This window comes from Paraburkholderia fungorum (genome assembly GCF_902833645.1).
GTDB classification, from domain to species: Bacteria; Pseudomonadota; Gammaproteobacteria; order Burkholderiales; family Burkholderiaceae; genus Paraburkholderia; species Paraburkholderia fungorum.
The window spans coordinates 56516-113702 of record NZ_CADFGE010000021.1 but is presented as its reverse complement, the minus strand read 5'-3'; the positions used below and the strand labels follow the sequence as shown (position 1 = coordinate 113702).

56 protein-coding genes and 2 pseudogenes (2 of these 58 cut by a window edge) are annotated in these 57187 nt (G+C 60.3%); 34 read left to right on the top strand and 24 right to left on the bottom strand.

The window, feature by feature from the left end; all coding sequences use genetic code 11:
- Positions 1–1199, bottom strand: the 5' portion of a protein-coding gene (locus tag HWX91_RS40020) for an IS701 family transposase (protein WP_027693486.1). It extends 118 nt beyond the left edge of the window; the window shows 1199 of its 1317 coding nt (coding positions 1–1199); it begins with the start codon at positions 1197–1199; its stop codon lies off the left edge, out of view.
- A 292-nt stretch (positions 1200–1491) separates the two neighbouring features.
- Here HWX91_RS40020 and HWX91_RS40015 point away from each other — a divergent pair, with 292 nt between their 5' ends.
- Both HWX91_RS40015 and HWX91_RS40010 read left to right on the top strand, forming a co-directional pair.
- Complete coding sequence (locus HWX91_RS40015) at positions 1492–2010, top strand: hypothetical protein (RefSeq protein WP_028199905.1); 519 nt, start codon at positions 1492–1494, stop codon at positions 2008–2010.
- A gap of 184 nt (positions 2011–2194) precedes the next feature.
- The gene (locus tag HWX91_RS40010) at positions 2195–2932 is read left to right on the top strand and encodes a hypothetical protein (protein WP_028199906.1); all 738 of its coding nucleotides are present in this window, start codon (positions 2195–2197) and stop codon (positions 2930–2932) included.
- A gap of 193 nt (positions 2933–3125) precedes the next feature.
- On the opposite strand, the gene HWX91_RS40005 is transcribed toward HWX91_RS40010, so the two are convergent.
- On the bottom strand, positions 3126–4304 hold the full coding sequence (locus HWX91_RS40005; RefSeq protein ID WP_028199907.1) for a hypothetical protein: 1179 nt from the start codon (positions 4302–4304) through the stop codon (positions 3126–3128).
- 212 nt (positions 4305–4516) lie between these two features.
- Here HWX91_RS40005 and HWX91_RS40000 point away from each other — a divergent pair, with 212 nt between their 5' ends.
- Positions 4517–5599, top strand: coding sequence for a hypothetical protein (locus HWX91_RS40000; RefSeq protein WP_027693554.1), 1083 nt, complete (start codon positions 4517–4519; stop codon positions 5597–5599).
- 383 nt (positions 5600–5982) lie between these two features.
- On the opposite strand, the pseudogene HWX91_RS39995 reads toward HWX91_RS40000, so the two are convergent.
- Positions 5983–6198 (bottom strand): annotated as a pseudogene (locus tag HWX91_RS39995) (replication initiation protein); the annotation flags it as partial.
- Positions 6199–6535: 337 nt separating this feature from the next.
- On the opposite strand from HWX91_RS39995, the gene HWX91_RS39990 reads away from it, so the two are divergent.
- Complete coding sequence (locus HWX91_RS39990; protein WP_028199908.1) at positions 6536–7171, top strand: 2OG-Fe(II) oxygenase; 636 nt, start codon at positions 6536–6538, stop codon at positions 7169–7171.
- Positions 7172–7247: 76 nt separating this feature from the next.
- Here HWX91_RS39990 and HWX91_RS39985 read toward each other — a convergent pair whose 3' ends face one another.
- Both HWX91_RS39985 and HWX91_RS39980 read right to left on the bottom strand, forming a co-directional pair.
- A complete protein-coding gene (locus tag HWX91_RS39985) occupies positions 7248–8693 on the bottom strand; it encodes a conjugal transfer protein TraH (RefSeq protein ID WP_158380647.1) in 1446 nt (481 codons plus the stop codon).
- Positions 8694–8731: 38 nt separating this feature from the next.
- Positions 8732–9754 (bottom strand): conjugal transfer protein TraF, encoded by a 1023-nt coding sequence (locus tag HWX91_RS39980; protein ID WP_081833232.1) that lies wholly within the window; start codon positions 9752–9754, stop codon positions 8732–8734.
- Positions 9755–9796: 42 nt separating this feature from the next.
- Here HWX91_RS39980 and HWX91_RS39975 point away from each other — a divergent pair, with 42 nt between their 5' ends.
- The 22 genes from HWX91_RS39975 to HWX91_RS39870 all read left to right on the top strand — a co-directional run bounded on the left by HWX91_RS39975 (position 9797) and on the right by HWX91_RS39870 (position 30409).
- The gene (locus tag HWX91_RS39975) at positions 9797–10444 is read left to right on the top strand and encodes a lytic transglycosylase domain-containing protein (protein ID WP_052660821.1); all 648 of its coding nucleotides are present in this window, start codon (positions 9797–9799) and stop codon (positions 10442–10444) included.
- On the top strand, positions 10441–10875 hold the full coding sequence (locus HWX91_RS39970; RefSeq protein WP_028199911.1) for a hypothetical protein: 435 nt from the start codon (positions 10441–10443) through the stop codon (positions 10873–10875). The genes HWX91_RS39975 and HWX91_RS39970 overlap by 4 nt, the downstream gene beginning before the upstream one ends.
- On the top strand, positions 10872–12152 hold the full coding sequence (locus HWX91_RS39965; protein WP_052660822.1) for a GspE/PulE family protein: 1281 nt from the start codon (positions 10872–10874) through the stop codon (positions 12150–12152). The genes HWX91_RS39970 and HWX91_RS39965 overlap by 4 nt, the downstream gene beginning before the upstream one ends.
- 7 nt (positions 12153–12159) lie before the next feature.
- Positions 12160–12873 (top strand): thioredoxin domain-containing protein, encoded by a 714-nt coding sequence (locus HWX91_RS39960; protein WP_028199912.1) that lies wholly within the window; start codon positions 12160–12162, stop codon positions 12871–12873.
- Positions 12870–13415, top strand: a complete 546-nt coding sequence (locus HWX91_RS39955) for a hypothetical protein (RefSeq protein WP_028199913.1) — start codon at positions 12870–12872, stop codon at positions 13413–13415. Before HWX91_RS39960 ends, HWX91_RS39955 begins: the two co-directional genes overlap by 4 nt.
- Positions 13416–13803: 388 nt before the next feature.
- A complete protein-coding gene (locus tag HWX91_RS39950; protein ID WP_127837881.1) occupies positions 13804–14262 on the top strand; it encodes a hypothetical protein in 459 nt (152 codons plus the stop codon).
- Complete coding sequence (gene traL, locus HWX91_RS39945) at positions 14259–14537, top strand: type IV conjugative transfer system protein TraL (RefSeq protein WP_028199915.1); 279 nt, start codon at positions 14259–14261, stop codon at positions 14535–14537. The genes HWX91_RS39950 and traL overlap by 4 nt, the downstream gene beginning before the upstream one ends.
- Positions 14534–15457: a TraE/TraK family type IV conjugative transfer system protein gene (locus HWX91_RS39940; protein ID WP_028199916.1), complete on the top strand. Its 924-nt coding sequence runs from the start codon at positions 14534–14536 to the stop codon at positions 15455–15457. The genes traL and HWX91_RS39940 overlap by 4 nt, the downstream gene beginning before the upstream one ends.
- Before the next feature lie 337 nt (positions 15458–15794).
- Positions 15795–16655 (top strand): TraK domain-containing protein, encoded by an 861-nt coding sequence (locus HWX91_RS39935; RefSeq protein ID WP_158380646.1) that lies wholly within the window; start codon positions 15795–15797, stop codon positions 16653–16655.
- 2 nt (positions 16656–16657) lie between these two features.
- The gene (locus HWX91_RS39930) at positions 16658–17959 is read left to right on the top strand and encodes a TraB/TrbI/VirB10 family type IV secretion system protein (RefSeq protein WP_052660823.1); all 1302 of its coding nucleotides are present in this window, start codon (positions 16658–16660) and stop codon (positions 17957–17959) included.
- 9 nt (positions 17960–17968) lie between these two features.
- Positions 17969–18547: a TraV family lipoprotein gene (locus HWX91_RS39925; RefSeq protein ID WP_081833234.1), complete on the top strand. Its 579-nt coding sequence runs from the start codon at positions 17969–17971 to the stop codon at positions 18545–18547.
- 89 nt (positions 18548–18636) lie between these two features.
- Entirely contained in the window at positions 18637–18960 is a 324-nt protein-coding gene (locus tag HWX91_RS39920) for a hypothetical protein (protein WP_051223949.1), read from the top strand.
- A 173-nt stretch (positions 18961–19133) separates the two neighbouring features.
- On the top strand, positions 19134–21557 hold the full coding sequence (locus HWX91_RS39915) for a TraC family protein (protein WP_028199918.1): 2424 nt from the start codon (positions 19134–19136) through the stop codon (positions 21555–21557).
- 131 nt (positions 21558–21688) lie between these two features.
- On the top strand, positions 21689–22294 hold the full coding sequence (locus HWX91_RS39910; RefSeq protein ID WP_176035693.1) for a hypothetical protein: 606 nt from the start codon (positions 21689–21691) through the stop codon (positions 22292–22294).
- Positions 22287–22799 carry a signal peptidase I gene (gene lepB, locus HWX91_RS39905; RefSeq protein ID WP_028199920.1) on the top strand — a complete coding sequence of 171 codons (513 nt, stop codon included), beginning with the start codon at positions 22287–22289 and terminating at the stop codon, positions 22797–22799. Before HWX91_RS39910 ends, lepB begins: the two co-directional genes overlap by 8 nt.
- Positions 22762–23925: a TrbC family F-type conjugative pilus assembly protein gene (locus HWX91_RS39900; protein WP_081833236.1), complete on the top strand. Its 1164-nt coding sequence runs from the start codon at positions 22762–22764 to the stop codon at positions 23923–23925. The genes lepB and HWX91_RS39900 overlap by 38 nt, the downstream gene beginning before the upstream one ends.
- A gap of 2 nt (positions 23926–23927) precedes the next feature.
- On the top strand, positions 23928–25082 hold the full coding sequence (locus tag HWX91_RS39895) for a TraU family protein (protein ID WP_028199922.1): 1155 nt from the start codon (positions 23928–23930) through the stop codon (positions 25080–25082).
- Between the two features lie 39 nt (positions 25083–25121).
- Positions 25122–25589: a hypothetical protein gene (locus HWX91_RS39890; RefSeq protein ID WP_028199923.1), complete on the top strand. Its 468-nt coding sequence runs from the start codon at positions 25122–25124 to the stop codon at positions 25587–25589.
- A gap of 554 nt (positions 25590–26143) precedes the next feature.
- Positions 26144–27208, top strand: coding sequence for a tetratricopeptide repeat protein (locus HWX91_RS39885; protein WP_127837879.1), 1065 nt, complete (start codon positions 26144–26146; stop codon positions 27206–27208).
- 53 nt (positions 27209–27261) lie between these two features.
- Complete coding sequence (locus HWX91_RS39880) at positions 27262–27690, top strand: hypothetical protein (protein ID WP_028199924.1); 429 nt, start codon at positions 27262–27264, stop codon at positions 27688–27690.
- Positions 27691–27925: 235 nt separating this feature from the next.
- On the top strand, positions 27926–28909 hold the full coding sequence (locus HWX91_RS39875) for a hypothetical protein (RefSeq protein WP_127837878.1): 984 nt from the start codon (positions 27926–27928) through the stop codon (positions 28907–28909).
- A gap of 192 nt (positions 28910–29101) precedes the next feature.
- Positions 29102–30409, top strand: a complete 1308-nt coding sequence (locus HWX91_RS39870) for a hypothetical protein (RefSeq protein WP_028199926.1) — start codon at positions 29102–29104, stop codon at positions 30407–30409.
- A gap of 102 nt (positions 30410–30511) precedes the next feature.
- Here the strand turns inward: HWX91_RS39870 and HWX91_RS39865 are convergent, their stop codons facing one another.
- From HWX91_RS39865 to HWX91_RS39845, 5 genes are all read right to left on the bottom strand, one after another.
- Entirely contained in the window at positions 30512–30727 is a 216-nt protein-coding gene (locus HWX91_RS39865; protein ID WP_028199927.1) for a hypothetical protein, read from the bottom strand.
- On the bottom strand, positions 30724–31062 hold the full coding sequence (locus HWX91_RS39860) for a hypothetical protein (protein WP_045707038.1): 339 nt from the start codon (positions 31060–31062) through the stop codon (positions 30724–30726). Before HWX91_RS39860 ends, HWX91_RS39865 begins: the two co-directional genes overlap by 4 nt.
- A gap of 78 nt (positions 31063–31140) precedes the next feature.
- Positions 31141–33483, bottom strand: a complete 2343-nt coding sequence (locus HWX91_RS39855; protein WP_028199929.1) for a hypothetical protein — start codon at positions 33481–33483, stop codon at positions 31141–31143.
- Entirely contained in the window at positions 33480–36101 is a 2622-nt protein-coding gene (locus HWX91_RS39850; RefSeq protein WP_052660825.1) for a DNA topoisomerase, read from the bottom strand. Before HWX91_RS39850 ends, HWX91_RS39855 begins: the two co-directional genes overlap by 4 nt.
- A 3-nt stretch (positions 36102–36104) precedes the next feature.
- Positions 36105–37142 carry a single stranded DNA-binding domain-containing protein gene (locus HWX91_RS39845; RefSeq protein WP_028199930.1) on the bottom strand — a complete coding sequence of 346 codons (1038 nt, stop codon included), beginning with the start codon at positions 37140–37142 and terminating at the stop codon, positions 36105–36107.
- A 215-nt stretch (positions 37143–37357) separates the two neighbouring features.
- Between HWX91_RS39845 and HWX91_RS39840 the strand changes: the two genes are divergently transcribed.
- Together HWX91_RS39840 and HWX91_RS39835 are read left to right on the top strand one after the other, a co-directional pair.
- A complete protein-coding gene (locus tag HWX91_RS39840) occupies positions 37358–37846 on the top strand; it encodes a helix-turn-helix domain-containing protein (RefSeq protein WP_028199931.1) in 489 nt (162 codons plus the stop codon).
- A gap of 271 nt (positions 37847–38117) precedes the next feature.
- Positions 38118–38411, top strand: coding sequence for a helix-turn-helix domain-containing protein (locus HWX91_RS39835; protein ID WP_235429555.1), 294 nt, complete (start codon positions 38118–38120; stop codon positions 38409–38411).
- A gap of 389 nt (positions 38412–38800) precedes the next feature.
- Here the strand turns inward: HWX91_RS39835 and HWX91_RS39830 are convergent, their stop codons facing one another.
- Both HWX91_RS39830 and HWX91_RS39825 read right to left on the bottom strand, forming a co-directional pair.
- Complete coding sequence (locus tag HWX91_RS39830; protein ID WP_028199932.1) at positions 38801–39523, bottom strand: hypothetical protein; 723 nt, start codon at positions 39521–39523, stop codon at positions 38801–38803.
- A gap of 119 nt (positions 39524–39642) precedes the next feature.
- Entirely contained in the window at positions 39643–40335 is a 693-nt protein-coding gene (locus HWX91_RS39825) for a hypothetical protein (RefSeq protein WP_127837877.1), read from the bottom strand.
- 362 nt (positions 40336–40697) lie between these two features.
- Here HWX91_RS39825 and HWX91_RS39820 point away from each other — a divergent pair, with 362 nt between their 5' ends.
- Complete coding sequence (locus tag HWX91_RS39820; protein WP_102857303.1) at positions 40698–42374, top strand: hypothetical protein; 1677 nt, start codon at positions 40698–40700, stop codon at positions 42372–42374.
- A 186-nt stretch (positions 42375–42560) separates the two neighbouring features.
- On the opposite strand, the gene HWX91_RS39815 is transcribed toward HWX91_RS39820, so the two are convergent.
- Positions 42561–43733 (bottom strand): hypothetical protein, encoded by a 1173-nt coding sequence (locus HWX91_RS39815; RefSeq protein WP_028199935.1) that lies wholly within the window; start codon positions 43731–43733, stop codon positions 42561–42563.
- Between the two features lie 521 nt (positions 43734–44254).
- On the opposite strand from HWX91_RS39815, the gene HWX91_RS39810 reads away from it, so the two are divergent.
- Together HWX91_RS39810 and HWX91_RS39805 are read left to right on the top strand one after the other, a co-directional pair.
- Entirely contained in the window at positions 44255–44710 is a 456-nt protein-coding gene (locus HWX91_RS39810) for a hypothetical protein (RefSeq protein ID WP_028199937.1), read from the top strand.
- Positions 44711–44720: 10 nt separating this feature from the next.
- Positions 44721–44858, top strand: a complete 138-nt coding sequence (locus HWX91_RS39805) for a hypothetical protein (protein WP_156034550.1) — start codon at positions 44721–44723, stop codon at positions 44856–44858.
- 234 nt (positions 44859–45092) lie between these two features.
- Here HWX91_RS39805 and HWX91_RS39800 read toward each other — a convergent pair whose 3' ends face one another.
- The 8 genes and pseudogenes from HWX91_RS39800 to bamE all read right to left on the bottom strand — a co-directional run bounded on the left by HWX91_RS39800 (position 45093) and on the right by bamE (position 49560).
- Positions 45093–45395, bottom strand: coding sequence for a hypothetical protein (locus HWX91_RS39800; protein ID WP_028199938.1), 303 nt, complete (start codon positions 45393–45395; stop codon positions 45093–45095).
- A gap of 5 nt (positions 45396–45400) precedes the next feature.
- Positions 45401–45769, bottom strand: coding sequence for a hypothetical protein (locus HWX91_RS39795; RefSeq protein WP_127837876.1), 369 nt, complete (start codon positions 45767–45769; stop codon positions 45401–45403).
- A gap of 332 nt (positions 45770–46101) precedes the next feature.
- Positions 46102–46293: a hypothetical protein gene (locus HWX91_RS39790; RefSeq protein WP_028199940.1), complete on the bottom strand. Its 192-nt coding sequence runs from the start codon at positions 46291–46293 to the stop codon at positions 46102–46104.
- Between the two features lie 29 nt (positions 46294–46322).
- On the bottom strand, positions 46323–46757 hold the full coding sequence (locus HWX91_RS39785; protein ID WP_028199941.1) for an SET domain-containing protein: 435 nt from the start codon (positions 46755–46757) through the stop codon (positions 46323–46325).
- Positions 46758–46823: 66 nt separating this feature from the next.
- Complete coding sequence (locus HWX91_RS41020) at positions 46824–47645, bottom strand: DUF746 domain-containing protein (protein ID WP_235429554.1); 822 nt, start codon at positions 47643–47645, stop codon at positions 46824–46826.
- Positions 47646–47774: 129 nt separating this feature from the next.
- A pseudogene (locus HWX91_RS41450) lies at positions 47775–48131 on the bottom strand (DUF746 domain-containing protein); the annotation flags it as partial.
- A 328-nt stretch (positions 48132–48459) separates the two neighbouring features.
- Positions 48460–48861 (bottom strand): DUF3597 domain-containing protein, encoded by a 402-nt coding sequence (locus HWX91_RS39775; RefSeq protein ID WP_028199942.1) that lies wholly within the window; start codon positions 48859–48861, stop codon positions 48460–48462.
- Positions 48862–49020: 159 nt separating this feature from the next.
- Positions 49021–49560: an outer membrane protein assembly factor BamE domain-containing protein gene (gene bamE, locus HWX91_RS39770; protein ID WP_028199943.1), complete on the bottom strand. Its 540-nt coding sequence runs from the start codon at positions 49558–49560 to the stop codon at positions 49021–49023.
- Positions 49561–49694: 134 nt separating this feature from the next.
- On the opposite strand from bamE, the gene HWX91_RS39765 reads away from it, so the two are divergent.
- Positions 49695–49961: a hypothetical protein gene (locus HWX91_RS39765; RefSeq protein WP_052660827.1), complete on the top strand. Its 267-nt coding sequence runs from the start codon at positions 49695–49697 to the stop codon at positions 49959–49961.
- 257 nt (positions 49962–50218) lie between these two features.
- Positions 50219–50596, top strand: coding sequence for a hypothetical protein (locus HWX91_RS39760; protein ID WP_127837875.1), 378 nt, complete (start codon positions 50219–50221; stop codon positions 50594–50596).
- A gap of 47 nt (positions 50597–50643) precedes the next feature.
- Here HWX91_RS39760 and HWX91_RS39755 read toward each other — a convergent pair whose 3' ends face one another.
- From HWX91_RS39755 to HWX91_RS39745, 3 genes are all read right to left on the bottom strand, one after another.
- Positions 50644–51555: a hypothetical protein gene (locus HWX91_RS39755; RefSeq protein WP_127837874.1), complete on the bottom strand. Its 912-nt coding sequence runs from the start codon at positions 51553–51555 to the stop codon at positions 50644–50646.
- A gap of 89 nt (positions 51556–51644) precedes the next feature.
- Positions 51645–52919 (bottom strand): DUF5623 domain-containing protein, encoded by a 1275-nt coding sequence (locus HWX91_RS39750; protein WP_052660829.1) that lies wholly within the window; start codon positions 52917–52919, stop codon positions 51645–51647.
- A 189-nt stretch (positions 52920–53108) separates the two neighbouring features.
- Complete coding sequence (locus HWX91_RS39745) at positions 53109–56045, bottom strand: hypothetical protein (RefSeq protein WP_052660830.1); 2937 nt, start codon at positions 56043–56045, stop codon at positions 53109–53111.
- A gap of 629 nt (positions 56046–56674) precedes the next feature.
- Between HWX91_RS39745 and imuA the strand changes: the two genes are divergently transcribed.
- Positions 56675–57187: the 5' portion of a translesion DNA synthesis-associated protein ImuA gene (gene imuA / locus HWX91_RS39740; protein ID WP_028199945.1), read on the top strand. 204 nt of this gene lie beyond the right edge of the window; 513 of the gene's 717 nt are visible here — the first part of the coding sequence; it begins with the start codon at positions 56675–56677; the stop codon falls past the right edge of the window.

Here is a 57187-nt window from a genome sequence, read left to right as displayed (position 1 = left end):
CTCCGGGCCATCAGAAACCCATATGCGGCGATACTCAGTGTGGCGTGGTGGTGAAAGCCGCGCCAGCCGCGACCTTCGTAGTGACCTAGTCCGAACTCCTGCTTTAGATCCTGATAGTCGCGTTCAATACGCCAACGCATCTTGGTCACGAATACGAGTTGTTCAAGTGTCGCCTCGACGGGAGCCGTACTGAGAAAGTATTTGAGCGGCTCCGTATCTCCATCGGGCCATTCAACGAGTAACCACTCTTCGGCGCGCTGGGTACTGCTCCAATAGTCGCGATGCGCGGGACGAACCCGCACGGCGGCAAAGCGTGAGGAGAGTGCCGCGTTGCTGCCTTCTCGCCAGGTGACGGTTTGCCAGGCGTTCGCGGGTAATTGCATGGCCAGCGCCTTGACCGCTTGTGGTTCGCGCCCGGGCGCACGACGCAGCAGCGTAGGCGGCTTGCCGCGCCCACTCCACGGCTTGGGCGGCAGCGGTGCCGTACCCGTTGCCCACACTGAGGTTCCCGGGCGAATCCCCACGGCGTATAACAAGCCCAACTCGCTTACGCCATCCCGAAAGGCCGTCTCATCACCATATCCCGCGTCGGCCAGCACGATGCCCGGCACAATCCCGGATGCAATCGCTTCGCGCAGTTGGGCCAACGCAATCTGTGGTTTGGTTGCGAAGGACTTATCGTCGGGAATGCCCGCACGACGGGCACGTTCCCGATCGTCAATCCATTCCTTGGGAACGTACAGCTGCCAGGCGATCGGCAGGCTGCCGCGTTGCGTCGCGATCGATAAACTCACTGCGACCTGACAGTTGTCCTGTTTGCCGAGCTGGCCACAATACTGGCGTGCGACTCCTACCGAGTGGCGCCCTTTCTTCGGGAAACCTGTGTCGTCAATAATCCAGTAGTAGCCGGCTTCTTCAGCCGCATACGCGCCTAGCGCGGGCATCACCCATTCGCGCACCCGCTGCATGATCGCCTTGTCGGACCACTCTGCCTTGGCAACAAAATGGTGAAGCGACTGATGCTTCGCGCTCGCGTGAAGCGGATCAATATGCGCGGCCATTGGCTCGACGCTCTTTCGTGAAAGCGGCAGCACCAGGCCAGAACAGTAGCCTTTAAGGCCGGCGTGGCGATCCGCATGCCCTAGTTCTTGTGCCAGATGGTTGAGATACACTTCAAACTCGTCGATATCTTCTGTCATTGCGATCGCCCGTAGTCTCTATTAGTTCATACTACCAGGCATCGCAGTTTATTGACACAGTAAGATTAGTGGTCTCCCTCCGAACAGTACTTCTGCATTGAAGCAGAGTGGCGGCCATTCTCTCGCATTTGCCGGATAGGCATGCGCGCGTCATCCAGAACGCGTACGCGGCGCCACACACGGGGGCGCAAGAGCGCGAGCGGGCGGCGTAACTGCCCACGGACCGCTATGACAAATTTGGGCCGGGTACGATACAGTGTCCCCACTCTACAAATACAGCTAAGAACGGACCATGCTTAGAGAAATCCAGTGGGGACGTGGCCTAATGCGACTCTGGGCCGTGATCACGGTGCTTTGGCTCGCAGCTTCAATCTACTCAACGGTGATTCCCCACTACGTCACCGAAGCTCCTCCGGGACCGCCGAGCGCGGCTGAATTACAGAAGAGCGTGCAGGACCAACTGGACTGCCGTGGATACGATGACGACAAGAATACCGACAAGCCTTGGTTGCACTGGAAGTGCGCCAAACCTGTGGGTCAAGATTCCCTCTTGGACATCAGCGTCCAAGATGCCAACGACGGCACATTAACGATCAATGATTCGGACGGGGAGCAGGTTATCGGCGTACCCAAGAACGCCAGCGCGAAGCAGATAGCGGACAAGCTTCATCGGCACTTTGCGGAAGAAGCCTCCAAGCGATTTTACAAACCCGTGCCGCGCGATGCGCTGCTTGTGCTTGGCCCTCCCGTGATACTGCTTCTTTTCGGTTTGGCAGGTTCATGGGTGCTGCGCGGTTTCGCTAAACGGTAGAATCAGCAAATCATCATCTGTCTGGAGAAACGAATGCTTGAATGGCTATTCGCGTCGATACCGTACAGGTAATCCGAGCACGTACCTGCGGTCAGTTGCAGCTATCCCGAGCACGAAATTGCGTCGATTGCAATTCCGCCCGGTTTCGAGCATAAATAACCACAGTCACAAACAGAAAATCCATATGGGATTCCTCAGCAAGCTGTTCGGAAAAAGCGAACAACCGACGCAATCACGCAATAAAGCTGATCGCCGGACAAATCTAGAAAAAATCGTCGACAACATCACCCCTGCCTCCATGAACGAGGACGTCAAGATGTTTGCCAATCCGGAGAAGGTCCCATACGCGCAGGCTATGACCGTCCTGTTGTTTTCCCGAGTGTTCACGAGGGATCTTCGGGATTTTTTTGAAGAACTACCCGAGCCATTCAAAACCAACTGGCCGTTTCCCCACGATCGTGTTTTCGCGGAGGTTGCGGCATTCTATTACTTTGTGCTCTTGCACGATTGCAGCCCAGAGCCATCAGAAGAAGATGATTGGAATGCGAGGGATGAAGACGAGAAACTAGACGATGGTCCAAGTGATCCATATTGCGATAGCTTGAATACGTCCCTGTACATTTGCAGCCGTTCCGTCTATTCCTTCATGGATAAGGCTATTCATGAACATTACGTAATCAATCGTGCCAATTCATATCTTCCGCTTCATCGGGGCAAGAATAGAGGCGCGGTAGAGAAGCTTGTTGAGCACATCATGGATGTCTGGAACCCGAACCCGGAAGGTACGTCCCTCTTTGATTTACCCTCGGCCATCGGCGAGCTCCAACTATACGGCTTTGTTATCAAAATGCCATTAGACGACGTGATCGCTGCGTGTAGAGGGCTCTACGAGGAAAAGACGAGAGACCCGAAAGCGTTCTGAGGCCGTTCACAAATTGCGAACGCCTCCGGCGCTTACGGACGATCGGGTCACCACAACGAGATCTAACGACGTATGTTTGCTTCCGTCGACCCCGTGCCGTAAGGCTCAGCGCAGTCGGTGCGTCGCGACCGTTCAGCCGGTACCGCGCTATCGCGTTTAGGCATCCATTCGCCGGTAACAGCAAGCGCTGGCACTATTTCATTCGAGTGCGGAGCAGGTCCGCCAACTCCCCCAATGCGTGCGTGATCTCGCCACACATATCGGCAAATTGTGTCGAGTAGCTTTGCTCACTGCTGCGTGGTTCCAAAATCTTATGATCTGCGTCGATCCGGAGCTTTGCCAGCTTGCGAAGGCACGCCGTGTACACACCGGGAGCCCCAATTTTCTTCTCTATAAGTTCAAACAACTGCAGCGTACTCAAAGGACGTCCGGTCTCAGCGTGAGTGAGATCCGCGCCCGACACGCTGAAATTGCTGACGAGGGCCGATTTGAGCTTTGGCTGGTCCACGTTGTCCGGGCCTAAAACCTTATACAACTCACTCGCCGCGTCGCAGTACGATTTGTACGTTTGTTCGACGGGCATCCGGAGGTGCCTGTTCTCAAGCCTCTTGAAAAACGGCGTGGAACCGGCTGCAGCGTTCACCTGTTCGACTGCCGTCAGCAAGGCGGAAAAAGGATCGTGATAATCAACGAACTCGCCATCATAGGTACGGCTTATGAAGGTGCGGAAGTGTGTATCGGACTTTTCGAACTCGGGGCTCTCAAGCTCGTGGGCGTGCCAATACCGTTGTTCCGGCGCGCGCATGTCGGAAAGGTCCTTGTAGATCGCAGTTACGGCAACGTGGCCCGATCGGAGTCGGCGCTTGCCATACCGAACGTAGAGATAGCGATCATCTGGCGCGTTCGACAGGGAGGATATTTCCCCCCCGGCCAGTGAGTCATTAGTCTCGTACATTTCAGGATGATCCAGGTATCGGGAAAGGACCTCTTCGGAAAAGTAAGCGAGGCCGATTTGATGTGCACCAAGATGCATTCGCTCCGTGAATTCCGGCAAACCCTGCTTCGCCAAATCCGACAGGAAATACGCTCGCTTCAACGCCTCTGTCGAAGGGAAAAAAATGTGAGTTGTCACCGGCTCGGGGTCAAAATCGACCCCAGGGTTGTCAAGATCGAACTTGAATTGGTACAACTTCACATTCATGTTCATGGTCCCGTACCCCGCATCGGCTAACTCCTCAAATGTAGTCAGCACCAAGCCATGATCTAGGGCAAGCTCCCGCGCTACGTCCAGTGCGCTGGTCCCGCAGAAGCTGCGGAACCAGCCGGAAACTGTGGCTGACAGTACTTGTTCTGCTTGGGCGTTTGGGAGCATGTGAAGTGAACCCGCGAAGTTCGAATTGCCCCATTATCCAATGACTGGGGCCTAGTCGCTGAGACTGGGGAACCTGACTATGTTCACTGTGGGGCAATTAGTCGAATCTCTGGGGCACGACGACGTGGATGTTCGTTGGTCAGATATTCCGCTGCGGTTCCCCGTACAATCGTTCACTTGCCCATCCACACGTCCGCTGAAGGATCCGTCGCATGAGCACGACCGTGCCCACCATCACGCGCCTGTCTGACCTGTTACCCCCCGACGAGATCGAGCGCCTCGACAAGGCGCCGCTGCAACCCAATGGAACTCGTCACCCCACTTGGTTCGCCCTACACTCGCCGGAACCGCGACCGGTGGACAACTTGGTTCGCACGTCGGTGCCGGCTATCGCGCAGGAAACCGGCGGCGAAACGTGGTTGAAGGATCTCGTCACGCGTCTGCTCGACTTCGAGGACGACAGCGGTAGCTCGTCAGCCTTGGCGGAAATCCGCGCGTACGGCGGCCTACTTGAAGCCGGGTTCCAGGTCGCACCCATCAAGCGGAAAAACACGTCCACGCCCGACTTCACCGTCGACGCCGGCGACGGCCCGGTGACCGTGGAGGTGTTCTCGAAGCACCAAGACAAGGAACAGGACAGGCTCGTGGCCGCCGCCCACACGCCGGACGGTGAGCACCCGTATGGGATCGAACGCTCGCAGATGACGGTGGGCGACAGGACGGTCCGCACGTCGGTGACCGAGTTGACGCCAGCCGGCCGCCCGGACCCGACCAAGCCGAACGACAGTGTGCAGGCCAATCTCATCAGCCGGGTTTGCTCCATGAAAGGCGACGAGAGCCAGGTGGACCCCGAGCGGCCGTGCGTGCTCATCGCCGACTTTACCCACTTCGGCGGTCCCGTCGCCGCGCAACTGCTCGACCCGCACCAGACGTCGCCCCTCATCCGCGGGCACTTGGGTCTGTGCAGCGGTGGGATGTGGTACGGGGTCTACGGGTGGAAGGAAGCGCCGGTGTTCGAGGAGCGGCCGGCCGCACCGAAGCGCATGGGCCACGACGGCCGATTCCGCCGCGTCGAGAAGAAGAGCCGCCTGTCGGCCGTTCTGTTCGTGTTTCACGAGGATGTCGTGCTGCTCGAAAACCCGTGGGCGACCCGGCCCCTACCGCCGCTAGCGCGATTCGCGTTCAGCCGCTACCCGTATTTCAACCTGCCGTACTCGATCGCAGATTGGCACCCAGGCAACACCCAGTCGATCGTCGAGGCCCAGCGCAGCATGATCGAAGCGTTCGACGCCTGACACCACAAGACAATCCAGCAGCCATCAAAGCGGAGGCACGATGCAAGCCGAAGTCCGACGTATCGAGCTATCTGAGGCCGCTCTGCAGGCGCTGAATCCGCATCAGCGGTACGTCTTCGCTTTGGTTGGCCATGTCTTCAACGAACTCATGCTCTTGCAGAAATGGGCGCACCTAAGCCGCACGCCTCCGGGCAGCCCGGGGCCGCAAGAAGACGCAGCAGTGGTGATCACGATGTTCCTCATACACTACTGTCTGCAAAAGTGTATGAGGCCCTCCACGAAGACGCATTAGGGAAGAAGTCTGTTGCCGAGGTGCTTCGCGCTGACTACTTCGGAAAGGTGGATGGCCTGAATGACAAATCGGATGCCGCTCTGATGCAGTCTGAGGAGTTCGCGACAATATCGGAGAGCAGCGCGCGGTACGTATCTCCGGACTCGTCCGCCTGCTGGGCAACAGCGAGCAGCACGTTGAACAGCTTGTGGGTGAGGAGCGTGATCTTGCCGTGCTTGGGCTGAATCGCGATCGCCTCAACGGCTTTGCGCAATTCGGCGGAGCTTGGGCTCACCAGATCGGTCTTCTTCGCGCGCGTTGTGGCGATGCGTCCGGTCGATGAAGGATTTTGTGCGAGCATACCCTCTGCGGTGAGGCGCGGCTATAGGCCTTATCTCACCATTTCCGGTGAGGTGGGTTGGGCAACGCAACTCACCTTGGCTTGCTTCGGTAACTGGCGAAACTGGCCCGTCCCCAGCAATCACTTCCGCTATCGTTTGCTGTCGATTCCGTGCTGGACCCCGGCGACCACGCGGAGATCCGGCCACAGGACTCGTCAGAAGTCGGTGTTACTATCGTTCGCTCAGATCAAGGCCCCTCACCGATACCCGCCTCGGACGACCGTTCGAATTTCCACCCAGCACCTTCGTTCGAAGGAACAAGCAGTGACCCGATCACACTCGCCGGCGCGTTTCGATGCACCCGGAGACGAGCAGCATCGACATATCGTGGATGCCATTCATGACCATGGCTGGTCGGAACAGGACAATTTTTTTCCACCGGATTTGACGCTCGCGCTGGCGTTGGAATGTGCAGCGCTTGCGACGGCCGGGACACTCACATTGGCGCGTGTCAGCCAGGGCGCGGCGCGATCGCTCCAGCCCGATGTGCGCGGAGACCGGATTCAGTGGCTGGAGGCGGGCCAGTCCGAAGCCTGCGACCAGTATCTCGCGATCATGGAAATGCTGCGTATCGCGTTGAATCGCGGGCTCTTTCTGGGACTTGAAGAATACGAAAGCCACTTCGCATACTATGTCCCGGGCGCTTCGTATCAGCGACACCGCGATCAATTTCGCGATGACGATAGCCGCACGGTGTCCGTTATCGTCTATTTGAATGCGGACTGGCTGCCTGAGCACGGCGGTGCATTGCGGTTGCATCCAGAGGGCTTGAGCACGCAGGACATCTGGCCAGTCGGCAGCCGGATCGCGGTGTTTCTATCCGCCGACATGCTGCACGAAGTATTGCCTGCGACGCGCGACCGTATGTCGCTCACGGGATGGTTTAGACGCCGCACGTGATCCCCCTGTCGGATCTCATGCCTTCGCCTTCCTCTCGTCGGCGCAGCCGGCGCGTCGCCGACTACTCCCGTGAGCATCAATGCGTGCTGCTTACCATGCTGTTTTCAGATCGAAGCTCCTTGAGTTCTGCAACGACCGCCATCACGCGCCGCGCACGCGCTTCGTAGTCGCTCTTCACCTGTGCGTCGTGCTCAAATTTGTCGAACGCTGCTTTCTGATCGGCGCTCATCGGAACGATCCGTTTGAGTTGATTGTCGATCGATTGCGAGGCCTGTGAGGTTGGGTTGTAGGCCTGCTGGATGGAACTTATGATCGTGTATGCGACCGACGCTGTTACCTGGTCTGCGATGACATCCATCAACTGGTTATACAGCTGGATGGCGTCGTTCTGGTTCAACCCGGAAAGCTCTATCATCATCCGCTGCATGTTCACTCCCAGGACATTCACAAATGACTGCTGTGCCGTCGACAACGCGATCCCGGCGTTGAAGTTCGCAATGATCGAGCCGGGCTGGATCGTCGTGATGATGTTCCCGGGTTGTCCGGCAGTAGCCCCGGTCGCTGTCGGCTGCACGCCCGCCAGTTGATCGATCAGGTACCTGCGAATTCCCTGATAGGTGTATGTCGTCTGTGTGACCTGCTGACATCCCTCGTCGTTCGCCTGGAAGTCCATGCATTGATACGCGACCCGCGGCTTGGCCGGATCGTAACCGTCTTTTAGGTCTTCCCACGTCAGCGTTGCAGGGAAAACCTTATCGTCTTTCGGGGAAGTGGAGACCGGACTGTTGTTCAGGTCCGGGGTGACCGACGTTCCGAAAAGGCTCATCATCAGCTCCATGCCGGGCTCCGCCCCACCCAGCACACCCAGATCCATGGTGTTCGGAGCACCCGTTGCGTACATGGTGTTGAAAAACGTATTCCGATACGCCGTCGTGTCGTCCTGGCGTGCTCCGCGTGATACGTTCGGGCCGTTGGAAAACGCGGCCGTCAGGCCCGCGTACATGTCCGAATACCAGCCTTTGGCGACCGCGGCCTGCTTCTCGACATCCTGCTGGAATGAGCCGCCGACCTCGTCGTCGAGCCCCGTTGCGTGAATCGCAGAGCCGATCACTGCCTTGGAGACCGCACACGAATTGATCTGTCCGTTGTTGAGCATGTCGGCGTAGTGCTTCATCGCGGCCATGATCGAGTAGCAGTCGTCGCAGACTGCCTTGATCGCAAGCTGCATCAGGTACCCTGGAGCGGCCTGAATGATGTTGCGCACCAATGATTCGAGCTGCGCTCCAGAAACCATCGAGAAGCTTCCGAAGAACGTGTCGATCCCGGAACAGCCGGCCGCAAGCCGTGGCGGGTCGATGTGCACCAGTTCATAGCTCTGCACTGGCGCACGCATGTAATACGAAGGCCCGTAGACACCCATTCCGTTCTGGCCCGTCACTGCGCCGCCTGCGGACGAGGTCCACATCGCATTCAGCGATGAGTTGATGTCTGCGTGAGAGCCGATGCAGACCAGCGAAAGCACCGTCGCGGCCGCGACATGTCTGAGGCGAATCTTCATCGCTAATGATCCAGGGAGTTCTGTGTCAAATCCGGCATGTGCCGTCCCACTGCGTCACGCATGAGCTTCACGAGCTGCTGCGGGTCGTCGGTATCGGCTGCGGCTGCTTGCGCTCTCATCCGCTCGATGTCACCTGGGCTCACAATTCCGCGCTTCTCCAACTGCGCGATGTCCATCAGATCGTGGGGCACCAGTTGGCCATCGATCGCTGCCTCCACGATCTTGCGCTGCAACTCGTCTTGCGCCATTGCTCCGTGCGCGACAACCATCACCGTCGCCGGCGGCACTACCAGTACCACCGCCGGCGTGAGCTTGAGTTCGAACGCCTTGAATGTCCCATGGCCGCGATCGACGACCATCGCGGCCCGCGCCATGCCTTGCAGAGGCGCACCATCCTCGGATATGAGCTGCAGAGGAAAGTGATATCGCTCCGCTATGCCCTTCACCACGGGAAGTTCTTGCGCGCAAAACGCGCAGCGTGAATCGAAGAAGAACCACAGTCCCGCACGGGCAGAGAGGTTCTTCAGGATCTCATCGCGTGCGCGGTCAACCTGCCACAGGGCGTTGCTTCGTGCGGCCGCAGCGGTCGGAAAACGCACCGCCTCGTTGAGATAGGGATCGTCCGCCGCCACCTTCGAGCCGACATCCGCGAAGTTCTGGCTCATGTCGAGCATCATCCGCTGCGCCCACATGAACGCCTCGAGGTTCTCGACGGTTGGGTGGTTCATCGAGTTCAACTGCAGGATCTTGATCTTCTGGCGAAGCCATTCCACCGAAAACGGCTCCGGCTTTGCCTGGTTCGACGCGGCCGCGGGCGGCGCAGCCACCTGCGCGCTGCTGGCCGGCGCCGGCTCGGACGCACTTACGGTTGACGCCGGGGACGTGCGTCCATCGTCATAGAAGTACCAGCCCTGCCCCTTCCCCTCGTAAAAACCGTCCGCTTGTACGTCTGGGCTCCCAAGGCCGGCCGCTGCGGCAAGCAGGACCGCGTAGGCAAGATTTCGGCAGGCTCGGCTGGATGGCATCGTCGATTAAATCCACAATCTGAATGAGATTATAGTAACCCGATGGTGAGTGATTATTTTTTCCAGATGCGCCGACTGATAATTTCCTTCATTTTCATTACTGTACCGATGACCGCGCTGGCCGCGCCTGGCCCCGATATCAGCGCGTGCTTCGAGGCTTCTGGCGCTAAATATCACATCGACCCTCGCCTCCTGTGGGCCATGGCCGAAACCGAGTCAAGCGGTCGCGCTTCGGCGCAGAACCTCAACCACGTTTCCCGGACAGGGACCGTGGATCTTGGCCTCATGCAAATCAACTCGTCCTGGCTACCGACGCTCGCGCGCTATGGGATCACTCGCGAACAGCTGATGGCGGATCCTTGCCTGAACATCGACGTGGGCGCGTGGGTTCTCGCGGGCATCATCAAACAGCAAGGAGCCCGTTGGGACGCAATCGGCGCTTACAACAGTGCCTGCACCCAGCTCAAGGGCGAGGCCTGCACCGCGTCACGCGCAGAGTACGTCCGCAAGGTCTGGAGCTGGTATCAGGACTCTCGCCCGGCGACGTTGCCCGCGACCGGACCTGTCGCGAGTAGCCGGGCACGACATTCCCCACAGAAAGCTGCTTCGCAACCTCAACGCGCATCCGTGCTACACGGATCTGCGAACGGCTCGGACATCGTCTTTACCGCCGAGGATGGCGCCGAATGAAAACTGTCATTTCCTACGTCGCCGGCGCCGCACTTGTCGGTTGGGTTGTGTATATATTCGTCTCTACCGAGCCGGCCACCCGTGTCAGCCGAACGTGCATGCCGGTAGGAGGCGCGGTGCGCGTGCTCGGCTCGCTCATGCGCATGCTCGACGAGGAAACGGGCCAGGATCTGGCGGACGAGGCCCTGCCATTCATCCAGGCCTGCCGGTCGTCCGTCTGGTTCTGGGCATACGACGGGCAGCCACTTCCTTCTTTCAGTGACGTCGACCCGGTATTCGGCGACTATCGTCCTCGCGGAAGCCCGGCCCCGCGTGTTGACGCCCTGCCGTCCCGCCCATCCGCGACATCAGGCGTGCACCCGCATGAAGGCGACGCCGCCAGGACGGCACCGGTGGCGGCGTCGGGGGCAGACGACGGGGAGCGCCTGTGAATGCTCCTGACCTCGTGCAGGCGACTGTGCCCGATTTCAGTTCGCTGCTCGTCTCGTCGACTGGATACCTGCGCGAGGGGCTCGATCGCTTTATCTCCACTGCCAACGGTGACAGCAAGGTTGTTGACTTCCTCAACTACCTCTTTCCTGCGGCTTGCCTCGAAGGCGCGTCCGACATACACATGCGGCATCACCCGGATGGCTTTCGCATCCTCGTGCGTGTCAACGGTGTTCTCCAGGAGCGTTACTTCCTGAACAGCGCGGCCGCGCGCGAAATCAACATCAAGCTGCGTTCCCGATGCCGACTCGAAGTGTCCGACACCGAGTCGCCTCTCGACGGGAAATTCGCGGTCGCTCTCGGGGACCGCCGCGTCGAGGTCCGTGTATCACTGCTGCCCAACGACCTGGGCCAGTCCATCGTCTGCCGCCTGCTTGACGAGGCGAATGCTGCGCACCAGCTTGACGATATCTGGATGCCACCGCTTTTACGGGCGGCGTTGATGGAGGCACTCGCGTATGAAGAAGGGATCATTCTCAACGTAGGGCCGACTGGCTCGGGCAAGACGACGACCCTCTACGCCTGTCTGAACCACCTGAACGAGCCCGGCATTCATATCATTACCGCCGAAGATCCGATCGAATATGCCCTGAAGGGAGCCAACCAGGTCTCGGTCCATCCGCCATACCGGACCTTTGCGAAGATCTTGCGCTCTGCGCTGCGTCAGGACTTCGAGGTCGGTCTCGTGGGAGAAATCCGCGATTCGGAAACCGCGAACATTGCATTCACTGCCGCTAACACCGGGCACCTGATGCTCTCGACTCTCCACACGCGGACCACGCTTTCGACGATCACCCGGCTGCTCGATCTCGGCGTCAAGCCCTACGAGATCGCCGACGCGCTACGCCTCATCACCGCCCAGCGTCTGGTGCGCAAAATCTGTGACAGCTGTTCAACGCTGTTCGTCCCCACAACGGAGCAAGTCAGGGCGATGCGTGCGCAGAATGGTGGCGATCGAATCGAACTCGACCGCCCCTTCTACGCAGTGAACACCCGCGGCTGCGAACATTGCCACGGTGGGTACCAGGGCCGGATTCCCGTTATGGAAATGCTGGTCGGTACCGCATCGCTTCGCGAAGCGGTCGAGCGCGGTGACCGCCAGGCAATGCGTGAAGAAGCGTTTTCGCAACCGCAGTATGCCCCGCTCCTGCAGGTCGGACTAGACATGAGCTCAAAGCGGTTTGTCGACTTCCATACGGCACTCAAGTTCAGCCAGTGAGCGACTCATGACCAATCGCCGACGCTTTCTCCTGTCCGCCACCGCAGCCGGTCTTGCCACTCTGGGCAGCGCAGCTTCGCAGATTGCCCGTGCGCAGGCCATCAACGACGATGACGATGCCACCGCGGGGTTGCCGAACGTGCCGGGCCGGGGCTCTCAGGACAGTTCGAGGATCAACGTTCGTCCGTATCTCGAGATCGGCAATTTTGTGGAGGACCGTGATCGTGTGTTTATGTTTTTCCTCTACACGTGTCCTTTCTGCGCCCAGTATGCGCAGTCTCTTGAGTCGTGGGGCAAAACGATTCCGAAACCTATGCTCTTCGTCCCTGTACCCCTGATGGTCGACGATCCCGTCGCGCTTTCTGCCGCCGCCGCATATTACGTCGCGCGCTCATTGGTGCCGGACCGGATGGCGGAGTTCGAGGGTTTCGCCTACGCCGCTGGCCAGCAGCACTACCCTGCTCCTACCCCCGTGGACTTCCCCCAGATCCTCTACCGCATGGGCCTGCAGCGCTCTGCGGTCCTCGCGGCGCTCCACTCGCCGGAAACCCGCGAGCGTCTGCTGCGTGCAGCCGCTCTTGCCCGACGCTATCGCGTCAAGGTCACTCCTGATTTTGGCGTTGGTGGCAGGTTCGTCACCAACGCGAACTACACGGGGGGCAACTATGACACCCTCGTCCAGCTCCTTAACGGGCTTGTCTCGAAGGTCATGAGTTCATGAAACGTCGCCACTTTCTTGGCGCGAGCCTTGCCAGCCTCGCGACGATCAGCCTGTCGCCTGCTACGGCGCTCGCGCACGCTGCTGCGGGCGAATCCGAACGCCCCGACGCGCCACGTGTCGATCTCACGCGGCTTCACTTCATAGTGGATGAACCGTCCCTGGGCAGGACACCCCTATGGTTCATCCTTGATTCAGGCTGCAGCATTTGCCGCACCGCATATTCTGACCTCCGCTCACGCGCTGCGCTTCACGATCGCACGCTTGCGACCTTCCAGGTCCGCTTCGTTCCGGTGGGCGATACGCATGACTCCGCGCACGCGGCCGCTCGTGCCTTCGTCGCCCACAGCATGGAGGGCTTCTTTGTCCCCGGATGGGACCTCCAGCCGGCCCCGGCCGTGTGGCAGACCGTCCAGGAGGACGTGCAGCGGAACACCGCAGCGACCCGAGCGCTTCCCGGCTATCCCGCCTTCGTTATCGAGGGCCGACCGATCAAACTGGGGTATGACGGATGGCACGACCTCTCCGACTGGCTCTCATCCTGATCGTCGCAACCGCGCTCGCGGCACACACTGCCGGCGCGGCGCGCGCCCAGAACAGCCCTCCACCGGTAGTCTCCACGAACCAGGACCCGTGGGCAGCACCTCCTGCGCCCGCGCGCTGCGATAGCTGGCAAGTCCGCAGCCCGGTTCTCACGGCCGTCCTCTCAACACTCACGCTCAGCCTCTGGCCAGCCAGTTTCGGCGACGATTGCCGCCCTGTTGCTGTCATCGCGGAGAAGGGTTGGACCTCCGCAACGTTTGACCTCGTCAAGCCTCACGCAGAAAACGCTTTTTTTAACGCGAGGCGGATTATTTACCTCATTGAGATTTTGTTACTCTGGCGAATCATCAGGCCCGTACGGGCTTTGCGGACCTTGCGCAGGAGCAAAACTTGAGAGGTTTCATCCGCCCTGTTACTGCCAGTTCAGCACGTGCGGTCTGTTCATACCTGCTTTCCACGTCGCGGGCGCTGATCTTGACCAGCGTGCTCTGTTTGCTCGGCGGGTGCGTCCCCGCCCAGGCTCCTGAGCCGTTCGTGGCCAAGCGCACATGGCTCGGCGTCGAGACGCGATCGACCGGCTCCGACTATGCAACGCTCGGTTATTCCCAGGAGGCGGTCATCACCGCGCAGCCCGTCCAGTCATTGCCACACGACTCGTGGCAGGTCCAGCACACCGAGCCGATCGAAATCTCCCTGCCAGTTGAGATCGAGGAGATGCCGAGTGACCAGCCGCCGGTGCGTCACGGCCGACGCCGTGCGTATCGCACGGGCGCACGTCATGTCGCGAAACACCTGCCTGCGCGCCCGGCGGCCATGTGCCGTGAATCGAAGACACGGACCCCATCATGATCGAACGCGATATCCCCCAGATGATCGACAACTTTCCGCAGATCGCTTTCTGGGAAACGGACGACCTGATGCCGATCATTCTCTCGATGTTCGTCGGCGTCATCTTTGATGTCATGACCGTCTCGATCATTAGTGGCCTCGTTCTCAGCACGATCTACATTCGCTACAAGCGCAAGGCGTTGCCCGGTTCTCTTCATCACATCGCCTATTGGTACGGCCTGTTGCCGCTCAACCGCATCTTCACCAACGGGCTCGCCAGGGAATTCATTCAATGAAAATGCCGCGCCTCTTCGCCACCTGGAACGGCACGCGCAGCGCCAACTACTGGCTCTCGGTGTCTGTTGGCGGCCTCGTTCTGATCAATCTCATGTTGACGTTCAAGGTGGTGTCCATGCACGAGCGCCTCGTGGAACAACCTCCCAACATGACCGCCGAGTACTCCGTGGGCTGGGACAGCGCGTCGTCGAACTTCTACGAGGCATGGGGTCTGTACGTCGCCAGCGCGGTCGGATCGGTCACACCGCAGACCGCGCATTTTGTTGCTGATCACCTCGCATTCATCGTCGATGCATCCATCTACCCTGCAGTGCGTGACCAGATTTATGCGATCGCCGATGATCCGGCCTACGTCTCAAGCGGGTCAATCAACGTGTTCGTGCCACACAGTAGCAAGTGGGAAGCATCAACGCACCGGGTATTCATCGAAGGTACGCTCAACACAACTGCGTACAAGACCACTGCACAACCCCTCGCACAGCTGCCCGTGACATACGAACTGACCATGAAGATGGTGGCTGGCCTGCCCAGGATCACCGCCTTTACGTCGTATGTTGGTGAGGCCCGCACACTTCAGTGGCAGAAGGCGCATCCGCCGACGACGGGGGCAGCCTCTGGCCACGATCGCCTGCATCCGAACATCGTCCCTCAAGCGAATGACATCCGGCACGCACTTGAATCCGGGCAGGGTCGCGTCAACCCCGCTGACAACACAGCCAATCCGTCAACCACACCTGCTACACCTGCGCGGGGGGCGCGCGCCCCCACGGGGAGCGCGGCCGGCATCGCGCAACCCGCAGCGGTTGGGTCCCAATCGCCTTTGAACGGCGGGACAGAAGGCATCGCCGGACCGGTGCAGGCGCTGCCAGTCGATCCGGCACAACGCGACAGCGCGAACGCAGCATCCGGACGCCTATAAGGGATAGACCGTGCCCATCCTTCCTCCCTACACAAAGCGCCCGGCTCACCGCACAGCCCAAACCGGGGTGTATTGCTCGACGCCGGCGCGCGCACTCGCGCCCCTCTTGCTCGTGTTCGCTGCCGTGGCAGGCCCTGCGGCAGCCCAGGACGATGGCGTGGTGCGCAACGTGCACATCCAGATGGACCCAGCCAGCGTAGCGGCCCCGCCCTCCGCAACTGGAACACCCATATCGTCCGCCCCGGGCCAACCGCCGGTGCTTACACGCGCAGACATTTCGAGGCTCATTACTTCGCTCAAGAGCGGGCAAAACGACGGTGCTGTCGCGACGGCGCCGGTGGCGCCAATCATCGATGCGTCCTCGCAGCGCGCTACGGCGGCTACCCGTTCGGACCCGATCTCTCAGGGCCTCGGCCCTAACGAGACGGTCGTACACACGGTGATGCAGCAGCTTGTCTCCGCCGGGGACCGAACCGTGCTGGGTAACCGCGGACATTTTCCGGCGCCGCCGTCGGCGGCCGTGGCCCAGATGCCAGCCGAGAATCCCGCGGTTCTCCACGTTCGACATGGTGTGACGGCTGACTTCGAAGTGTCTGGCGCGCAGCCGAACATGGTTGCGACGCCATTCATGAAGCCCAAGGTAGTCAACAAACGCGTCAACGGTGAAGACCCGTCGGGCTCGCGCGTCTGGGGGAGCGATATCTTTTTTTCACCCAAAGAGGAAACGACAGTCTTCATCAAAGATGCAGGACTGCCGAACTCACCCGTTGTAGCGCTGCATCTGCTGCCCCGGAAGATCTCCGGGCGCTCTGTCACGCTGGTACTTGACGGTGCCATTCCCCAAGGCCGCGGTGATCCGCAAAGTGCGGGTGAGGAGTCGGGGTATGTCGAAGGGATCACGGCCACGATGAAGCAGGCCGTGCTGGGCCAGGTTCCGGACGGATACACCGAAGCGCTGCTCGATGCTCCGATGGCTATTTCCGGCCCGATCAAGGCAACACCGATCGGGCGTTACGCAGGAACCGACGCCGACATATATCGCTATCGGCTGCTCAACACCGGCACAGAACCCATCACGCTGTCGGAAGAAGCGTTCGGCAGTGACCACGTACTCGCCGTGACGATCTTTCCCAATCTGGCGGTGAGACCGGGCGAGACGACGGACGTCCTCATCATGTTCGCCAAGCAGGTAATGTAATCATGTTCGACCAGCTCAAACGGAACTGGGCGCTGATGACGCCTGCGCGGCAAAAGCGGACCGTGGTCGTCGGCACCGTAACCGCGTTCGCCGTCGGCGCCTGGATCTTCAGCGTGAAGACGACACCGCCGAAGCCGCCCAGCGACCATCTGGCTGTCAATGTAGTCGCTCCGCCACAGCGCAATACCGACCTGGCAGACGTCAATGCATCCGTCACTGCCCTGCAGCGCCAGATTTCCGACTTCGATCACCGTCTGCAGAGCCAGCAAGATCAGGTTGATCACAGGTTCGACCTGCTGGAGGCCCAGCAGCGCAGCGCCGCCAGCAATTCTTCAAGTCACGGAACCACGCCGACAAGCACCGGAACCACTGCCCAGCTTCCCCCGCCCGGCACAGGCGATACCATCACCCCTCCCGGTTCGGCGCCATTTCCGGCTGGCGGGCAACCTCGTTTGAACAGTTTGCTGCCAGGTGCTGCCGGCGCGGGGGGCACCGCCTCCCCCATCAGTCCCGGGCGTACCGGCGCCGACTCCGCCGCCACTCCTGACGCGGAGCAGACCGATGGCATCCAGATCGTGGGAGACGACGGCGACGGTGCAGCCGACGCCGGGACCACCGCGAGCGGTACGGCCACGGCCGGCGCAGTCAGGACCGTTTCAGCGAAAGCGGCCGAAATCCCGGAAACGTTTCTTCCGATGGGCGCGATCGTCACCGGGCTTGCGATCAATGGCGGCGATTTTCCGACTACGCGATCGGCGCAGCGCAATCCTGTGCCGATGCTTATTCGCGTCAAGAAGGATGCGATTCTCCCCAACAATCAGCGAGCCTCTGTCAAGGAGTGTTTCCTGATGGTGTCAGGTAACGGTGAGCTCTCCACGGGCCGCGCCCAGCTACGCGCCGAGCGTATCTCGTGCGTGCTCAAGAACAAGCGTGTCGTTGAAGTTGCCGTGGACGGCTACGTAGTCGGCGAAGACGGCAAGCCGGGGCTGCGCGGCAATCTCGCGTCCAAAGACGGCGCCGTGATCGCCAACGCCATGCGTGTCGCCATGATTGGCGCGGCCGGCGAAGGCCTTGCAACTGTCGTGTCGAACACGGCCTCCAACGTCCACAGCGCTGGCGTCAACGTGCAACTGGGAAGCAACAGCAGCAGCGGTTCGCAGATGAGCGCGCCGATCGGCACCGCGTTCCAGAACATTGCCCAGTACTACACCGACCTTGCGAAGGAAATCGTGCCCGTCGTAGAGATTAATCCCCTCCGGCAGGTCGACGTGATTCTCACCAAGGGCGTGAGTATTCCCATCTGAGGACAAGCCGTGCGAATCCAATCCATTCTGACGACCTTCTTCGCTTCGACACTGCTGACCGGGTGTTCATCCATGTTTGGCATCGGCACCGCTTCACCTGCCTGCCCGGGTGGGCAAGGGGTCGGTTGCGTGTCGGCACGCCAGGCTTACTCCATGTCGAACAATTCCTCCGCCGTCGAGGCTGCCGAGGCGGCAGCCTCTGGTCAAGGCAATCACCGCTTCAGCCTCGATCCGGAACCGGTATCGGCTATTCAGGTGAGCCTGCCGGAGCCCATCCAGCAACCCATGCCGGTGATGGAGCCGGCGAAGATCATGCGGCTGTGGATTAACACGTGGCAGGACGATCGGAACCAGCTGCATTTTCCGAGCATCGTGTTCGCCGAAGTGACACCGCGGCGCTGGTCGATGGGCAACAATGCCGCCACATCTGAGGCTCGGGTCCTCACGCCCTATCGCATAGAGGCAAACGCGAAGTCCAATGCCAATCTCGTGACTTCAGGGCCTGGCGGTGGACGTCCTACGCCGGCGCGAGTCGCACCTTCGGCGCCTCCATCCAGCCCCTTGCCGACGCAAGACACGTCTCGCTGACCCCTTTGAAATACTACATCTGTAAAAATTAAATCATTGGGAGATTATGCATTACCATCCACAACACTTTCTCCCGGCACGGAGTCGACATGAGTAAATTCAAGGAACGCTGGACGGACCCCAAATCCCGCAAGAAGCTACTGATGAGCCTGGTCATTGTCGTCGTTGCCGCGCTGCTCGTCGTCCACGCGTACGCAGGTTCCGATTCAACCTTCGACACCATCAATCTGTGGCTCACTGGCGTGCTGCAAGGCTCCGGCGGCAAAATGCTGGCCATTCTGGGTCTTGCCATCGCGCTCATTGCGGCCACCGTACGCGGCTCCCTCGTAGGCATGGGCATCGGTCTGGGTATTACGCTGGGTTCTATCTACGGTCCGAACATCCTTACCGGGATGTACACCGCCATCTTCTGACGACAGCTCTCTCAGGACGGGTTACCCCTCGGGACCCTTTCTGCCTGACCGCCCCTTCCGGGCGGTCTTTTTTATTTGCTCGCGGCACCTTTAAGTGCAAATAATTCTCTCATTGCGATTGATGATAATCTCAATCAGGACATCCAGTCACTTACGTCTTCAACGGAAACCTGATGGGCGCAATCGACCGCATACGCGAAATGATGGACCGCGGGCGGCCGGCAGACAGTTTCACCTGTCTGGCGGCCGACGACGACATCTATTTCTTCGAAGAAGGGGCGTTGGGCTGCCTTCTCCAGGGCGACTTCATCACTGGCGCGGACCTCAACATCCAGAAGATGCTCGAGAACATGCTGGGCGAGCATTACCCTCCGGGAACTTTTATCCAGGACATACAGATGGCCGTCCCGGATCTCGAAGGTGCGCTCGAGACCTACCGCGAGGCGCGGGTCCTCAGTCCGAGGGGTAACCGCATCGCGCAGACTGCGTGCACTGAGCGGGCTGACTTCATCGCCGCTGCTGCCCATCGCCCCCTGGCGCCAACGCTGCACACACGCGTGCTGGACACTCGCCATTACGTCACGCTCAAGGTCCCCACTCGTGGTCTGCCGTTTCCGAAAGACGTCGAGATCGCTGAGTTCCGCGAACTGCGCGACCGGCTCCAGTCGATGTATGAAGCCGCCAAGCTCGATATCCAGCCAGTCGGTCCCGACGAGTACCTTTCAGTACTGCGACGCTACTTTGACATGTACGGTGAATGGAACCGTTCATATGACGAGAGCGCAACGTTGCGCGATCAGATTTTTGAACCGGCACAGCGAATCAAGCAGTTCAAGAATACGATCCGCGCGGATTCGCCCAGGACGTCGGGCCACGTCCATATCGGGCTGATGACGACGGCCAAGTATCCGAAGAAGGCAAGTCTTCACCTGATGGACGTACTGCGCGGCACGCCCGACGGAACCGGCACGCAGATCAGCATGCCGTTCGTGCTGACCACCACCATTCATATCCCCGAGCAGAGCGGGAAAATCGGCAAGCTTCGCACCAAATCGACTCTGGTCACCCAGCAGGCGTTCGGCCCGATGCTCAAGTGGGTACCCATCCTGGCCGCGAAGAAACGCGGCTTTGACACACTCATTGCCTCGCTCGACGCCGGTGCGAATGCCGTCGAAATCAACACCACGCTGGCCCTCTTCAATCGTTCGCCACGTGCGATCAACAAGATGATGTCGCGCCTGAAATCGTACTTCGCCGGCCAGGACATGCAGATGGCGCCTGAGAAACACATCATCTGGCCGAATTTCTACAACACATTGCCACTGTGCCCGACGGCCAGGACGATTGAGAATACGCGCCGTTTTTTCACGATGGCTTCGACCCAGGCGGCCCAGTTCCTTCCCGTGATCGACGAGTGGCGTGGGTACGGCCGTGCCATGCTGCTGACTACGCGGCGAGGCCGCCCTTTCCGCTATGACGTGTTCGATCCCCGCAATTCGAACTTCAACTGGATATGGACGGCCGACCCAGGCGCGGGCAAATCATTTGCCGTGCAGCGCAAGGTCCAGGACTACCTCGCCCTGGGCGCGATCGTGCGCATTCTTGACATCCGCCGCTCGCACGCGAAATTCACGCGTGCGCACCATGGCGACTACATCGAATTCTCAGAGCACGCCCGCTGCAGTCTCAACCCGTTTACGCACGTCACGAATATCGACCAGAGCATCGGCGTGCTGCAGGCGCTGCTATGCAAGATGGCCAATCCGCATGAATCCACGGGTTCGTCCGAGGCGGTTCGGATCATGTCGGCGACCAAGAGCGTGTGGGCGTCATACGGCCCGGCCATGGAAATTACCGGGGTCTACCTGTACCTCATGAATCAGGATGACGACATCAGTCGTGAACTTGCGCGAAAGCTGTACCCGTTTACGACTGAAGGCCCCTACGGCGCGTGGTTCACGGGGCCGAACACGCTGCGCGCGGACGCCCAGCTGACCACCTTCGAGCTCTTCGACCTGCGCTCACAGCCTCACCTGCAGCAGGTCATCCTGCAGTTGCTGATGATTCGCTGCGAGCAGGACATGTATGAGACCAAGGGCAGCAGCCAGCAGAAGCTGCTGATCATCGAGGAAGGCGGCGATCTCATGCCCGACGAACCATTCGCGCGCTTTCTCGCGCAGCTCTATGCAAAGGTCCGCAAGGAAACCGGTTCGGTCGGTCTGGTCCTGCAGAACCTGACGCAGCTCTACAACAGCCCCCACGGTCCGACGATCGCGGGCACCGCAGCCACGAAGTACATCATGAAGCAGACTTCCGAGGCCATCAATCTGGCACGGCAAAGCGGCTGGATGGATATCGGCGAAGGCGAGGCCAACCTTCTGCGTACCGTGCACACCATCAAGGGACGCGCCGGATACTCCGAGATCTATCTGCGCACGGAACACGGCTCCGGTATCGCACGCCTCGTGGAATCGCGCTTCAACCAGATCCTCTTCTCATCCGAAGGCCGGGAACGGGACGAGATTCTCGCCGCGCTCAATCGCGGTGACGACGTCGTTCAGGCCGTACACGAATTCATCCGCGGAGAAACAGTATGAGCGAGAGCTCACAACTTCCCGACACGCAACAAACGCCGCCGGGAACCGACCGCCCCGTCGATGCCGGAGCGCCGGAGCTGCATCAGACTCCACCACGGTCGCAACCGGTGTCGACAGAAGGGGGGACGGACATGTCTGCGACCGCCGTGCCACCAAAAGCGTCCAACCCGACGAGCGCCGGCGGGACCTGGGGCATGCTGCGTCTCGTGATTGTCGTCGTCCTTGCCTGCACCGGCCTTCTTTTCGGCGCGCGCGCACTGATTGCACATCTGCCCCCGGTCTCATCCCTCGCCGCACCGTTCCGGCATGCGGTCGCCGCCGGCGGCGCTTCCTGCTACCGAACCATTGACATGAGCCGACTGACAGCGCTTGTGGTTTCGGACCTTTTGGCCCGCACCAATGGCAAGAACCAGTCGGAAGCCCAGGCGCTCTACCATGACCAGCTCCGCAAGATGGATGCCGCGGTGAGCGCTGTCGCAGACAGCTGCCTGCTGATCCGGCGCGAAGCCGTGGTGGCCTCCCCGGCCGATGTCGACGTCACCGCACAGATCGCGGGCCAGCTCGGGCTTGACTGGTCGCGCGGCCAGAAGATGCCCGCGCCCGATGCACTTCCTGGCACGCCGGCCGCAGCTCCGGCTTCTCATCCGGGGGCGACGGAATTCCCGGGTGCGTCCGCGGTCCCTTCAGCTCATGGGCAGGCGAGCGAATCCGCTGGCAACCCGTCTCTCGATGATTAAGCTGCCAGCCCGCAACGCCGTGCTGCTTGCGGCGACTCTCGTCCTTGCACCGTTCCTGCTGTTCGGGGCAAAAGCAACCGCGACCGCGATGCATCGCCATGCGTACGTCTTCTTTGACGGGGAGGAGACCGGCTGCCTGCCATGGGAGTGGTATTGGGGCACCCGGCAGGTGGGCGCAATCTCGCGCGGCGACTTGGTGACGTTTCGCAATGAGCAGGCTTCGCTCTTCGCCCGCGGCGCACTCATGACCAAACTGATTGCCGGCGTGCCAGGTGACACCGTCGTGATTGAGCAGGGCGTGATCAGTATCAATGGCCGCGTACTTGGCACGCTTGCGCGCGGCGCCCAGCATTTTCTAAGACCGATTAACGCCTGGGACACCCGTTACCGCATCGCCCCCGGTCACTACTTTGTGTTCGGGTCCGAATACCGTTCGTACGACTCCCGCTACTGGGGAACGATTCGCTATGACCAGATTCTCACGAAAGACATGCTGCTGGACTAGGCAGATCGTCGCGCTGCTTTGCAGCGCCTGCCTTCTCAAGCCAATCGCGCGAGCGGAAGCACCGCCTGCCCCGCAGACCAATGCCTCGCCGTCGGCTGACATCCTCTCGATCGTCCGACAGCAGAACCAGCAGATCCGCAAGGGAGCACTCGCCGCTCAAGGCGTCTTTGGTGGCCGGACTTCTCACGACAACGGTGTCAATCCGGCTGCCCGGATGGTGCGAGGAGCAAAGACTGTCGTTTTCATCTCGATGTCGATGCCTGACCGCGAGCTCTCCGCGATGCTCGAAGAAGTCCGCGGGAGGCGCGACGTCGTGTTTTTTCTGCGTGGTCTCGAGGCTAACGATGGACACAAGACCGCAGAACATATCAAGGCGGTCTCTGATTTCAAGGATCACCTTCGCGAGCCCCAGCCTGTCGTAGCCGTGCTTCCTCAGGCCTTCGCCCGCTGGGACGTCACGCAGGTCCCTGTCGTCATGCACGAGTCGATCGCTGACCACAAGTGGTATCGCGTGGACGGTGCCCTGTCCATCGAATCCGCCACCCGCGATATCGATGCCGGCGTCAAATCGCGCAATGTCGGTATGACCTGGCCGGTTCGCGAGAAGGACCTCGCAGAGGTCTTCCGCGACCGGATGCAACGGTACAACTGGCATGCGTGGCAGGATCGCGCGGCCAAAGCGATGACCGACCGGATGGACCGCGGCACGCCGCTGCCACGAGCAGAGCGCGACACGCGCTACACCGTCGATCTGAGCGTGACGTTCCCTCAGGATATCCGCGACCAGAAAGGCAATCTCATCATGGCCAAGGGAACTCGCTACAACCCGCTCACTAAAGCCGGCCTGCCCGGCGCTGCAATTGTCGTCGTGGATCCATCCGACCAGCGCCAGATTGTCATGGCGCATGCCTGGTTGCAACGCTACCCCCAAGGGCGCCTCTTTGTGACCCACTACGACGAAGGGGGCGTGCGGTCCCTCACAGAAGAGACTGGCATCAAGCCCATGCTGCTCGATAGCATCATCGTGAAACGCTTTCAGCTACGCGCAGCACCAAGCCTGTTGACTGCCGAAAACGGCAAACTCGTTGTGCAGACATTGTCTCCGCGCGTCGAAGGAGGCATGTAATCGTGAAAAAACTGCTGCGCCTTCTCACCTTCGTTGTCCCGCTTCTCCTGTACGCCGGCAACACCCAGGCCCAGAGCGTGGCCATGGGCTGCAACGTTGCATCGCCGTCGGACCTGTACACGAACTTCTGCTATGACTCGATCTTCCCGTTCCTGATCTCCGGCGTCGACGTGGTTCCACCTACTGATGTCGACGCTCCCTATGACGCGTACCGGGATCCAATCTGCTATTGCGACGGCCCGTTCGACATTCCCATCCCCGGTTATCCCGAGGGCATGTGGGTGCCGATTTCCGTCATCGAAACCACGCGGGCACCGGGCTGCTCGCCGATGCTGGGAGGCCTGAATCTCGGCAGTGAGCTCGGCGCCGGGCGTCGCACCGGCGGCAGCGGTGGGTCCGCAGAAACCGGCTCAAATGCGGAGGGTGGGTTCCGGCAGTTCAATCTCTACGACTTCCCGCTTGCCTCGATGTTCGCGAGTATTGTCGGGACCAATTGTGCCGCCGTGGGTACAACGGACGACTCATACATGTCGTCGCTGCTTCTGCCTTTCTGGGATGACTCCGCGCTCTCGAACCTGCTGTTCCCTGAATCGGCCGTCTTTGAGACGACTGCGGCAATGATCGCCGCGCCGCTAGACTGCGCGGCCCAATTGGCCTCTGGTCTCCTCAACATCTCGAGCCCAGTGGACGATGCCATGTTCTGGTGGATGGGCTGCTGGGGCGCAACCTACCCACTCACCGGCAACTTCGGCAATAAGAGCGTCACGACGGGTTCGTCGCTGGTCGCGGCGAAGGCCATGTTCACGATGAACGCGATGGCTCGCTACGGCGCGGTCAATTCCAAGTACGGAGTCACCACCGTCGGCCCCGCTGTGGTCAACGGTGCCTGCTCCCCGCAGCCCATGCCGGTGATGAACAAAAGCGAATTCAAGATGACCATGCTCTTCCCGGTCAGCGAAGCAGGGCCGATGGTTGCCACCGACGGCGATCCGAGCCTTAACGCGGGGTCCATCAATCCGGCTTCGTTTCTCGAAAATCGCTGCGCGCACAGCGTGGGCTCGTCCGAATATCTCTGGGGTCTCGGGCGCAAGGTTCCCGGCTCCGGCGAAGACGAGGCGTATCTCGTGTGGCGTTGGGTTGATTGCTGCGAACTGTGAGGACGTGAAGTCACACAACCATGTTCAAGCGAGGCGAATATGGATTGGAAGGCCGTAACACACCGTCTGACGAGCTGGCTATCGCGCATGCTGCCGCAGCGCTGGTTCGGGCGATTCGAGGCGTTGGCTGACTCGGACATCGAGGCGATGATGAGCTGGGGTATTACCAGTGAGCTTGCAGCGGTGCCGGTCGAATATGTGCAATTCCTGCCGCCGGACGTCGCGAATCTCGTGCAGCGGGCAAAGGACCTTCACCCGGTCGTTGCACGTGCGCAGGCGCGGCAGGTGGCGGAAATTGCCAGCCGGCAGATCGGCTTTACACCTGTGCATCACGTTTTCCGGACGCTGGGCGTATGCGCTGGCAACTACGTGGCACTGCCGGCTGGCAAAGCGCCGGTGGATCTGGGTGACGAGGCCCTCAACGAGAGGACCCGCATTCTCGAGACCTTGATTGCCCAGGAAAGCGAAACCACAGTCTGCGACCCGTGGGGCGGCGAGCCGCTGTAAGCGAAGCCGTGCACGGCGCAACCTGCGTCTCCAACAATGGGAAAGACTGAACGGAGTCCGTATGCAAAGAAAACTCATCTTGGTCACTCTCCTTTCCGGACTGCCGGTGGCAGCGGCGCCAGAGGTCGCTACCGCACAGGTTTCCGACGGCTTTTCCGCCGCGGCCGGTGCCGCCGGCTCCCTCACCTCGGCGGTGCAGGGTGCCGGCCAACTGGTCTCTTCGGCAGGCTCCACGCCATCGGGCACGACCGGCCTCACCCGATCCACCCTCGGCGGATCGACTGCAATGGGGACCGGGATGACCAACGCCTCGAGTGCTTCACCGTGGACGCCGGAGCAACAGGCCACGGCCATGCAGAACGGCGCCGTCCGCGCCGCAAACGCACTGTCGTCGATGGGTCTGCCAGCGGGTTCTGTCGTCACTCCGTGTCCTGCGTGGATTCAGGCCATGCAGGCTTACGCGGCCTCCTACTCGAGCGGTGGCGCAGTTAACCCGAAAGCAGCCAGGCAGGCATTTCCAAGTATGGCGCAGCTCTGTGCTGCGCCGACGGACGGTGCTCGAGGTGATGGGCCCGCTGGCGGCAGTGATGGCTCGGGTGGCAGTGACGGCGGCGGCAGTGATGGAGGCGGTGGTGGTAGCGAATAACCTCGGGACAGTCAATATGCGCCGACGTGCCGCCATCGTTGCGGTTCTCGCGGTGGGTGCGGCCTCTGCCACGGCACACGCGCAGGTGTCCCCTTTCAGCCTCTTCGACAACGGTGAGAAGCGGGCCTACAACCTTTACCGCGCTGCGGCGGCTGGAAGTACCGCCGCGTTCGAGGAGTTGCGTCGTCGCGGCAACAACGGCGATCGCTGGGCGGCCTTCCAGTTCGGCTTCCTGCACCACGTCGGCAAGGCTCCCGGTGCTGGCAAGGACATCGCGATTGCAATGAAGGCCTACCGGATCGCGTGCCGCACAGCCGCGGACAATGCGGCGATCACCGGCAACACCCTCGCCAGCTACAACATGGGACTTATCTACCTCTACGGCGATGACGGTGTGTCTCCAGATCCGGCGATCGCAATCAAATGGTTGACCGCGTCGGCGGGGGACGATCAGCACGCTTTCGTTCCGGCGGCGATGAACCTTGCCAATGTCTACGAGCGCGGCTACATGGACGTGCAACGGGACCTTTCGGAAGCTGCGCGCTGGTACAGGGCTGCGGCCGCCGGTCAGGAACCGTACGCGCTGTACAAACTGGGCCTGTGCCTGCTGCGAGGAATCGGTATGCCGGCCAATCAGGCTGAAGCCAACCTGAAGCTGAACGCCGCCGCTGATCTCTGGAGCCGCGAAGCGATGTACACCCTCGCCCTCATGCAGACATCGAGTCCCAACTCGCTCATCGAGCGCAATCCGGTCGCTGCAGCACGCTGGTTGCTCATTGCGATGGAGGGATATCCGGCCTACGAAAAGGCCGCGCGGGCAGCCATGGACCGTCTCACCCCAACCCAGCAGGATACGGCGCGCCAAAGCGCACGCCTGTGGATGCAAAACCATGCGCGCGTGCCCGAGCGTGTCGACTACAGGACACCAATGAACACCGAGCCAACCTACGGGACCAGTAACGTCCCTTCGTGAGTGCTGCGCAAGCACAGCAGCCCCCAGGAACCACCTGCCATAGTGGACACGCCATGCGACACGCCATTCTCTCGTCCGGTCACGGTGTGCCCCGTTCGACGGACCGCAAGATCGACGACTTCCTGCGCTCGATGAGTGAATACGTACGGGCGACCGTCTACGGCGTCCCGCGCATGATTCACTACACGGCAGGCAACGTCGTTCTCGACGTCGACATGCCGGAGACTGTTGCCGAGCTTGCAGCGCGCATTGAGCGCAGCGTGCCGGCAAAGCACGGTTACCTGCACTACGAGCTCGCGCGTGTCAGGGCCATTCGCAGCGCTTCGCATGCGCTGAACGTGATCGCACGGGACGCACTTCTGCATTATGCGCAAGCGCTCGACAGTGATCTCGAGCGGCTCGAATCGAACAACGGTCGCCTCTGGGTGGATGCCACGCCGCTGTTGCCCTCTACCCCCTGCGACGCTTCAAGTCATGACTAAACACCCTACGTCCAGCCCCCTGTTTCGCAACGCAGATCCCGACGCCCCCCTGAACACAGGTCGCAACGGCGCGCGCCCGGCGGGTCTCCTTCACCAGGCGCTGCACACACTCCCGCGTTCGGCGTGGACCGGCGAATCCGCAGAGCTCGCCGGCGCCTGGCTCGCCTGTCCACGTGTGAGGGCGATCTCGCTGCGTCATGCTTACGTGTACAGCTGCGACGTCGACGACCTCCTCATGAATACCTGGATCATCCTCACGGAGAAACTTATCGGTGGCCTGGATGACCCCGCCAATGTCTACTCGCTCGTCTTCACGACTGCGGAGAACTGCGCGCGCACGCTGCGCAACGCGCAACGCGAGGTTCTGCTGGATGGTGGCGACGACGAAACGGGCGACGCCATGGACCGGATCGCCGATGACGCCAGCATGAACTCGATCGCCGAGGGCAGCGCCGTCGAAATCAACCTTGATCAGGACATTGCAAAACGGGCGCTTGCGGCCAGAATCGAGAGACTGGGCTGGCCACAGGATATACCCCGCAGCGATACAGGTTATCGGCGCGCCGGTCGGCCGATCGGTTCTCGCAATAAAATAGACCCTTATAATGCGCGAAAACCGACTGGCGACTCTTCCATGAAAACGCAGCTTTCTCCTTACCTGACCCGAGGCAAACCACGTAGCACCGACCACGGGCTCGCGCGCGAGATCGAGCGTCAGCTTGACAGCACGAAAGGGCAGGCATCAGCGGAAGTGCGCGAGCTCGAGCCTGTAGCCCGCCAGCTGCTCGACATCCGGCTTGAACTGGGGATGACGAACCGCAGTTTCGCGCAGGCACTCGAGGCCTCAACCTCGGTGGTATCCGCCCTCCTGACGGGCAATGTTTATCGCCACGAGCAGGCCCAGGCACTGCTGGCACGCGCGCAGGCCTTCCGTGCGCAGCTGCTCAAAAAGCGGGATATCGGCTTCCTGATCACGAACGATATGCAGACGATCATGCAGAACTGGCGCAAGCGTCTTCGCATCAAGGACGTGCCGGAGAAAGCCGCGAGGGAGATCGCCGCGCGCTGCTCGGCGATCATGCCTGACGGGCAACGCGTCAGCGAATCGACGATGTATCGCTGGTGGCAGCAGAATCGCAAACCCGTCGATCTCGAGACGCTCGTCCACATCCACCGGTACGTGCTCGAGCTCGAAAAGCGCGCGAAAGCCACAGCCTGAGCGTTGACCGGATGAACCGTGCCATCAGTTTGGCATGGGGGAAATCACCAGGTCATATCGGCACGGCGAAACGAAAGTATCGAGCGTGTCGAGGAGGCGAGTTCGGCGCATATAGGATTTGTCATCAGTCGCCGATCGGCGGGCGGCATTGGGGCTCGGGTAACCTAACGCTTTCCCCGCACCGGAACATACATGCCGATTCTCGAAACTGACGTCTATGTCTCAAGTGCGCCGCGCCTGTTCCAGCGGTTCGTCACTGTGATTGAGGACGGGCACTGGCTGCGCCGTGTGAAGCTCCTGAAGGATCATTCGAAGCGCAACGACTTTCTGCGCGCGCATCATGCGAGCGAGAATGCAATCGCTTTCCAGCTCAATGCGTGCAGCGAACTCTCAAAGAAATATGGACATCTGCGCCCGGAAGACGTCGAGCAGCATGGACTGATGCCGGCGCTCGGCTTCATGACTCAAGTCCTCTCGCTGCAGGACGGTCTGCCGGCGCCGCAGCGCAAAGCGTTGATTGGACGTGTGCGCGGCACGTTGTCGAATCCGGAGGATATGCGCGCGTTCCAGCTTGAAATGATGGTGGCCACCCACTTCGGGCTTCGCGGCAATCGGGTGCGTTGGCCGGAACTTGAGCCTGACCATCCGACGGTTCGGGGCGCAACGTTCGACCTTCTCATTGAGGACATCGGAGAGTCCGGTCTTGAGGTCGAATGCAAGGCGGTCTCGCATGACAAGGGCCGTACGATTCATCGCGCGGGCGCGCTGACTTTCTACGAGGAACTGCGACGCGAACTGGCGCCCCTGTCCGGAGAAATCCGCACCGGTCTCGTGGTAATCGTCACAGTTCCTGATGCGCTCCCCGCAGCCCGGGATGGCCAGCGTGAACTCGCCAGCCGCGTTCACAGCCAGGTTATCGCGGGCAGCTCTGCAACCTTCGACGACGGCGTGCAGGTACGCATCGAGCCGTTCGATATGGCGCGGCTGCGCGACGTGGAAATTCGGCCAGACACGCCTGCTGCGCGCGCAGTGGTCGACAGCGTGACCGGTACCCGCAACCGTGGCGCGCTGGTGATGGGGCGACGTAACGTCGGCGCGATCCTTGTGGTCGTGCAAAGCACGAAGGACGACAGTCTGATGTCTGCCGTCTTTGATACTGCGCGCGTGGCCGCCCGTCGCCAGTTGACTGCGCAGCGGCCGGGCATCGTACTGCTTGGATTCAACGGGATCGAAGCTGACCAACTTGCGAGCATCGCGCAGCAGGATTCCGATCCTTCGCAGCCGCCAACTGCCGCCCGCGTCGCCGTAAGCGAGTTTCTCGGCAGCAGCGGGCGCGCCCATGTGGTCGGTGTCGGGTTCCTGAGTCGGAACGAGCTAACCCGGCGTGCCGATGGCCAGATGGACCATGGAGGCCTCTCCTACTATTTCCACAACGAACCGAGCCCTTTCTGGCGACCAGATTTCAGGGGAATGTTTGGGGTCCTAGACCGTCCTGCTTGACGTTCAGATGCAGCGTTGCGAGCAGCACTTTCGATTCCAGGCCCGGCGGCAGAGTCTGTTGTCTGATCTCGCTGCCGCGCCTATTCAAGGATCCAGTCTGTCTCAGATGTCGCTGGCCGTCAGCTTCCCAAGCAGCGCTTTAGTCTCTTCAAGCACGGCATCCAGTCGTTCATGATGCGCCTTCGCGACTGGACTTCTGATCGTGGTGGACTGCCTCAGCTCCTCGGACTTCAGCAGAGCTTCGGCTATCTTGGTTCGTAACAGGTTCAGTTGAAACTCGGTCATATCCGCCTCCATGAAGAACGGTATTTCCTTCATCCCTGGCGCTCGTTGTGCGGAACAGGGCGCATGAACTGCGCTTGCCGCCAAACAAGCCACTTGCACCTGCATTCGGGCTCGATGACGTAGGTCACCGGCTCGCTGGTAGTCTGCTTGATCGTGTCATCAAGCATAGCTTGCAAAAAAGCCGTCCGCGAGAAATCGTCCAACGCCAGCACGCCAACCAGGAGTAAGCCACCGATCACAATCAAGTGATCGGGAAAACTCGACATCAGGCAGATCAACAACGCGCCGAACAGCACGCCTTCCTTTATCTGATATGTCATCGCGATTCCTTCTTTTGACTCGAGAGCTTGCGTTCTGTCGCGCCACATGCAGCAAATCGCGCGTAACCTGCAGTTGCCGTCAGCTTCCGCAACGTGGTCGCTGTCGACGGACTCATTGGCAGCCTTCTATCCTTTGAGCTCGCGCTGAATCTGGTAGCACACCCCAACCACCTGTACGCCGTCTACCACACCCTGCCTGATCGCCTCGTCCATCTGATCGAAGGTGTACGTGAGCTTCGCGCGGGTGGCCACGTATGCCTTGACGTCCGCGGTACGGCACATCACGAGACTGCCCGGGGTATCGTCGTACGTGCCGATCTCGCGATGCGCGAGTTGTCCCGTTGAAATTCCGGTCCACAACATCGAGCGCACCGCTTTACCGAGCGTGCGGGGTGAGGCAAGAGGCTTGCCCCCGCCCTCGGGCGGAGGTGTGCCATCTATGCCCTCATTCCCTGCGATCGGCTCACGGTCCTCCGCGTGGTCATCGTCCGAAAGAGGCACGTCCGGTGTTGGGGCAATGACCCCTTCGCCCTGCCCGGTTTCCTCCTCATCCCAAGGGTATGCCTCTGTCTCGCTGGTCGCCGCGGTGCCGGGCTCCTCGTCCCATGGCGTCCCGCTACCGGATGCCGGATGTTCATCGTTAGCCGCGGGCTCCTCATCCCAAGGCGTTTCCGCGTCCACGCCGGGATGCTCTGGCTGCGCGCCCCCATCGGCCGCAGAGGCTGCTGGCGAATTGCCGGTAGCCTCCTTTGCACGCCTTATGGCTTCCTGCGCCTCGAACGCAGCTCCGAGTGCATCAAATGCCCCCGACGCTGCACCATCTGTTTGCTTTCCGGGTCCGCCAGCGCTCGCGTCCTCCTGCAACTGTTCGCCCAACGCGAGATCCGCGAGCGTCGTGCGGGTCACGGACCCGCCGGCGCCAGACTTGCGCACACCTCCCATTCCCAGCCGGGATTTGCCGATCACGGGCACCTTGTCGAAGTCGGCCAGCTGCCCGAGTGCGGGAAACAGCGCGTCAGGCAGAATGACGATCACGGAGCCCAGTCGGAACGCCGGCGCGCCGCGCTCTTCCTCCCGCTTCGGAACCTTGTGTTCCCGGTCAGCCCAGTAGCTTTTCGGACTGAAGAACTGGACGTTGTAGAGGGCCGTCGTCGGACTGCGCTCACGGTCCGTGTACAGCAGGCCGCGATCGTTCAGCAGCATGAGCACCTTTTTTGAAACCGCCGACACGTCGTTTCTCAGTTCCTGGATCGTGTTCGTTACCCCCGCCTCGGCGCTGACCGCGTCAACGAAATCCTTCTCCACCAGGTAGACGAGATTCGCTCCACTAGCCGGGTCACGATACTTGAAGCCGATATTGCCCGATCCGGTACGGCCGTTGATCGTGCCAACACGCGTGAGGACAGCTTCCACGGCCTTCCACAGATCCTTTCCCTCGACCGTCTCCACGAACTGACTCTCGCCACCCAGTTCGCTCGTCGCAGCGGCCTCGGCGAGTCCAGACTCGCGCTTTGACGACAAAACGTCAGCGCGAATCAGCAGCTCGAGCATCGCGTGATTCCGATCGGAGAGAACTTCAAATCCATCGACTGTCGGCATGTCCTGTGGATGATGATAGTGACCGACCACAAGCGACAGCGTGTCGCGATCTGCATCGGGCAGGTCCCAGAACTCAGGCATCCGCGCGAGGATCCGCGAGCCTGTCAAGTCGTGGTCGCGCCGGCAGCCCGTCAGGTTGCCGCCCTGGTCGTACTCGTAGCATTCGATCTTGCCGATATCGTGTGCGAGTCCCACGATCGCGATCAGCGGATCTTCACTATCGAACTGGTATCCCGACTCCTTGAGCTTGAGCGAAATCTTGAAGTCCGGGAGCTTGATCGTGCCGTTATACGTGTGCGCGGGCGCAAGCCTCACCATATACCAGCAAACCAGCAGACTGTGCACCAGCAGATTTCGTCCACCGTGGCCGCCTGGCACGTGTGTCGCGGGCAGTGCGCGGTGCTGCGCCAGCATGCGTTCGAGGGCCGACATGAGCCTGCCGTGCTCAGGCGCACTTACATCAAAGCGTGCGTGCCACTGCCGCATAAAGTCCGTCGACCCATCCGCCCGGATCTCGCGAACGTCCGCGATGTCCTGCTCCGAGAGTCCATTTTCGGCGCGTGGAAGATCTCCTAGATGGATTGGGATCGGACCAATGGTCACGCTCACGCCTCGTTCGCTTCGGCCTCTCAACGCCAGTTGAACCTGCCGCCGATCGAACCAGATGGAATAAGCCGTAATGGTTACGCCCGCGATGGTGCCGGCCATCGTAGCCACGATGGTGGCAAGGGAGTACTCCCATCCCATCGCCGCGCGATGCAGCACAATATCCCGCAGGCTCCACCCTCCGTGCCAGAGCGTAAGAATGCTCCACCAGAACACGGCGAGGAACGCTGTCGCCCTGATGATGGGTTGCTGACGCGCAATCACGACTGGTCCATCCAGAGAAAGTACTTGCACCCGGGGAACGCTGTGCATCCAGCATAGGGTCGCCCACTCCTGGGCGCCGACCGTAGCGTGAGCGTGCCCTCGCGGCACCCCGGACAAGTCGAGCCGATCGGCCCGCCTGTCGTCTGGCCAGCACTTGCCGCGGATGAGTTCGCGGCGATCGCGACCGCACTCGCTGCGGAGGGCGCCTCCGCACACGCTGCCTCAGCGCGGGTTGGTTGGGGTGACGGCGAAACGGGCACGGTCAACCGCTCCACCTCCGCGCGCGTGGCCGTCCCCCCTACATTTTCGGTTCTCACTCCCGGTTTCCCGTTGTCGTTCGGAAGCGTGCCGTTGCAGTCGGGGTAGGCGCTGCAGCCCCAGAAAAAACCCTTCTGCCCCTTACGACGCGTCAACGGTTTGCCGCACTTCGGACAGGGTATCGTGACGCCGGCCGACGTTGCCGACCGGGCTCCAGCGGAAGCCTCACGCGATGCACCCGGCTTGCCGTTGTCGTCGGGTAACGTTGTCTTGCAGTCCGGATAGCCTGTGCAACTCCAGAAAGGCCCGCGGGGACCTTTGCGTTGCGCCATCGGCTTGCCACACTTCGAACACCCAATCGTGATGTCGGACGGAATCGTGTGAGAAGTGCCCGACGAAGCGGCGCGGGCGGCGCCCGGCTTGCCGTTGTCGTCAGGCAATGCTGCCTTGCAGCCGGGATAGCCGGTACAACCCCAGAAAAGCCCATTGGGGCCTTTACGGCGAATCATCGGCTTGCCGCATGCTGAACACGTTGCCGCCGGCGGCATCTGCAAGCCGCGCGAAACGATATCGAGGGTGAGGCTCTTGATGCCGTCGAGGAAATCAGAACCCTTTCCCTGACCAACCTCGATCGACTTTAGTTTGGCTTCCCAGTCGCCAGTGAGCTCCGGAGATAGCAGCAGCTCGGCCTTCAATCTGATGAGCAGCTCTTTCAATTTGAACGCTTTGGCTGTTGGCATCAGAATGCGCTTTTCGCGCGTCATGTATTCTTCACCCAACAGCTTTTCGATTGTCGCTGCGCGCGTGGCTGGCGTACCCAACCCTTTCTCAGCCATCGCCGCGCGCAGCTGTTCATCCGACACTTCCTTGCCCGCATGCTCCATTGCCGAAAGGAGCGTCGCTTCGTTAAACCGGTCTGGCGGTTTGGTCTCGCCCTTGACGACCTTCATCGATGCGGTCTTGCCGCTCTCGCCGGCGGCAAGTGCCGGCAATTTCGCAGTCGTTTCGCCGGCGCTCACGTCCTTGGACTTCTGCTCGGGGGCGGCCTGATAGACTGCCTGCCATCCCGGTGCAACCAGCACGCGGCCGCGTGCAACAAAACGGTCCGTGCCGATCCAGGCTGTGCGCACAGTTACTGCGTACTCTGCGTCGGGATGAAACACCGCAAGCAGGCGTCGCGCGACAAGATCGTAGATTTTCCCTTCGTCGGCGGTAAGGCTCTGTGGTGTGGCACCCGTCGGGACGATTGCAAAGTGATCAGAAATCTTGCTGTTGTCGAATACCCGTTTCGTTGGCTTGATCCAACCGTTATCAAGCACCCTTCTCGCGGCTTCCGCGTATCCCTGCGTTGCAAGCGCTTCAATCGTGCGCGTAACGGTCGGCACGTAATCTTCCGGCAACGCCTTCGCGTCGGTACGCGGATAGGTCAGCACCTTGTGCGTCTGGTAAAGTGCCTGGGCAATTTTCAGCGTGTTGTTTGCCGACATCCCGAAGCGCTGGTTCGCTTCACGCTGCAATGTCGTCAGATCAAAGAGCGCCGGTGCAGCTGAGCGGCTCGGCGTCGTGGTCTCGTCAATACGATCCGGATCCTTACCCTTGCAGCGTGCCGCGACCGCATCGGCTTCAGCGCGGTCCCATATCCGCTCCGCCGGCTCCCTCGGACGAACCTTGTCGACCGGACACTGCCAGATCGCGTCGTAAGCTCCAGCCGTCAAACTAATTGAAGTGTGCACCTCAAAGTATTGCCGCGCGATGAACGACCGGATGGCCTCCTCGCGGGCCACCACGATCATCAGGGTCGGAGTTTGAACACGCCCCGCAGTCGTCATGTCGCCGAAAATAACGGAGCAGATGCGCGTCACATTGATGCCGACAAGCCAGTCCGCTTCGCCGCGCTTTCTGGCCGCGTCAGCCAACGGGCGCATCTCTGCATCGCTTCGCAGGTGCTGCCGGTAGGCGTCACGGATCGACTGTAGCGTCATCGACTGCAACCACATGCGCTTGATTGTCTTGGTGGTGCGCGCGTACTCGGCGATCAGCCGGAAAATTTCCTCCCCTTCCCGACCAGCATCGCATGCATTGATCAGGACGTTTACGTCCTTACGGCTCATCAGGTCGACCAGCTTTCTGAGCTGGGCCTGAGTCTTCGGCAAGGCCTCCAGCTCGAACTTCTCAGGAATCACCGGCAAGAGGTTCGCTATTGCCGGCGGTGCGGCCAACTGGACCAGATGCCCCACGGCGTTGGAGATCACCAGTTGATCATTTTCCCAGTGCCCGGCACCGGCTATCGGCGGCACGTTGAGTGCCTTCGCGATGTCCTTTGCTACCGACGGCTTTTCGGCAATGATGAGCGCCTTCATGACTTACTCCCCGAGGATCATCTTGCGATGCTCGGGATCCTCGCGGCACAATTTTTGATGCTCCGGCGACAGTGATGCCCAGAGCGGATGGCTTTCGAGATCGACCGTCGCCGTGTCCGCCTCGATCCTGTTTTTGGTCTCAGGTCCACCGCTTGCTGCGGTCGCTGCAGCTTGTGCCCCTGATCCGTTCGCTGGCCGCTCGGCGCGTTTCGCTCCGCGCTTGAAGCGCTGATGCATGTCGATCATCCATGCCGGGTACTTGTCCGCAGGGCCGCCGATATAGACGATGTCGATTGCGGTGGGCAGTGCCGGCTCCTGGATCTGTATGAACGGCACGCGTCGCACCTTCGGCTTTCCGTCAATAAGTTCGCCGCCGATCTCGACCGGTTTGACCCGGTATTTACCGTCGGCGTAAATCATGTCGCCTGGCTTGATGTATGACGCGACCGTTTCCGCGAGCTTGCCGTAGTATTTAACCGGTATGACGTTTTCCTCGTCCGCATCCTGCCGCAGCAGGATCGTACAGGCACCTGATTGCACAACGGCGCCGTCGGGATCCACTTCCGTCTTGCGCACACTTATCCCGACCACCATCCCTGCAATCTTGACCTGATTGCATGCATTGCTGGCACGGTATCCACTGCCGTACGGCCGAAATTCCCTGTCTTCCGGCGCGCGATCGGGAACTGCCTTTTCAAAAGCACTCTTGTTGGGAAGCTCCAGCACGTTCGGCCGCTCGAACGAGCGTGCGTATACACGCAGACCAGGCTCTCCGTCATCTTCCTTATGCGGCTGGACCTGACAGATCATCTTGATCGCTTCACGCACCTTGAAGGGTCTCGGCAGGCGAATTCCCGGCGGTACCGCGACCGGCACAAGGAGATTCAGGTTGTTGGTCAACTGCAGCCAGATCGTGCTGCCTTCGATCGAATGTATATGGCCGGTGAGATAGACGACGTTTTTGAACCCGCGGTAGTACTGGTGTTTCGCGGGCACCGAGCGCGCCGCAACGGACAGCAGGGTGATCGACTTTTCGGACATGGAAAGCTCCCATTTGAGGAAGTCCCATCCTAGTTTAAAATCTTCGCAAGAAATAATTTTGGCCTGGCGAGGCTGGCTGCTGGCTTGGCATCACGAGTTCGGCTGCCGGTCCGAACCCTGAGGGGATTCTGAAAATATTTGAGCGATTTTCATAAATTGGGTATATAAGTAGCCGGCCCATATCTTTCCTACCGTCCAGAAGGACATTTTTGAACATGGATCATCCATACCTCGAGCAGCAGCGTCAGCTCATCGTGCAGGTAAAAACCTTGATGGGGCGACGCAACATCGACGCCAGGCAGCTCTCGGAAATACTTGGACTGTCGTATTCGCACGTCGTCGGCATTCTCGCTGGTGACCGATGGCTTGGTGGAGGCAACAAGGAGAATGTGCAAAAGTTCGCTACTTTCCTGAACGTCCCTGTTCTTCAGGTTTATGTATGGTGCGGCGTACTTTCGCCTGAGGACTGTGTCGTCACACATGGCCTCAAGGAACAACTCGCACTGGCGCTACGCAAGATGGAGCTCGATCCCGCTGTGGGCATTCTTGCGCCTCGCCAGGAGGACTGGGATGAAACGCCGGTGAATGTTCAGCTTGCGTTCATGATGATGTACGAGACGTATTCGAAGCAGACCCTTCTGGAACACGCACAGATGGAACTACCTGACGATGCGTTTAACAAACCCTTACCGAAGGCGGAATAGTTCGGCTTTCCACCAGGTATCTGAACTGCCCGCCTCGTTGTCCCGTCATGCGCCAGGCGATGTAGGTTGCTCTCGCCGAACCAGACTGGCCAACCCGAAGTAACTCATCTCCAGGGGTGCCTTGGGGCTGTCCGACCGAGGCGCAGAGCCGAGCGCCCAATATAGGAAGCCGGTTAGATCCCATTCCCCAGATGAATGATGGTTTTCATCGCGTTCTGCGTGGGCGCCTGACAGGCTTTCCGCATACGTGATGTAAAAGCCGTGGATGCAAATGCTGCGAGTTGAAAGCATTGCACCCATGCCGCCCTCGCTAAAGCCACCTTCTCCCTCACAGTCCCTTACATCGCTGCGCGATGTGCTCGCCTACAACGTCCGCGCATGTCGTGTGGTAATAGGCCTGTCGCAGGAACAACTTGGGTTCTCCGCCAATCTCGACCGGACATTCATCAGTCAGGTCGAGCGCGCCCGCATCAATGTCTCAATCGACAATATCGAGAAGCTCGCTACGGCCTTGGGCGTCAGTGCTTCAGCTTTGCTCGAACGTCCGGCGTCTACCCGTCGCTAATCGGGCGCGTCGACGTGCAGCTTTTCGGAAATCACTCGTTGGAAGCACCCGTGTGCCCCACCCCTGATACTGCCTGAAGGCGGGACGTCCTCGCCGCCGGACGGGCTCGGGGGCTGGCATGGAACAACGATGCCAGCCCCATGCCCTTGAGCGTCTGTGGGCGGGTGAGCGCGTCAATGGTCCGCTTCGCCGGACGTGCCGCCCGCCATTGACCCGCTCACCCGCCCATAAGCGAGGATGTAATGCCTGCTCGAACGGGAGGAATAGACCGGCGCTCACGCGTTGCATGGAAATAGGTAGTCCGAATTAATAAATTCGTTTTGAAGATAAAAAAATGCCGCGTCTCCGGAGAGTACGCGGCAATTGGGTTGCGGTAGCGCAGCTTTCGCCTATGCTCCGGATATCGCGGCTTCGAGCGCTGCTGGCGTGACTGCCATCAGGGTCAACCTGCGACACATCTCCTCGTAGTCGGGATCGACTGGCAAGCTTTTCAGTCCCCGGCCCTGCAGGTCGTGAAATGCGTCGTAAGCGCTATCTTTGTGGGTTATCTGGACGCCCTCTGCATTCCGGGAAACCACTACGACTCCGGAGTCGGCACCGATACGGTAGAAGATACCGTGGAATTCACTGATCGACGGGCCAACATCTTCTGCTGGCTCGAAGAAACAGTAATACCGTTGCAATGCGAGTGACCATCGCGTATCCGCCGGCGCCTCTATCACGCAGGTTCGCATAAGCGTGCTACCTGACACCGGAAACCCCTTCACCTCGAGTGCCCGACAACGTTCGGCCAGCTCCAGCGCATCGCGCCTGCTCTCTGATGGGTCGCTGTGTGAGTAATGCTCGATCTGCTTGCCCTTCCAGTACACGTACCCTTGTTGATCGCGCGTCATATTTTCTATGCCGTGAAACCAATGAGGTGTGCTCGCATACACGCCCGACGCAACCGAGCTGAAAAGCGTCTCAAAAGCCTGCTTGCCGTCTTCGTTCAGGAAGTCATTGACCGCCATCTCGACGAGTTTGAGATCCCTGGGTTCGAGCGTGTCGCCGTCGCGTGTTTGCCGAAGGATTTCGATTGCCTTGTCTGCAACCGTTAGCTGTGCGCTTTCCATATTTCAATCTCCTGGGAGTAAGTCCGCGGCCGCGGACGATGAACTGAGCAAAGGAGATGTCACGACGAAAAAAAACCGCGCGTCCGGAGTGGATCGCGCGGGTTGTGGATTGCGGGTGACTAGGTCTCGTTTTTCTCCGCCTCATCGGTCAGGTCGGACCATTCCCTCGCGAGACGTGCGATCGCCTCGTCTGGCTCGTCGACGACCTCGCCGCTTTCGATTTGAATCAGCACGTGCCCCTCGCCAGGAATTGCTCCCGGGTCGTACTCCATTCGAAACCCGGCAGATTTCAGCACCTCCGCGATTTCCTCGCGACGATCTTCCGTGCTGTCGGGCGAATTGGTCCTGTTGGCCAACGCGCGGTCCGCCAGGACCGCCGAGCTTCGCACGAAATGATGCGCGTCGTTTAAGAGCGCATATCGGGCCTGCGCACTGCAGCGCGTGAATAGCAGATCCGCGACCTTTGCGCGTGCGCCCCAATCCAGGTCGAGCAGGTGTGTCGCTGTGACTTCCAGCAGCGAAGCCAGCCAGCGTATTTCTTCCTCACGCAAGGCATACAGTTGCTCAACGAGCTCCGCCGGCATGCTGCCTTTTGTCGGATAGCGTTCGCTCAACTCCCGGGACGACAGCACCACGTGAGCGCCAATACCGAACTCGACAGAGTCAGCCACGCGATGGTGCTTCGCCGGATCGATGACGAACTGCCTGTCGCTTTTCAGAAGTTGTCTGTATTCCACAGCCGGCACGAGCCACTTGCTTCTCGACAGCACATCATCGCGAACGCCGTCGAGACTCGCGATCACGCCGATCATCCCGCTGGGTACGTTCGCGGACCATGCCCCGAACGCCGCAATGACAATCCATGTACCGCCTGCCTGCACGTCGTTTTCGCTTTCCATGATTTGAAATCTCCTTGTGTGAGCCCGTGTTAGTGGGCGATGAACTGAGCACAAGGAATGTCGTGGCGAAGAAAATGTTATTTCTTGAAAAGCACGCCTGGTTTTTTCATTTGGATGACCGGCTTACAAGGAGCGCTGCTACAGGGGCCCGTTGATTGCTAACTCGGTATTCAGCGCAAGTAACAGGCGCTAATCTCCGGGCATTTTGAGACTCTCGCTTTCTGCATTATTCTTGAGACCCGCCTCTACCGTAGCGACAAGGAATGCCACCTCTGGTGATCGATCCAGCTGTCCAGAAGCTCCGAGAGCTTGCCGCCTCGACCGCGTGGCTTAGCCTTGCCGCCCGAAGCGCGCAAGAGACCGCCTCGAGGGTCTACGCCAAGTGTCCGCCGCCGCAGCGTACCCTCGAAGGTCTCGATGCGGCGAATTACCTGGAGGCGATCATACCTCTGACTCAAGCGGACATTCTTGAGCAGCACAGCGGCTATGGGCCCGTCCGATGGCTTTGGTACTTGCGACGAGCGCCTGATATCCTGTTTGAAGGGGACTACCGGACCACGCTCGGCTATGACCGACTATTGGCGGAGACGCTCTCTTCGAAACTCACGGCAACCGATGCTAGTGAAGTGCGGGAGCGTGTGGCGTTTCGGGTCGATGAAGCGGCTTTTCGACACCTCGTCCGATATATCGGGCGCGTAAAGCTTTTGTCGCAGCTACACATTCTGTACAGACGCGTCGGCAAAGGTGCCGCGCTCGACGCAAGTCGTCCCGTCCTCGTAGCCGATAACAGCGAGGCTATCGAGCGCGCGATCCATATCTATGACCTCCGCCACGACCGCTCGCACGAGTTCATAGGGGCTGGTCTGGGCTTGGTCTCCGTTGACCCCCACTTCGAGCAGTTCGTTGAAGAAACCGAAGCTGGGGTGCCCGTGGCATTGCTGACGATGGGATGCACGCCCAGCTTCCCTGCTCCTGTGACCTTTCCAGACGGCGCAGGCGGACTCACCGTCACCACGGTGCAGGTTCGCCACGTAATGAAGAAACTAAGCGTGGCTCGAATCTTGAGGCCGCTGGGCGACGAAGGGGGCATACCGGACTACTTGTCCGACGTCTCAGCGCTAATCCAACTGCTGACGTTGGTACCGGCGATCTGTGTGCACGTGCCATGGGCACTGAGTTCCATCACCCAGCAGGGTTATGTTTTCGTTGGTGAGGACCGACTGCGCGACATCGTCAATCACCACCTGCCGGAAGTTGTCGAGCAGATGGCACTGCGGACACCAGGTTTCACATGGCCCGCAGACTTCGTTCAGTGGCGCGAGGCCCTGCTCGCTGTCACGGCCTCGGTGTGGCCTCTGTCGAGTGGCAACGTCCTGCGGCGCTTCCGCGACAACATTCTCATCGACACTACCGGCGCCTCGCAGGCGCTCTTGCATCGACTCGAACTGGCTCGCGCACCGTTGATCGGGAATCTAAGGGCGCGGGAGTTTGAGCTGCAATGCCAGGATCTGATCGACGGTACTTCTTGGGCACCGCCGCCTGGGGTGAAAGCCCTTCGTGGACGGCCGCTCCGCCGAGGTGGCAGGATGGTGACTGACATCGATGCCATTGGCGTCAGGGAGCGGACACTGCTGGTTGTGTCGTGCAAGAGCATCATTTATGACCGCGACTATGACCAGGGTGTGTTCCGAGTCGTCCGGAACACTCAAGCGACCATTGACGATGCGGTTGTCACATGGGAGCGAATCGTCGCCGAATTCCGGCAGCATTCGACTGGCGAGAACTTCGACTTCTCCCAGTTTGACGAGATTCTCGGGGTGGTGTGCACCCCCTTCCCCGCGTACTCAAACGACGACCGAACTCTAGCCTTTGTAAAGCCGAACCTGCGAGCAAATTCGTCGATGCTCGAGCTCCGGGATTGGCTCGTTGGCAACCATGATCCCCAAACCTGAGTATTTCCAATGGCCGCGAGTTACAGCCCTTCGCTTGACGGTGATCGGCACCGCCACCCGAAGGAGCCGTTCGCGGCTTTAAACCGCCCACCTGAAATCCGACATTCGGCCCGCGCATGAGGGGGAGCAGCGGCTTCCGCTGCATAGCCATCGCGCATTCCGCTGTAAGTCGCGAACGATGCAGATCTACGAGGCCATTGCATCAGGTGGCGAGGATGCAGTGACATTCGCTTCCGGACCATTCCCCCATGTAATCACGTCGGCAATTCGCTTTCTGAACTCGTCTGTAAAAGTCATCAATCCGCGTGGAAGGCCATAGCGGCGCACCTCCTTGACTCTGGGCGACATTTCGTCCCAGCTTTCCACGATCGGTTGGAAGTATTGCAGAACGATTGGGTTGGAGAGGAGGCCCTTGAGCATCAAGCGATTGTCAAACATATGGTTCTCCGTTTTGGCCATCGACCAATATAGAGTGGCCGAAAAGGCAGCCTTTGTGCAAAGCAAAACAAGTTGCCTTCGATCAATGTCGTGATCTGTCGCACTCCTGGCCATGCTCCCGTCCAGGCTTTCGAAGATCTGAGGTACGATGAATTCCAGTCGAATCAACGGATTTGGATGAGAACCTTCGATGACCGCAGTCGGAAGAATCGGTTGATTTCCGTTGAAGCGGAAGAAGACCAACGAGACGCCGCACACCATCAGATAAATCAAGCCGGAGAGAACTTCGGTTCGCTCCTTCTCGTCGACGAAGTCAGGGTCGATGACGTGTCGAAGTAGTTCAATGACGTAGAAGTTCGTTGCCTCGAAGTCGGCTGCAAGTTCCGTGACATGGGAGACCAGCGCTTCTCGGCCAACGACGTGTTTGTCTTTTGAGGCTTCCAAATCGTAAACGTCAGACGTCTGCTTGGCGTCGCCATCACTTGGCCCGAACTCGTCGCGGATGACGCCATGCTCCTGCATGAGATGGCCTATCTCGTGGAAATACACCCACGTGATTGCAGCGACAAACATGTTCTTGACGTGGCCCTCGTCGTTGAAGCACGTCGGGAGTTTCACCCGATCATCGTAGAAGTCATAGAGCTTGTCGACGTCAGTGCCTTCGGGAATGCTTCGCAAGAACTTACAAAACTCCTCGGCATCACGCCACACCTGTCGCACAAACTCGTAGTACACCGTGATGCCGTGCTTCGGTGGCTTGTCGATTTCGCCTGGCGAGGACGCGAAGGCGCCAAAAATCTTTTCCCCGCGCCAGTTAATCGACAACTCTCCGCCCAATTTGGCGTATATCCCGTCACTCAGCTCATGAGTGATGGTACCCAAAACCTCACCCGCCAATTGATAGATCTCAATATCCTCCATCGCGCGCCTCCCCATCGCGTCGTTTGCCCGCTTTGGGCACGCCGGAGCACTTTACTCGACAACATCGGTTTGTCAAAAATTGACATACAGGGCCCCTAGCGACGCGGTGTCCGTCTCCAGTTAGTACAGGCCCGAGATGCAGCCGGGGCCGACGCACAGGGAGCGCGCCGCGTCTACCGAAACACGGCAAGTGACTACCCGAAAGCAGTCGCGAGCGACCGATTGCTTCTGGCCGGCTTCGGTCACATGCTTTCGGCATCGAGCTCAACAGATTCGCCGGCGGCGAACATCTCTTTCGACACCAAACCGAACGGCATTGTCGAAAAATTTGTCCGGGCTCGTATATCCGCTGGAAATCGGGTGACAACAAATTCGAGAAACGACAGAAAAGTCGTGCGTCTGCGTTTTTTGTGGCAACGCATATCCCGACGCCATGTATATGATTGCGCTCACGCTCGCCGGACGAATCTGTCGGGCAAAGCGGGACGGCTGGCGACCGGAGCGCTTCTACGGAGAAAAACATGCTTGAAGATATAATGTGGCTGTTCATCAACCTTGTACTTCCAGTGACGGCACCCATTTTGGGTATGTGGCTGGAAATCGTGTCCGCCCGCAATATCCGGGACGACGCCGAGAGGTTGGAGGCGCTCAGGAGGCGGCGGATTGTCATGCTGTTCAAGGACGGCCAGCTGGGATGGGTCGGCCTGCTGATGTGCTTTGCGGCGGTCTCGGACATGCTCGACGGGATTCGCAAACATGGACTTCCCGTCTGGGCGCCTCTTGTTGTCGTTGCCCTGCTTGGACTTGTATATACAAGTGGGTATTTTGCAACGAAAGGGGCCGTGGACACGGCTGAGGCACTGGATGACTTCGCGTGGAGGCGGTTCCCCGAGGACTATCCGAGCGCGTTTTACACTATAATTTTCACGTTGATTTCGGCAGTACTATTTGCTGGCACCCATTTTTGGGCTAAATAAGGGACAGAACATGACTACCATCGCACATCGCCTTTTTCCTCGCGCGCATGGCAAGGAAGCCATCGTCGCACTGTCCGCCGTGATCGCAGGCGGCATCGGATCTGTCGCGGCTCTCGCGACCGTGGTGCTGATCATTCTCGGCCATTGAACCAGCTGCATGCGACCCCACGGGGTTGCCAAACGAGTTGTACCGAAGCCGCCCCCTAGACCGGGGCGGCTTTTGTTTTTGCAAAGCGGCCCGTCACACGGCATTCACGTGATTTCAGCGCAGATCGCTGGGGAGCCAGGCCCAAGCGGGAAGAGACGGGCGAAAAACCGGAAACCTCCGACTGAGCACCGCAACGCATTAAACATCGATGAACTGGTGCTGCGGCATCCATTGTCAATCGCGCAACGCGGTCAGATCTGCGAGGCCGCGTTCGGCCCAGTCGACGAATGCCTGAACGTCGGCGCAGAGCCCGTCCAGTTCGTCTGCCTGGACGGTTGACTTCATCGATCGCAGCACCATCAACCATGCCTTCCCGGTCTTGACGAAACCGTCCAGCAGCGAACGCCGGTTCTGCATGAAATGGATCTTGAACTCGTCATGCAACGGAATCTTCATGTCCGTGGCGTTCTGCCACATCTCCATCGATACGCGCATGAAGCCGGGGTCGAATTCGACGGCTATTTTCTCGTCGGCCACCTCGGTTACCTCCCGGAACGAAGCATGGGTGCGATCGTCTCCAGCTCAGGATCGCCTTGCGGATCATAGCGACGTACCTCCGTAAAGCCGAGGTCGAGCAGAAAGGCCCGCACGCTGTTCTCCGTTTCGTGGGGCAGGAACCCGCGCAATCCGCTGCCGCCTTCACGCTGCCAGAAGTCGATGACTGGACGACCGTCGAACTGGCGGCCGAAGCGAAACAGGCTGTCCGGCACGACTTTCTTTCCAGCTTCGTCATTCATTGCCAGCATCCAGCCGTTTTCGAATTCCCGATACACCATCATCCCAATTCCCCGGACTGTTGCTACATTTCCCTGGCCGTTCGCTGGGCCATCGCTGACTGATTCTGACTTCATGGCCCCGAGCGGGACATCATCAAAACAAGGCGGCGACCGGGCTTTCCCCACCTCTTGCGGTTCGATGACCGGCTGATCGTACGCGGCGCGGTCGACGGCGGTGCGTCTTGTCGGCCAGCATCGATCGCACGCGATTCAGCCGCCGATCCAGATCCGACCATTCAGGTTGTGCCAGCGTACCGGTACCGACCAGCACAGGGAGCGCTGTTTCAAGTTCGTTCAGGAGCATGGAAAGTCTTGCGAATGATCCCACTCGCCGCACATCCGGATTCATCAACGCTACCTCCTGTCGGGCGGATGACACGCGGTTACTTTAGCATAGCGCGATGACGTCATTCGCCATCGAAATCGAGCTGCAGCCCAGGCTGGATTGACGACGACGCACGTCGAATTTGTTCCGTGGCGCGTTTGCCGCTCGCTGGCGGCGGCACGGGCAAAATGACGTCACGGTGAAAGACCACGTCCGGGCTGATACGCACCAGGCCGTTGACTTTGTCCCGCTCAGCGTCCGGGGACTGTTGCATGGGGTACCTCGCAATTACTTGTGTGATGCTCATGGTTCGCCGAGCATCGTCCCGCGACACGAGCGCGATCCACAGCGGCACGCATACTGTTCTTCGACGTGGTCGGTTCGAACGTCGTCGATCGCCAGCGCATAGCTGATGAACAGTTCCTCTCCTGCGGCGATATCGATGGCTGCTTCGATGAACACGCGGCCCTCAATTTCGAATGCAGTGCAGTTAGCATCGCACGCGTGATTAAGCCATCTCGCGCTGTTGCCACCTCGCCCACCGTCGATAACGCGCCCATCGGTCAATCCGAACAGGAAGGTATGCCCTGTGCTCACCTGTCGATATCGGTTTGCAGCCCGGCGCCAGCTGATCACTTCGCCTTTGTATTCGAACACCCGTTCGCCAGCAACCAGCGAACGCAGCGCAAATACACCTCTTCCATGCACCGGCGATCGCCGGACGCTTACCCGTTTCATATGCGCTTGATGACTATTCAGACGGGCGAAGTATACGCGGGCAACAACGTCGGCCGAATTCGTCTCTCAGGTTTTTCGCGGCCGCTCGATCGGCATGTCGAAAAAGCGGTTGCAACCCGTGCAGCGGAACAGGCGTCGCCCGAGCATCAGTGCGGATTGCGTGCGCGTTCGTTTGAACCCGTGTGGTCTGGCCGGCGCTTCCGTCAGGCAATGCGGACATGGAAGTACTGGCCACGGCACCTTCAAACCGAGCCTGACGCGCTGTTCGTACCGCCCCGATGGGTCGAGCTCGAGCAGCCAGACGCGAAATCGTCCAACCCAAGCCTTTATAACTTCGGGCGACGTGCCAAACTCGGCCGCCGCGTGCGTGAGCGGTCGGTGTTGTGAGAGCCAGGGCAGAAACGCAAACAGCATGTCCTTTCGCAACATATTCGCCATGGGCGTGCGTGTTGCGCGGGTAAAGCACCGAGTGCACCCGCGACAATGAAAACTCGGCAAGGCCGCTGACGCACGCGGCCGACTCGACAGGCGCGTATCGATGCCAGCGCAGTGCGGACAGTGCGGTGGATCTGTGCTGTCGGAAAAAACCCGGTTGATTTCGGCCGTGAGAAAAACCGTGAGGTGCCGGTCTTCTGCGTGACGGCGGGGCAGCGGGCTGTTTGCGCGCAGCGGCTGGCTGAAGTCGAAACGCCCAGCATGAGGAGCAGGCACGGCCGGGATCTCGACAGGCTGAACGGTGGATTTCGGTGGAACGCTGAGCACAGCATGCTCGGCACTTGCCAGCTCCGGCGCATCGTGCCCGGCCCGCTTTCGACGTGCGACCGCCGTCAGCGCGAGATCCTTCACGACACGCACGGTAATTTCCGCGCCCTCGGCGTCGCGAGCCATTGACCAGCCCCGTTTGCAGTGAGGGCACAGTGCGCGGCGGCGTCCATCTACGCCAAAGCCGCCGTTGAAGAGTTGACCATGAAAATCGCAATGCGGGCACGTTCCTTCCGGTCGGTACTTCACGCCGAGCAGCACCCGTGAAGCCCATCGGGCGTCTGGGTCGTCCTGCGCGATCAACTCGCGAAACCGCATCAGCCAGTTCGACAGCGCCGTATAGTCGACGCGAAGACGCCGGCTGGCCTCCTCAAGCGGAATCGGCTGACCGAGGAGCCGTACGAATGCGGGCACCTTTGCCGCAAAGCGCAACCGTGCGAGTGGCGTGCCGGTCAGGCGGCTATAGATGCGCCGGCAGTCGTTGCATCGGAAAAACGGCAGCGCGTGATGGCTATTCGGGCGGTTCTGCAGTTGCGTATTCCGTCCATCGCAGTGTGGACACGCAGGGACCGGCCTGTCCTCCCGGGAATGCAGGTCAGCCCATAGCTTCATCACATGCCGCGTCAGCTCGGGATCTTCCGCGTCGCCGTAATCGCGCCCCGGACTATGTGTGAGCGGATGCGTCGAGTCGAATTCCAGTACAGGTGCGGGCGTGGGCATTGTCCGCTCGTCGGAAATACCCGAGTTGCGCTGGTGTTCCTCGTGTCTGCAGCCTTGTCGTATGCTCGTTTTTTCGCGTGCATATTTTTTTCGCGCGCCGTTTCATCAATCGTGAAGCGGATCCATCGACCGTGCCAGGCACCGTCACGTTGCCGCGGACAGTGTGTTGTGTCGTGTGACGTTCAACGTGACAGTGCTCCGTGCAGGGTCGGAAGCAGACTCAGGCCGCCAGGTCGGGCGGCAACTTTCCGCCATTCGCCGCCAGTGCCTGCATCACCTGCCTGTGCAACCACACGTTCATGCTTGCCGAGTCGTTCACGTCGCCGTCGTACTTGAGCTCCTGGGCGAGCTGCTTGCGATGCTCGAGGCTGCTGTCGACGCCGAGCGCCTTCATCGTGTCGACGATCGATGTGCGCCAGTTCAGTGTCTGACCGCTTTCGGCGACGAACTGGTCCATCACGGCCGCGACGTCGACGTCGGTCAGCGGTGCGGGCGCCGGTGCAGCATCCGGCGCGGCGGCCTGCGCCGCGGCCGGATCTGGCGTTGCTTCGGCTGCAGGCGCCGGTTGATCCGGCTTTGCCTTGCCGAACAGCTTGTTGACGATGTCACCGAAGATACTCATTCAGAATTCCTCCCAACAGGTTGGTCATTTACGGAGGCACCGTACTGCTCGCGGTACGGTGCTCGCCGTATGCTACGCGATGTGTGTGTCGCCGCCGTCGCAACATGTTCAACAACGGTCAAACATTGCGGTAACCGGCAGCGGCTTTCGCGATGCGCTTCACGGTTTTTCATGACCCGGCGCTTCCGAGCGCGAGGTCGTCGTGACAACGCCATCTACGGAAAAGTGCGCATCGAACATCGAGTCACCAGGATAGCCGCCGGCAGCCCAGTGCCAGCTCCACACGTCTTCCTGCTTGAGTGCGTACCGGGCGACCGTGGCCGGCTTGCCAAGCAACCTGCGCACATCGTCTTTTGTCATCCCCGGTCCCACCTTCGCGAAATTCTCCGCAGTGAGCGCCTGTGTAATGGCGACCATCGTGCCATCGGGCGCGAACTCGACCATATACGTTTTCGTGCCGTTGGGACCGCGCGGGTATTCAAACCGTTGCGACCCGTCGTCGTTTTGCCAGACAATCTCTGGCTTGCCAGCCTGACGACGTACATCATCGATCGTCGACACACCCGGTTGCAGATTGCCGAACGCCATCGCATCCGGCTTGATCGCGTTGACCGTATCTGCCACCTTCTGCTCGTCGCATCCGGCCAGCAGCCCGCCGGTCACACAGGCCATAAGCAATATCGCGAAGCGTATCCACATGTTCATTTCGTTCTCGTCCAGATTTAGGCTAGAACTGCGTGTCGGCGCGGCACCCGCCAAACGCTGCACCATAGGTCGCCGATGCGCCGCAGCCGAACAGGCCGCAGCCGGCGAGCAGTGACGACGCGACAGCGATGGATCCATGGGGCACCACGACGGCGGATATCCATCTGTTACACGCGAGCGAGACGGCGCTTCAGCAAAGTGGGCTGCGTGCGCAGTCTGGACAGCCGTGGAGTCTGCGGCAGGAGGAGATCGTGGATATCGAAGCGGAGCTCGCGTTGCATGACCGGCAACTGCATTCGATATGCGCGCATCAATATCAGGCAGCGTGGGCCGGGCTGCAGCATTTTGTGAGCAGCGATGCCCAGTCGCCGCTTCCGGCACGCCAGCCTTTGTGACGATCGACCGCCAGCGGCGCTCGTGCAGCAACGGCAAACGAAGCAAAAACGTCAATTCGCACACGGACCGCGGTCATGGGGGCGACGACGTTTTCCTGCCCCGATATCGCACATTTCTAAAGTTAGAACAGCCTTTTTGCGACGGGTATCGGGTAGCTATCCGCGAGAACTTGGATAAAATTTCAGTTCCCGAGCCATTAGCCGGCGCTCCCGCACGATCGAAGGGTGCGTGCAACACAGGCCTATCGGGCCGAGCGATGCAATGCGACGTCGGCATCGGAGGCCCATCCTGCAGCGACTCTGACGGCCGCGCGGCGAGCAGCTGCCACGACATCTCCGTTGTGAACCTTTTCGAATACTGGCGCTTCCTGCATCCCTCCTTCGGCACCGATCTCGCCGTCATGAGGGCGCGTAAAGGAGATACCGGTGGCTATCAGCAGACGCATGCAGTCAGTGTCTCGATTGATGAAATCCAGGTCCTTGAGGTCGTGCGGTACGTTCCCGTTCTCGTCCGCGAAAGCGCCGATACCAGCGCGCAGATTCAACTCTTGGTCGTTCAATTTCTTTCCTCTTTTGTTTTAAAAATAGCGGTAATTATTCGAACATCTGCTGGCATTGCTTCCTGTTGGCTTTAACGCTTCCAGGTGGGTCGCTTTGACCGTGGGGCCCGATGCACCTTCGACTAACTGGTTTGTGCTGGCACAAAGGTCGTCGCGTCCCGAGCGATCATCCGATCGATGATGCTTGCGACGGCCCCATCTAGCACCACGCCCGCCGCTATAGCCCTGTCGAGCGTCTCCTTAAGCAGGCGTGGGGAAATCGTGCTATCGCCCAGGATCTGATAAAGATCGAGTAATTGCGTCAGAAGACTTCGAGTCTTCCGGCGGGCTTTCCAGCGAGCGGGGAACGTTACCAGGCTCCAAAACACACTGAGCACCCACAACCCTGCTATCGACCAGCCGACGATCATATGCCCGTTGCTGATTGCCCAAATGGAAAGTACCGGTGGTACCACGTAACCAAGGGCAAAGCCGGTCAACCGGAACAGTGTCAATAGAAGGAAATATTTTACTGGCTTTCCGTCGGCTAAAGCAGCAGCCACGCTCGTACCAGTTCCGGCTTTGGTATTGATAACGTGATATCCAAAGGCATCGAGTTCCGCGAAAACGATCGCATCCAGCAGCAGCCAGTCGAAGTAATTGCAGCGGATGTCGGGATGGCTCAGGTACTCGGCGGCGACGCTCAGTAGCGCCTCTTTGTCGATGCTGAGCCCACGTTTGGAATCGTTTGCCCGGAGAATGTTAAAACGTTGATGCAGCCAGTAGAACAGTGGCCCTTCTGCATCCGCGGCGTGCAGCGCGTACGAGTTGTCATGCAGGGCCTCGAACAGTTGCTCCGTGAGCCGCATCGCGAGTGCGCATCCTCTTCCGAATTCGGCCGGAGGGCATCGGTTTCTATCTGCATTCGCCTTCAGGGCAGGAAGAATTCTTCCTGCCCACACAGGTGCGATAAGCCTGTAGAGGTTGTCAGGTAACCGTTGCTCCCAGTCCGCGTTGAGCGATTCAGCGATTTCGTCCGTCTCGTTGTTATGCATTCGCGTTTCCTTCATGATGAAGTCGCAGCGGACAATCCCGGTGCCGCCATCACGACGAGGGTGCCTCTGCCTTAGCACCCTCGTCGTGATCATGCCGACTGAGGCAATGAAGACCTGGCCAATGCCTTTTCAACGTTGCCGAGGAGGCTAAGGAGCTGCTGCCTCGGCTTGCAGTCCGCGTACCCCTGGTTTAGCAACGCGGCAATCCGACGGATCGATTCAAGCTGGTTGACGCGATCGACCATCGGCTCGCGATGGGTACCATAGTAGGCGTCACCGAACTGTTCGTCCGTCATCTCCTCACCTGGGTATTCCATCTGCAACCAGTCGTCGAGCGTCGTCCGGATACGCATGATGGCCTTACGCTGCGGTCCCGGGAAGCGGTCGTTATCGAGCGCGTGCAGGAGTGGACCCACCGTCAGGTGCATGTCGAGCGGCATCCGCTTCGCTGGGCGCCACCGTGACTCCACTCCGCCGCTACGTGCCCCGTAGGGCAGAGCGCCATTGCGCTCGACGCCGCGGGGTGCTGGCATGGGCCGTGACCGTCGAGCCGTACCTGCGGCTTGCCGGGTAGGGCTCACAAACTGCGACCAATATGAGGCCGACTCGCCATCCCATACCGGCTCCCTCAGTTCGGCCTGCAGTTGGGCAAGCTGCGTCAGCAGCCGGTTCGCGAGCGTGGGGTCGTCGCAGAAGACATAGGGTACGGTCGCCCCGGGATTGTGAATGCCTTCCCATTTTGGGGCGATCATCTCAACCCCGTGGCCTGAGACCCAGTTCTGGCGCTGCTTAACGTTGACGTGAGGATACGGCTCGTCCAGGTACACCCAAGCTTCGGTGTCACTGTCGATCCAGTTGGATACGTGATCCTTGCCGGGCAGGTCCCGGAAAATATTGAAGGGCCGGTTTTGCGTTTGCGTCGTCGTTGGCCTGAGACCGGTCACAGCCATAAAGCGCAGAGTACGCGCTGCGGCGAAAAGGACGTCGCGCGCGAGCTCCTGACTATCGACATCTGTTTTGCGTTCGAGATGGTCCGCCGATTCGAGCCGAAACCAGCCGAGATTCCTCGCAGAGCTCACCTGATGGCGCGCAATAATATGCGTCAACGGCTTCGGGAGCTGAATCGAGAGGGTCTCGCGTCCGGCACCTTCCTGGCCGGCCCAATAGGCTGTCAGGTAGACCGCGTGGGACGTCGGTGACTGTCGCGCCATCTGGTCCTGCGCATGCCGGATATTCTGGTACCCTGCGGCGCGGGACGCCTCATCAAGGGCAAGATGGTGGGGAATGGCGCGCTCGCGCTTGATGGTTTTGGCGAGGCGCTTGATGCCGTCCAGTGTGGACGGTCGTGCAGTGATGCTGGACATGACGATTCTCCGACCCTGCTGCAGCGTTACCCGTCCACCGCTACGTTCCAGGGCCAAAGAAGGCCATGGAAAAAGTACATCGGGCAGTGCCGTTTCCAGCTTTGCAAAGACGGGTAGCAGGCGCCTGCCGGGCGCGCGTGCATATCATAGCGCCTCCGGGGCGGGCGCGCCACTCTCAAGCCATGCGCTTCATGAAGAGCTCCGGCTGCTCCGGTCTGTCGTGTCGCCGCGTGCCGCGGCATCGGCTGCCTCGTCCGATAGGGCATCAGGGTTCGGCGCCTGCCACATCACATACAGCGTGTTGACCGGCCCTTGCCCGTGTTCGTAACCATAGAACATTTCGCTTCCACCCAACGCAACGCTGTACGGTGGCGCCGGGAATCCGGCGGCATCGTGAGTCATGTCTCGCCTCGGTAGAGACCGACGCTGCGGCGCGTCCGCGTGGACTTTTTCGACATGTTTGTAAATGTCGTCGCGGTTCGACATGAAGTGCTGGCCACTGTCGTCCGATGGAAACGCCACTGCTGCCATGTTGTTGTCCAGCGCGATATGCTGGGCCACTTTCAGGAACGATTGCACGACCGACTCGGCATCGTAGCGCACGTCCGTGCCGTCGACCGTGTTAATCGCGCGCATGACCAGCGTTGTGCGATGCGGGTCGATCGCCTCGATGCGCTCGACGTAGAGCATCGCCATGCCCACCAGCCGCTTGGTCAACGGATCGAACACCACCAGATGTGACTGCCGCTCCTCGCGCCACATACGCACGTTGTTCGCCGAGCAGAGCCTGGTCGCTACCTTGGCGAAGTACGCAGCTGGGTGCTTCGACACGAACGCAACGTATTCGGCTTCGCTTTCCCTCCCCGACGGACGGCCTTCGAAGGCGCTAAGCTGGCGGTGGGTCCATGCCCCGTGGATGCCACGTACCTTGTCCGCAATGTCTCCAAGCACTGCGACCATCCGCTCGCGGGGCAGCATCCGGTTGTCAGTGCCTGGAGATCCTGCGAGGCGCGTGGCCAACTTTCCGGCCGCTTCGTCGCTCAAGCTCCCGGCGATTCCTGTGCCCTGCTCCCTGATTGCGTCGGGCAGCCCTATGTCAAAAAAGGCCGCCATGCGCTCCGCTGCGGCGTAACGCTGGTCAACGTCGCTCGTCTGTGCTTCCAGCGTTTCGACATCGTTAAGCAGCGCCTCTGTTACCTCAACATCAAGGACACCGAGGAGTACACCGAGGTGCCGGTAAAACGTCTGCGGGCTTGCCGAGGGGTCGCCCAGTTGTTTCGGTGACAATCCCTGGCACGCGTTGAGCACGTTGCCTTCGGCCTCCCGGCGAAAGGTCACGCCGTATTCGATCGCGTCGCGGATCGCACCCAGTCCTCCCGAATCGATCCGGCCTTTCAGTACAACCGGCCTGCGTCGCCACACCATCGCGTAGCGGTCGCGTCGCACGAGTGAATCGAGATGATTTTCGAGTCCTGCTACACCTGACCATCGCGAATCCGCTTCGCGCAGCTCGACGCCGTAGACGGCCTCAATCGCGTCAGCCTGAAGCTGCGAAAGTGTTGTGGTGGATGGCCCCTGCCCTTTCAGGAGCGATTCCACTTCCAGACGGAACGCGACGAGCTGTCGTTCGTATTCGTGCTCGCCGGTCAGGTACGCGGTGATCAGGCTGGTGGCCAGCATGCCTCCGGTCGCATCCAGTTGCCGTCTCAGGCCCGGGAGGATGCGGGCATGGATGCCGGGTTCCAGCGTCTGCCAATGCTGCCAGTATGCGTGGCGCGCTTCCTCGTCCAGTACGTCGATCGGGCTGCCGAGCAACCTGTAACGCTCGTCCCACATGGCCGAGCCCAGCGCGCCAAGGTTGCCGCCTACAAACGAAAAGTTTCCGCGGCTCGACGCATCGTCGACGAGCAATCGCGGCACGGGTTCTCGCCAGTTGACTCCTGCGAGGTGCTCGATGCCGCGCGATTTCTGACGCCACGCGCGCAATGCGTGCACGGTCCGTAGTCCGCGCGCCTCGACTGCGTATTCCAGCAGGCTGCGATCGATCTGGGCCAGTGGCCGGATTTCGTCGAACGCCGCGCGATCGGACACCGGCAGGATCGAGACGAGATACTCGAGCGCATTGATACGCTTCGCCCCGATGTTTCGCATCCACGCGGCGACTGCTTCGGGTTGTTTGGCTGCGTTGCGCAACCCCCGATACATCGTCAGCAGTCGGTCCAGATCGCGCGCCGACGTCCCGTTCGCATACAGATCCTGAAACGCGAGCACGCCGGCTGACATGCCGAATCCATATTGCGCGAGCGTCCGGAGATGGTCAGCCAGATCATCGTCGGTGCGTTGCGTCACGTAGACACGGCATGCCGCGAGTTCACCAAAACCGAGTGAGTGCGGCGCCGAGCACAGCAGCTCGATTGACCGGCGCGGATCGCGATTACGCTCGGCCATCTGCAGAAGAAGCGATTGCAGGCCAGAAAGCTCCTCAAGCGTTGCGCCACGAGTGCGCAGTTCGCGCACCGTCTCTTCGACAGGCAGTTTTTCTTCTTCCAGGATTCGGGTGAACAGGCGCCACTGCTGCGGATCCTTTGCACCGATCACGTCAATCACGAAATCCCAGTTATCCGGATGCGCGCGCCAGAGCCACTCGTCCAGCGCCGCGAAGAGTTGCGCCACATCGACGTGCTGACGGGCGGACAGCGTTCTCACCGTTCGATCGAGGCGCGCCGGATCGCAGCGCCGCCAGCACCCGAGCACCTTCAGTGTCTCCTGGCGGGGCACGCCAAGCTCCAGCAGGCGACCAATGGTCTTCGGGCCGTCGTCATCCCAATTGACGTCCCAGTTGTGGCCCTCGTTCCGTTCGCGCCAGGGTTCAAGCCAGTGCAGTTCGTCGACCGATCGGATGACACGCATACCAATCAGCACGGCGAGCTTTTCCGGTGGGAAGCTACGCCAGATTCCGCAGAACACCGCATGCAGTTGTTCGGAAGTGGTGATTCCAAGATGCCACGCATTGCGCGCGGTCACCGCGTCGAAGTACTGCAAGTCGTCGAGTACGGCCTGACTGCGTGGTGCCGTGAAATGGCGTGCAATGAAGTCCAGTCCTTCGCCGTAGTAGGGCTTTTTCATGCATGCAGGACCGGCAAGCCGCTCAAAGACCAGTTCACGTCCTTCGGGTGTACCTACGGAGCGAAGGCGGCCTGTTGCCAAGCGGAGCGCCAGTGCCGGAAAGAACGCCGTCACAAGGAATAAGCCGATCTTGGAGGGCCACGAAAGCCGCACCGGCACGTGATCGGGAATCCGCAGCGCGCGTCGGGCAAAGTCCGCATTGGGTGATTGCGGCGCGCTCAGCTCGTCAACACTGCTCGCGACCGATTCGCGAAACGCCTTGATGATCCGACGGCCATACGCAAGCCCACGTCGTGGGCTCTCCTCGTATCCATACAGACGCCGCGACGAATCCGAGCGCCGTTCCTCGAGCCTCCACCTCGCGTACTCCGTCTCCAGCTGCCGCTGGCGAAAAGCGCGATACGCGTTTCTCTCGTCCGGAGATGGAGTACCGGTCGACTGGGGGCCGGAATTGTGCGTCGAGGTTATGGGCATAGGCTGGTCTCGCTATAGGGTCAGAACCACAGAATACCAAGTGAACTGCATCTCGCGCGGTTTGGCCGCAAAACCCGAGGGCGTGCAACGGCTTCACATTTTTTCAAGATAAGCGCTACACTAGACACTGTATATACGTACAGTATTCTAACTCCATGAACGCCCTGCCGCGACACCCCGAAGACATCCATCCCGCGCTCTGGCGTGCCTCGCAGCTGGCCGCCGGCTTCGATCGGGTGGTGTCGTGCGGCCACACCGTGCTGGGCGCCGAACTGCCGGGCGGCGGCTGGCCCGCGGGCGCGCTCACTGAGCTGCTTACCCCGCAGCCCGGTTGCGGGGAGCTGCGTCTTCTGCAGCCCGCACTGGCGACTGTCGCGTCCCGTCCATTGCTCATGCTGCAGCCACCGCACCGGCTACAACCGGCCGGACTGGCGTGGCTGGGCATTCCCGCGGCGCGGGCCTGCGCACTGCACGCGCCACGCACGGCTGACGCGCTGTGGGCCGCCGAGCAGATCCTGCGTGCCGGCACTTGCGGCGCCCTGCTCTTCTGGCAGACCGAAGTCCGACAGGACGCGCTGCGGCGGCTGCATCTGGCCGCGCAGGCCTCGGACACCCTGCTGTTCCTGTTTCGCCCGCTCGCTGCTGCCCAGTCGACGTCGCCGGCGCCG

Bases quoted from the DNA above. Each gene is read 5' to 3' on its own strand.
- HWX91_RS40015 (WP_028199905.1), top strand. From the start codon at position 1,492: ATGCTTAGAGAAATCCAGTGGGGACGTGGCCTAATGCGACTCTGGGCC.
- HWX91_RS40010 (WP_028199906.1), top strand. From the start codon at position 2,195: ATGGGATTCCTCAGCAAGCTGTTCGGAAAAAGCGAACAACCGACGCAA.
- HWX91_RS40005 (WP_028199907.1), bottom strand. From the start codon at position 4,304: ATGCTCCCAAACGCCCAAGCAGAACAAGTACTGTCAGCCACAGTTTCC.
- HWX91_RS40000 (WP_027693554.1), top strand. From the start codon at position 4,517: ATGAGCACGACCGTGCCCACCATCACGCGCCTGTCTGACCTGTTACCC.
- HWX91_RS39980 (WP_081833232.1), bottom strand. From the start codon at position 9,754: ATGCCATCCAGCCGAGCCTGCCGAAATCTTGCCTACGCGGTCCTGCTT.
- HWX91_RS39975 (WP_052660821.1), top strand. From the start codon at position 9,797: ATGGTGAGTGATTATTTTTTCCAGATGCGCCGACTGATAATTTCCTTC.
- HWX91_RS39970 (WP_028199911.1), top strand. From the start codon at position 10,441: ATGAAAACTGTCATTTCCTACGTCGCCGGCGCCGCACTTGTCGGTTGG.
- HWX91_RS39960 (WP_028199912.1), top strand. From the start codon at position 12,160: ATGACCAATCGCCGACGCTTTCTCCTGTCCGCCACCGCAGCCGGTCTT.
- HWX91_RS39955 (WP_028199913.1), top strand. From the start codon at position 12,870: ATGAAACGTCGCCACTTTCTTGGCGCGAGCCTTGCCAGCCTCGCGACG.
- traL (WP_028199915.1), top strand. From the start codon at position 14,259: ATGATCGAACGCGATATCCCCCAGATGATCGACAACTTTCCGCAGATC.
- HWX91_RS39940 (WP_028199916.1), top strand. From the start codon at position 14,534: ATGAAAATGCCGCGCCTCTTCGCCACCTGGAACGGCACGCGCAGCGCC.
- HWX91_RS39930 (WP_052660823.1), top strand. From the start codon at position 16,658: ATGTTCGACCAGCTCAAACGGAACTGGGCGCTGATGACGCCTGCGCGG.
- HWX91_RS39920 (WP_051223949.1), top strand. From the start codon at position 18,637: ATGAGTAAATTCAAGGAACGCTGGACGGACCCCAAATCCCGCAAGAAG.
- HWX91_RS39915 (WP_028199918.1), top strand. From the start codon at position 19,134: ATGGGCGCAATCGACCGCATACGCGAAATGATGGACCGCGGGCGGCCG.
- HWX91_RS39910 (WP_176035693.1), top strand. From the start codon at position 21,689: ATGTCTGCGACCGCCGTGCCACCAAAAGCGTCCAACCCGACGAGCGCC.
- lepB (WP_028199920.1), top strand. From the start codon at position 22,287: ATGATTAAGCTGCCAGCCCGCAACGCCGTGCTGCTTGCGGCGACTCTC.
- HWX91_RS39900 (WP_081833236.1), top strand. From the start codon at position 22,762: ATGACCAGATTCTCACGAAAGACATGCTGCTGGACTAGGCAGATCGTC.
- HWX91_RS39890 (WP_028199923.1), top strand. From the start codon at position 25,122: ATGGATTGGAAGGCCGTAACACACCGTCTGACGAGCTGGCTATCGCGC.
- HWX91_RS39880 (WP_028199924.1), top strand. From the start codon at position 27,262: ATGCGACACGCCATTCTCTCGTCCGGTCACGGTGTGCCCCGTTCGACG.
- HWX91_RS39875 (WP_127837878.1), top strand. From the start codon at position 27,926: ATGAATACCTGGATCATCCTCACGGAGAAACTTATCGGTGGCCTGGAT.
- HWX91_RS39870 (WP_028199926.1), top strand. From the start codon at position 29,102: ATGCCGATTCTCGAAACTGACGTCTATGTCTCAAGTGCGCCGCGCCTG.
- HWX91_RS39865 (WP_028199927.1), bottom strand. From the start codon at position 30,727: ATGAAGGAAATACCGTTCTTCATGGAGGCGGATATGACCGAGTTTCAA.
- HWX91_RS39860 (WP_045707038.1), bottom strand. From the start codon at position 31,062: ATGTGGCGCGACAGAACGCAAGCTCTCGAGTCAAAAGAAGGAATCGCG.
- HWX91_RS39850 (WP_052660825.1), bottom strand. From the start codon at position 36,101: ATGAAGGCGCTCATCATTGCCGAAAAGCCGTCGGTAGCAAAGGACATC.
- HWX91_RS39845 (WP_028199930.1), bottom strand. From the start codon at position 37,142: ATGTCCGAAAAGTCGATCACCCTGCTGTCCGTTGCGGCGCGCTCGGTG.
- HWX91_RS39840 (WP_028199931.1), top strand. From the start codon at position 37,358: ATGGATCATCCATACCTCGAGCAGCAGCGTCAGCTCATCGTGCAGGTA.
- HWX91_RS39835 (WP_235429555.1), top strand. From the start codon at position 38,118: ATGCTGCGAGTTGAAAGCATTGCACCCATGCCGCCCTCGCTAAAGCCA.
- HWX91_RS39830 (WP_028199932.1), bottom strand. From the start codon at position 39,523: ATGGAAAGCGCACAGCTAACGGTTGCAGACAAGGCAATCGAAATCCTT.
- HWX91_RS39825 (WP_127837877.1), bottom strand. From the start codon at position 40,335: ATGATCGGCGTGATCGCGAGTCTCGACGGCGTTCGCGATGATGTGCTG.
- HWX91_RS39815 (WP_028199935.1), bottom strand. From the start codon at position 43,733: ATGGAGGATATTGAGATCTATCAATTGGCGGGTGAGGTTTTGGGTACC.
- HWX91_RS39810 (WP_028199937.1), top strand. From the start codon at position 44,255: ATGCTTGAAGATATAATGTGGCTGTTCATCAACCTTGTACTTCCAGTG.
- HWX91_RS39805 (WP_156034550.1), top strand. From the start codon at position 44,721: ATGACTACCATCGCACATCGCCTTTTTCCTCGCGCGCATGGCAAGGAA.
- HWX91_RS39795 (WP_127837876.1), bottom strand. From the start codon at position 45,769: ATGAAGTCAGAATCAGTCAGCGATGGCCCAGCGAACGGCCAGGGAAAT.
- HWX91_RS39790 (WP_028199940.1), bottom strand. From the start codon at position 46,293: ATGCAACAGTCCCCGGACGCTGAGCGGGACAAAGTCAACGGCCTGGTG.
- HWX91_RS39785 (WP_028199941.1), bottom strand. From the start codon at position 46,757: ATGAAACGGGTAAGCGTCCGGCGATCGCCGGTGCATGGAAGAGGTGTA.
- HWX91_RS41020 (WP_235429554.1), bottom strand. From the start codon at position 47,645: ATGGCTCGCGACGCCGAGGGCGCGGAAATTACCGTGCGTGTCGTGAAG.
- HWX91_RS39775 (WP_028199942.1), bottom strand. From the start codon at position 48,861: ATGAGTATCTTCGGTGACATCGTCAACAAGCTGTTCGGCAAGGCAAAG.
- bamE (WP_028199943.1), bottom strand. From the start codon at position 49,560: ATGTGGATACGCTTCGCGATATTGCTTATGGCCTGTGTGACCGGCGGG.
- HWX91_RS39765 (WP_052660827.1), top strand. From the start codon at position 49,695: ATGGATCCATGGGGCACCACGACGGCGGATATCCATCTGTTACACGCG.
- HWX91_RS39760 (WP_127837875.1), top strand. From the start codon at position 50,219: ATGCAATGCGACGTCGGCATCGGAGGCCCATCCTGCAGCGACTCTGAC.
- HWX91_RS39755 (WP_127837874.1), bottom strand. From the start codon at position 51,555: ATGCATAACAACGAGACGGACGAAATCGCTGAATCGCTCAACGCGGAC.
- HWX91_RS39750 (WP_052660829.1), bottom strand. From the start codon at position 52,919: ATGTCCAGCATCACTGCACGACCGTCCACACTGGACGGCATCAAGCGC.
- HWX91_RS39745 (WP_052660830.1), bottom strand. From the start codon at position 56,045: ATGAAAAAGCCCTACTACGGCGAAGGACTGGACTTCATTGCACGCCAT.